Annotated in this window: 57 protein-coding genes (1 of these 57 running past the window's edge); 24 read left to right on the top strand and 33 right to left on the bottom strand. The window is 41.3% G+C overall.

The window, feature by feature from the left end; genetic code table 11:
• Window positions 1–177: 177 nt before the first annotated feature.
• From PTT44_RS02080 to PTT44_RS02110, 7 genes are all read right to left on the bottom strand, one after another.
• Entirely contained in the window at window positions 178–585 is a 408-nt protein-coding gene (locus tag PTT44_RS02080; RefSeq protein ID WP_168158287.1) for a roadblock/LC7 domain-containing protein, read from the bottom strand.
• A gap of 18 nt (window positions 586–603) precedes the next feature.
• A complete protein-coding gene (locus tag PTT44_RS02085) occupies window positions 604–1,152 on the bottom strand; it encodes a GTP-binding protein (protein WP_004695077.1) in 549 nt (182 codons plus the stop codon).
• A gap of 9 nt (window positions 1,153–1,161) precedes the next feature.
• Window positions 1,162–2,127 (bottom strand): hypothetical protein, encoded by a 966-nt coding sequence (locus tag PTT44_RS02090; protein WP_168158286.1) that lies wholly within the window; start codon window positions 2,125–2,127, stop codon window positions 1,162–1,164.
• Between the two features lie 82 nt (window positions 2,128–2,209).
• Window positions 2,210–2,569 carry a hypothetical protein gene (locus PTT44_RS02095; RefSeq protein ID WP_004983207.1) on the bottom strand — a complete coding sequence of 120 codons (360 nt, stop codon included), beginning with the start codon at window positions 2,567–2,569 and terminating at the stop codon, window positions 2,210–2,212.
• A 396-nt stretch (window positions 2,570–2,965) separates the two neighbouring features.
• Window positions 2,966–3,625, bottom strand: coding sequence for a hypothetical protein (locus tag PTT44_RS02100; protein ID WP_058870241.1), 660 nt, complete (start codon window positions 3,623–3,625; stop codon window positions 2,966–2,968).
• A gap of 17 nt (window positions 3,626–3,642) precedes the next feature.
• The gene (locus PTT44_RS02105) at window positions 3,643–4,074 is read right to left on the bottom strand and encodes a ClpXP protease specificity-enhancing factor (RefSeq protein ID WP_005400226.1); all 432 of its coding nucleotides are present in this window, start codon (window positions 4,072–4,074) and stop codon (window positions 3,643–3,645) included.
• Window positions 4,075–4,082: 8 nt separating this feature from the next.
• Window positions 4,083–4,736: a glutathione S-transferase N-terminal domain-containing protein gene (locus tag PTT44_RS02110; protein ID WP_004695093.1), complete on the bottom strand. Its 654-nt coding sequence runs from the start codon at window positions 4,734–4,736 to the stop codon at window positions 4,083–4,085.
• Between the two features lie 123 nt (window positions 4,737–4,859).
• Between PTT44_RS02110 and PTT44_RS16580 the strand changes: the two genes are divergently transcribed.
• Complete coding sequence (locus PTT44_RS16580; protein WP_029575104.1) at window positions 4,860–5,189, top strand: hypothetical protein; 330 nt, start codon at window positions 4,860–4,862, stop codon at window positions 5,187–5,189.
• Window positions 5,190–5,314: 125 nt separating this feature from the next.
• On the opposite strand, the gene rpsI is transcribed toward PTT44_RS16580, so the two are convergent.
• The gene (gene rpsI / locus PTT44_RS02120; protein ID WP_004695095.1) at window positions 5,315–5,701 is read right to left on the bottom strand and encodes a 30S ribosomal protein S9; all 387 of its coding nucleotides are present in this window, start codon (window positions 5,699–5,701) and stop codon (window positions 5,315–5,317) included.
• Window positions 5,702–5,713: 12 nt separating this feature from the next.
• A complete protein-coding gene (gene rplM, locus PTT44_RS02125; protein ID WP_004695096.1) occupies window positions 5,714–6,142 on the bottom strand; it encodes a 50S ribosomal protein L13 in 429 nt (142 codons plus the stop codon).
• Window positions 6,143–6,623: 481 nt separating this feature from the next.
• Between rplM and pdxA the strand changes: the two genes are divergently transcribed.
• Genes pdxA through PTT44_RS02140 form a run of 3 tightly spaced genes read left to right on the top strand, consistent with a single transcriptional unit; the run spans window position 6,624 to window position 9,287 of the window.
• The gene (gene pdxA, locus PTT44_RS02130) at window positions 6,624–7,592 is read left to right on the top strand and encodes a 4-hydroxythreonine-4-phosphate dehydrogenase PdxA (protein WP_168158285.1); all 969 of its coding nucleotides are present in this window, start codon (window positions 6,624–6,626) and stop codon (window positions 7,590–7,592) included.
• 32 nt (window positions 7,593–7,624) lie between these two features.
• Window positions 7,625–8,437 (top strand): 16S rRNA (adenine(1518)-N(6)/adenine(1519)-N(6))-dimethyltransferase RsmA, encoded by an 813-nt coding sequence (gene rsmA, locus PTT44_RS02135; RefSeq protein WP_168158284.1) that lies wholly within the window; start codon window positions 7,625–7,627, stop codon window positions 8,435–8,437.
• A gap of 1 nt (window position 8,438) precedes the next feature.
• Window positions 8,439–9,287, top strand: a complete 849-nt coding sequence (locus PTT44_RS02140; RefSeq protein ID WP_168158283.1) for a symmetrical bis(5'-nucleosyl)-tetraphosphatase — start codon at window positions 8,439–8,441, stop codon at window positions 9,285–9,287.
• 45 nt (window positions 9,288–9,332) lie between these two features.
• Here PTT44_RS02140 and PTT44_RS02145 read toward each other — a convergent pair whose 3' ends face one another.
• From PTT44_RS02145 to hflX, 5 genes are all read right to left on the bottom strand, one after another.
• Window positions 9,333–9,782: a DUF2147 domain-containing protein gene (locus PTT44_RS02145; protein WP_004695101.1), complete on the bottom strand. Its 450-nt coding sequence runs from the start codon at window positions 9,780–9,782 to the stop codon at window positions 9,333–9,335.
• A 280-nt stretch (window positions 9,783–10,062) separates the two neighbouring features.
• Window positions 10,063–10,506, bottom strand: coding sequence for a DUF2147 domain-containing protein (locus tag PTT44_RS02150; protein WP_168158282.1), 444 nt, complete (start codon window positions 10,504–10,506; stop codon window positions 10,063–10,065).
• An 87-nt stretch (window positions 10,507–10,593) separates the two neighbouring features.
• The gene (locus tag PTT44_RS02155; protein WP_004695104.1) at window positions 10,594–11,268 is read right to left on the bottom strand and encodes an LrgB family protein; all 675 of its coding nucleotides are present in this window, start codon (window positions 11,266–11,268) and stop codon (window positions 10,594–10,596) included.
• Between the two features lie 10 nt (window positions 11,269–11,278).
• Complete coding sequence (locus tag PTT44_RS02160; protein ID WP_004695106.1) at window positions 11,279–11,650, bottom strand: hypothetical protein; 372 nt, start codon at window positions 11,648–11,650, stop codon at window positions 11,279–11,281.
• Window positions 11,651–11,684: 34 nt separating this feature from the next.
• Window positions 11,685–13,025, bottom strand: a complete 1,341-nt coding sequence (hflX, locus tag PTT44_RS02165; protein ID WP_168158313.1) for a ribosome rescue GTPase HflX — start codon at window positions 13,023–13,025, stop codon at window positions 11,685–11,687.
• Between the two features lie 387 nt (window positions 13,026–13,412).
• Here hflX and PTT44_RS02170 point away from each other — a divergent pair, with 387 nt between their 5' ends.
• The gene (locus PTT44_RS02170; protein WP_168158312.1) at window positions 13,413–14,237 is read left to right on the top strand and encodes a lysophospholipid acyltransferase family protein; all 825 of its coding nucleotides are present in this window, start codon (window positions 13,413–13,415) and stop codon (window positions 14,235–14,237) included.
• Between the two features lie 4 nt (window positions 14,238–14,241).
• On the opposite strand, the gene PTT44_RS02175 is transcribed toward PTT44_RS02170, so the two are convergent.
• A complete protein-coding gene (locus tag PTT44_RS02175) occupies window positions 14,242–15,783 on the bottom strand; it encodes a phospholipase D family protein (protein ID WP_443098225.1) in 1,542 nt (513 codons plus the stop codon).
• Between the two features lie 188 nt (window positions 15,784–15,971).
• Here PTT44_RS02175 and PTT44_RS02180 point away from each other — a divergent pair, with 188 nt between their 5' ends.
• Window positions 15,972–16,982 (top strand): metallophosphoesterase, encoded by a 1,011-nt coding sequence (locus PTT44_RS02180; RefSeq protein ID WP_168158281.1) that lies wholly within the window; start codon window positions 15,972–15,974, stop codon window positions 16,980–16,982.
• Between the two features lie 7 nt (window positions 16,983–16,989).
• Here PTT44_RS02180 and PTT44_RS02185 read toward each other — a convergent pair whose 3' ends face one another.
• From PTT44_RS02185 to trhA, 3 genes are all read right to left on the bottom strand, one after another.
• The gene (locus PTT44_RS02185) at window positions 16,990–17,412 is read right to left on the bottom strand and encodes a hypothetical protein (RefSeq protein ID WP_168158280.1); all 423 of its coding nucleotides are present in this window, start codon (window positions 17,410–17,412) and stop codon (window positions 16,990–16,992) included.
• Window positions 17,413–17,555: 143 nt separating this feature from the next.
• Complete coding sequence (locus tag PTT44_RS02190; RefSeq protein ID WP_168158279.1) at window positions 17,556–18,869, bottom strand: MFS transporter; 1,314 nt, start codon at window positions 18,867–18,869, stop codon at window positions 17,556–17,558.
• Window positions 18,870–19,012: 143 nt separating this feature from the next.
• Entirely contained in the window at window positions 19,013–19,654 is a 642-nt protein-coding gene (gene trhA / locus PTT44_RS02195; RefSeq protein WP_168158278.1) for a PAQR family membrane homeostasis protein TrhA, read from the bottom strand.
• Between the two features lie 106 nt (window positions 19,655–19,760).
• On the opposite strand from trhA, the gene PTT44_RS02200 reads away from it, so the two are divergent.
• Together PTT44_RS02200 and PTT44_RS02205 are read left to right on the top strand one after the other, a co-directional pair.
• A complete protein-coding gene (locus PTT44_RS02200) occupies window positions 19,761–20,975 on the top strand; it encodes a class I SAM-dependent methyltransferase (protein ID WP_273795526.1) in 1,215 nt (404 codons plus the stop codon).
• Window positions 20,976–21,036: 61 nt separating this feature from the next.
• Window positions 21,037–21,471: a GNAT family N-acetyltransferase gene (locus PTT44_RS02205; RefSeq protein WP_168158276.1), complete on the top strand. Its 435-nt coding sequence runs from the start codon at window positions 21,037–21,039 to the stop codon at window positions 21,469–21,471.
• 32 nt (window positions 21,472–21,503) lie between these two features.
• Here the strand turns inward: PTT44_RS02205 and PTT44_RS02210 are convergent, their stop codons facing one another.
• From PTT44_RS02210 to PTT44_RS02225, 4 genes are all read right to left on the bottom strand, one after another.
• Complete coding sequence (locus PTT44_RS02210) at window positions 21,504–21,845, bottom strand: hypothetical protein (protein ID WP_168158275.1); 342 nt, start codon at window positions 21,843–21,845, stop codon at window positions 21,504–21,506.
• A 188-nt stretch (window positions 21,846–22,033) separates the two neighbouring features.
• Window positions 22,034–24,166: a 3-hydroxyacyl-CoA dehydrogenase NAD-binding domain-containing protein gene (locus PTT44_RS02215; protein WP_168158274.1), complete on the bottom strand. Its 2,133-nt coding sequence runs from the start codon at window positions 24,164–24,166 to the stop codon at window positions 22,034–22,036.
• 283 nt (window positions 24,167–24,449) lie between these two features.
• A complete protein-coding gene (locus PTT44_RS02220; protein ID WP_273795527.1) occupies window positions 24,450–25,655 on the bottom strand; it encodes an acetyl-CoA C-acetyltransferase in 1,206 nt (401 codons plus the stop codon).
• A gap of 190 nt (window positions 25,656–25,845) precedes the next feature.
• Window positions 25,846–26,856, bottom strand: coding sequence for an AraC family transcriptional regulator (locus PTT44_RS02225; RefSeq protein WP_004695134.1), 1,011 nt, complete (start codon window positions 26,854–26,856; stop codon window positions 25,846–25,848).
• A 209-nt stretch (window positions 26,857–27,065) separates the two neighbouring features.
• Between PTT44_RS02225 and PTT44_RS02230 the strand changes: the two genes are divergently transcribed.
• From PTT44_RS02230 to PTT44_RS02255, 6 genes are all read left to right on the top strand, one after another.
• A complete protein-coding gene (locus PTT44_RS02230) occupies window positions 27,066–28,184 on the top strand; it encodes a CaiB/BaiF CoA transferase family protein (RefSeq protein ID WP_168158272.1) in 1,119 nt (372 codons plus the stop codon).
• Between the two features lie 119 nt (window positions 28,185–28,303).
• Window positions 28,304–29,581, top strand: coding sequence for a carbohydrate porin (locus PTT44_RS02235; RefSeq protein WP_168158271.1), 1,278 nt, complete (start codon window positions 28,304–28,306; stop codon window positions 29,579–29,581).
• A gap of 184 nt (window positions 29,582–29,765) precedes the next feature.
• The gene (locus PTT44_RS02240; protein WP_168158270.1) at window positions 29,766–32,168 is read left to right on the top strand and encodes a glucose/quinate/shikimate family membrane-bound PQQ-dependent dehydrogenase; all 2,403 of its coding nucleotides are present in this window, start codon (window positions 29,766–29,768) and stop codon (window positions 32,166–32,168) included.
• Between the two features lie 381 nt (window positions 32,169–32,549).
• A complete protein-coding gene (locus PTT44_RS02245) occupies window positions 32,550–34,193 on the top strand; it encodes a nitrite/sulfite reductase (protein WP_078389031.1) in 1,644 nt (547 codons plus the stop codon).
• Window positions 34,186–34,671, top strand: coding sequence for a DUF934 domain-containing protein (locus PTT44_RS02250; protein ID WP_168158269.1), 486 nt, complete (start codon window positions 34,186–34,188; stop codon window positions 34,669–34,671). Before PTT44_RS02245 ends, PTT44_RS02250 begins: the two co-directional genes overlap by 8 nt.
• A gap of 103 nt (window positions 34,672–34,774) precedes the next feature.
• Window positions 34,775–35,128, top strand: coding sequence for a DMT family transporter (locus PTT44_RS02255; protein ID WP_168158268.1), 354 nt, complete (start codon window positions 34,775–34,777; stop codon window positions 35,126–35,128).
• A 14-nt stretch (window positions 35,129–35,142) separates the two neighbouring features.
• On the opposite strand, the gene PTT44_RS02260 is transcribed toward PTT44_RS02255, so the two are convergent.
• The 3 genes from PTT44_RS02260 to PTT44_RS02270 form a co-directional block, all read right to left on the bottom strand.
• Window positions 35,143–35,595 (bottom strand): VOC family protein, encoded by a 453-nt coding sequence (locus PTT44_RS02260; RefSeq protein ID WP_062034137.1) that lies wholly within the window; start codon window positions 35,593–35,595, stop codon window positions 35,143–35,145.
• A 183-nt stretch (window positions 35,596–35,778) separates the two neighbouring features.
• Window positions 35,779–36,954, bottom strand: coding sequence for a thiolase family protein (locus PTT44_RS02265; protein WP_168158267.1), 1,176 nt, complete (start codon window positions 36,952–36,954; stop codon window positions 35,779–35,781).
• A gap of 100 nt (window positions 36,955–37,054) precedes the next feature.
• On the bottom strand, window positions 37,055–37,579 hold the full coding sequence (locus PTT44_RS02270; protein ID WP_168158266.1) for a GspH/FimT family pseudopilin: 525 nt from the start codon (window positions 37,577–37,579) through the stop codon (window positions 37,055–37,057).
• Between the two features lie 370 nt (window positions 37,580–37,949).
• Between PTT44_RS02270 and omp38 the strand changes: the two genes are divergently transcribed.
• Window positions 37,950–38,960, top strand: coding sequence for an outer membrane protein Omp38 (gene omp38 / locus PTT44_RS02275; protein ID WP_004983121.1), 1,011 nt, complete (start codon window positions 37,950–37,952; stop codon window positions 38,958–38,960).
• Between the two features lie 476 nt (window positions 38,961–39,436).
• Here the strand turns inward: omp38 and PTT44_RS02280 are convergent, their stop codons facing one another.
• The 3 genes from PTT44_RS02280 to PTT44_RS02290 form a co-directional block, all read right to left on the bottom strand.
• Entirely contained in the window at window positions 39,437–40,900 is a 1,464-nt protein-coding gene (locus PTT44_RS02280; RefSeq protein ID WP_010327438.1) for an amino acid permease, read from the bottom strand.
• Window positions 40,901–40,909: 9 nt separating this feature from the next.
• Window positions 40,910–41,935 carry a class I SAM-dependent methyltransferase gene (locus tag PTT44_RS02285; protein ID WP_168158265.1) on the bottom strand — a complete coding sequence of 342 codons (1,026 nt, stop codon included), beginning with the start codon at window positions 41,933–41,935 and terminating at the stop codon, window positions 40,910–40,912.
• 67 nt (window positions 41,936–42,002) lie between these two features.
• Window positions 42,003–43,373, bottom strand: coding sequence for a uracil-xanthine permease family protein (locus PTT44_RS02290; RefSeq protein WP_004695168.1), 1,371 nt, complete (start codon window positions 43,371–43,373; stop codon window positions 42,003–42,005).
• Window positions 43,374–43,544: 171 nt separating this feature from the next.
• Here PTT44_RS02290 and typA point away from each other — a divergent pair, with 171 nt between their 5' ends.
• The 3 genes from typA to PTT44_RS02305 all read left to right on the top strand — a co-directional run bounded on the left by typA (window position 43,545) and on the right by PTT44_RS02305 (window position 46,474).
• Entirely contained in the window at window positions 43,545–45,383 is a 1,839-nt protein-coding gene (gene typA, locus PTT44_RS02295; protein ID WP_087528277.1) for a translational GTPase TypA, read from the top strand.
• A gap of 199 nt (window positions 45,384–45,582) precedes the next feature.
• Complete coding sequence (gene mscL / locus PTT44_RS02300) at window positions 45,583–46,017, top strand: large conductance mechanosensitive channel protein MscL (RefSeq protein ID WP_168158264.1); 435 nt, start codon at window positions 45,583–45,585, stop codon at window positions 46,015–46,017.
• A 127-nt stretch (window positions 46,018–46,144) separates the two neighbouring features.
• Window positions 46,145–46,474, top strand: coding sequence for a gamma-glutamylcyclotransferase family protein (locus PTT44_RS02305; protein WP_168158263.1), 330 nt, complete (start codon window positions 46,145–46,147; stop codon window positions 46,472–46,474).
• 58 nt (window positions 46,475–46,532) lie between these two features.
• Here the strand turns inward: PTT44_RS02305 and PTT44_RS02310 are convergent, their stop codons facing one another.
• Together PTT44_RS02310 and mutM are read right to left on the bottom strand one after the other, a co-directional pair.
• Window positions 46,533–46,817 (bottom strand): peptidylprolyl isomerase, encoded by a 285-nt coding sequence (locus PTT44_RS02310; protein ID WP_004695176.1) that lies wholly within the window; start codon window positions 46,815–46,817, stop codon window positions 46,533–46,535.
• The gene (gene mutM / locus PTT44_RS02315; RefSeq protein ID WP_168158262.1) at window positions 46,814–47,668 is read right to left on the bottom strand and encodes a bifunctional DNA-formamidopyrimidine glycosylase/DNA-(apurinic or apyrimidinic site) lyase; all 855 of its coding nucleotides are present in this window, start codon (window positions 47,666–47,668) and stop codon (window positions 46,814–46,816) included. Before mutM ends, PTT44_RS02310 begins: the two co-directional genes overlap by 4 nt.
• A 343-nt stretch (window positions 47,669–48,011) precedes the next feature.
• On the opposite strand from mutM, the gene PTT44_RS02320 reads away from it, so the two are divergent.
• The 3 genes from PTT44_RS02320 (at window position 48,012) to PTT44_RS02330 (ending at window position 51,540) form a co-directional block, all read left to right on the top strand.
• Window positions 48,012–49,292, top strand: coding sequence for a carbohydrate porin (locus tag PTT44_RS02320; protein ID WP_168158261.1), 1,281 nt, complete (start codon window positions 48,012–48,014; stop codon window positions 49,290–49,292).
• A 108-nt stretch (window positions 49,293–49,400) separates the two neighbouring features.
• Window positions 49,401–50,516, top strand: a complete 1,116-nt coding sequence (locus PTT44_RS02325) for an NADH:flavin oxidoreductase/NADH oxidase (RefSeq protein WP_114837220.1) — start codon at window positions 49,401–49,403, stop codon at window positions 50,514–50,516.
• Window positions 50,517–50,616: 100 nt separating this feature from the next.
• Window positions 50,617–51,540 (top strand): AEC family transporter, encoded by a 924-nt coding sequence (locus PTT44_RS02330; protein WP_168158260.1) that lies wholly within the window; start codon window positions 50,617–50,619, stop codon window positions 51,538–51,540.
• 41 nt (window positions 51,541–51,581) lie between these two features.
• On the opposite strand, the gene PTT44_RS02335 is transcribed toward PTT44_RS02330, so the two are convergent.
• Complete coding sequence (locus PTT44_RS02335; protein ID WP_168158259.1) at window positions 51,582–52,388, bottom strand: tetratricopeptide repeat protein; 807 nt, start codon at window positions 52,386–52,388, stop codon at window positions 51,582–51,584.
• A gap of 293 nt (window positions 52,389–52,681) precedes the next feature.
• Here PTT44_RS02335 and PTT44_RS02340 point away from each other — a divergent pair, with 293 nt between their 5' ends.
• Window positions 52,682–52,927: a hypothetical protein gene (locus PTT44_RS02340; RefSeq protein ID WP_004695190.1), complete on the top strand. Its 246-nt coding sequence runs from the start codon at window positions 52,682–52,684 to the stop codon at window positions 52,925–52,927.
• A 339-nt stretch (window positions 52,928–53,266) separates the two neighbouring features.
• Window positions 53,267–54,451 carry a PQQ-dependent sugar dehydrogenase gene (locus PTT44_RS02345; protein WP_168158258.1) on the top strand — a complete coding sequence of 395 codons (1,185 nt, stop codon included), beginning with the start codon at window positions 53,267–53,269 and terminating at the stop codon, window positions 54,449–54,451.
• Between the two features lie 217 nt (window positions 54,452–54,668).
• Here the strand turns inward: PTT44_RS02345 and PTT44_RS02350 are convergent, their stop codons facing one another.
• Window positions 54,669–55,397 (bottom strand): DsbC family protein, encoded by a 729-nt coding sequence (locus PTT44_RS02350; protein WP_168158257.1) that lies wholly within the window; start codon window positions 55,395–55,397, stop codon window positions 54,669–54,671.
• A gap of 136 nt (window positions 55,398–55,533) precedes the next feature.
• Complete coding sequence (gene ygfZ, locus PTT44_RS02355; RefSeq protein WP_168158256.1) at window positions 55,534–56,256, bottom strand: CAF17-like 4Fe-4S cluster assembly/insertion protein YgfZ; 723 nt, start codon at window positions 56,254–56,256, stop codon at window positions 55,534–55,536.
• A 261-nt stretch (window positions 56,257–56,517) separates the two neighbouring features.
• Here ygfZ and acnD point away from each other — a divergent pair, with 261 nt between their 5' ends.
• Window positions 56,518–57,671 carry the start of a Fe/S-dependent 2-methylisocitrate dehydratase AcnD gene (gene acnD / locus PTT44_RS02360; protein WP_168158255.1) on the top strand. The gene runs 1,453 nt beyond the window's last position, so 1,154 of the gene's 2,607 nt are visible here — the first part of the coding sequence; its start codon is at window positions 56,518–56,520; the stop codon falls past the right edge of the window.

Genomic DNA, 57,671 nt, shown 5'->3' on the forward strand with positions numbered 1-57,671 from the left:
GTCATCGCCAGCTCATTAATTCTAAATCCCCCTCCGCTAATCGCTGAGGGGGATTTTTTTATGCTGAAAAGATTAAAAATAAAAAGAGTAGAGAAGACTTCACTATAAGGGCTTCTAAAATTTAATAGGCTTCGTTGCTAATAAAAACAAAATTTGTTTATATTTTTATCAAGGATATTAGTATTGCATAATTTTGTTACTTGCATTTTTTAGGGTATAGAGTAGCTGCCCTAAGAGTACATCTTTTTCAGTCAAGGTTACGATAATCATTGGATGATTTGGAGAAGGAATCGAGGTTAAAATGGCTTTACCATTGTCCGCATCCAAAGTAATCGACTGACAACCTTCGAGATGAATTTCATTCATAAAGGCTGCAACCATAGCTAAGATTGAGCTACTAACTGCTGCAAGTTTAGTGCTGTTATACCCATCTCTCTTATAAACATGGGCTAACTCGAAGCCATCTGTGCTACACAGCATGACATAATTGACACTGCGGACATTCATGAGAACATCTTGAATCTCACTCTTTGCAAAATCAATTAACTCTTTTGGTGCTGTGCGGCTTTGCGCTAAAGTAAACATATAGAACCTCGTTAAGGGTTAATTGGCAATATTTGAGTTGATCTCAATGGATGTAATAAGCGCTTCTAATAATAACAAAACGTCATCTTTCTTCCTTGCATCGATAAAGAAGAGTGGAGAAAAGAGATCATTTTGTAATAACCAGTCTTTATAGATAGTGGTTGATTTGGTTGACTCAGAAAGAAGATCGGTATGTGTAATGCCGATCGCAATATTGTCGGTAAAGTTTTGAAAGGTTTCCAGATAACTTTCTAATTCTTGAATAGGGTTGTCTGAATGATGGTCAATCAAAATTACAGCACCAATAGCACCTTTAGTAATGGCAGACCAAATAAAGTCGAAGCGGCTTTGCCCAGGTGTACCATATAGCCCAATGGTCAGGTTTTCATCAAGCGTGATTTCACCATAATCAATACCAACAGTAGTTTCCAATTTGGTATGGCGCTGTGCATCTGTGTTGAAAGCCTCCGTTTGCAGTACAGGAATCTCTGAGAGTGATCGAATCGCCTCTGTCTTACCCGCGCCCATACCACCAGCAAAAACAATTTTAAAGCGTTGTAAAATCATATTATTATCCTATATGCCTAGTTTTTTTCTTAGTTTTCCAAAAAAGCTTTTAATTAATCCTGCTTCTTCTGTAACTTGAGGCATTTCTGGTGGGTTAAAGTGTTTATCCCAAATATTGATTTTTGAGAGATTATGGGTCGCGATATTGGCTGCAATAAAGCGCTGCACAGTTTCAATAGGGAGATTCAACTGCGTTGCAATTTTTGAAATTTTACCACCTTGAATAAAGCAGCTGGAAAGTTGAAAAATGGTTTTCCTGTCCACATTACTTGCTGGCTTAGGCCACATATGGATCTTAAAATGTCCATCTTCAGGTGCAATTTCTTTCAAAAATATGGGTGAATCCCAAAAAAACTGCCATAACCAGTCGCTAAGTATATGGGGTTGCTTGCGTGAGACTTTCATGAAGTTGCTGGTGCTGGCAATGTCATAATCAAAACCAGAATCTGTAAAGGCTTGTTCTCGTTCTGTATTGAGCCAAGCGATATTTTTCTGAATATCAATAATGGCAATGGTGCCCAAAGTATCAAAAAGATGTAGCTTTGAGTTGCGTTCGGTATCCAGCATTTTGCTGAAATATTCTAATTTGTAGTGTGTTTTTTTATTCTGAGTTTCGATAGGAAGGATTTGTTGATTGTCAAAAGAGGGGGGAAGTAGATGTTGAATAATCCAATTCGAGAAGCTTTCAAGATGTGTAATTGGTAAAGAAATTGTGTTTTCGTGGAGTCGGTTTTCGTTATGGGTTTGCTTAGAAATTTTTAGCCATGGGAACTGACGACTTCGAATGATCTTTTGGATCCCTTCGGTTTCATAAAAACTTTCATGGATAAATAAACAATCAATAGTTGGGTCAGCAGCGGAGCTCCAGTTAATTTGATACTCTTGAGGAATGAGATTACGTAGCTGTGTTTTAAGTTCGTCAGAATGGTTTGAACTCAGGCCAGTAATCGCAATATTAATATATTGCTTATTCATAGTGTTTCTTTAATTTAATTAGGTTGAAGAGGACAACGCATACAACCCCTTTCCCAAAAGGATGAGAAAGGGGCAATTCAAATTAAGAAAAATCTAGGCCTTTTTCATATCCTTTAAGTTCATGGCGAGCCATAGCAAGGTTTGCTTTAGAGCGTTCAAGGACAAGATATAAGAAAATTTTGTCATTGCCTTCTAAAGGACGAATAAGGTGATACTGCTTACCTAGTGTAATTAAAATATCTTCGATGGTGTCATTCAAGTTCAATGCTTGTGCAACACGTCGTTTTGAGCGAACGACTTCAGTATTACCTGCAGCCGCGAGTTCTAAATCGATGCTTCCACCGCCTTGAGTTGCTAGGGCCAAACCGCTTTCCCCATCGACCAATGCTGCTGCATAGAATCCATCGATATTTGCTAATGCTTCCAATGACACTTTAGCCATAGTTTTTCTCTTTAATTTTATGAGTTTTGAAATCCTTTTAACTTGTTGTTTCACAAGTCGATTTAATTATATGGACGGCGTGAAAAAATTATCAATATAAATAAATGTAACAAAAAAAAGATGAATAAATGTACGATTAAACCCGAGGCTTTTAGTCAGTTTTTGCTACAGATTTTGTGATTAGGTTTGCGTATTTTAAAAAGGAGTGTGAAAAAGTTTATTGTTATTTGAAAAAGTGTTTAATTTATTTGCTATTGTAACAAAATGTAACTTTTACCATTTGGACAAATAAAAATAAAAAAAGAAATCGATTTTTTTGATTTTTAAAGATGAAACATATAATTATTTTTCATTAAAAAATAAAGGGATGCGCAAAATGAGTGCATCCCTTGGAGATTAGACAAACATTTGACTTGCTGCGCAATAAAGTCCCCATAAAATCGCGATAGCGACAGCAGGCTCAATCAGTTTTGCCCATGTTGGCGTTGGATTTTGCTCTGCTACCTGTGTGTGTAGCTGATCTGAGTGGTCTGTTGCGTGTTGATTTACCATTTGATTAAACTCCTTCATCGTCTCTTCTAATGATAGCTCTTCTTCAGGCTTTGGTTTAGAGCCAATCAGTTCTGTTAGCTCACTTGTTGTCCAAACCCAGTCATCAGCCAGACCAGAGAGGTGCTCGATTTGACCGACAAGCAACTCGCGTATTCCATGTTCACCAAAGTTCCCTGTGGCATCAAGTTGTTTGAGTTCAGCAAACTGCAGGCTCAACATGCTGGTTAGGCTGTGCTCTAAGTCTGCCTTTGCTAACTGTGATTCATTTTGCGGAGACGTGGTGAGATGCCTTGCAAGTTCTTGAATATAGAGGTGATCTTGAGTTTGAATCTCTTGATAGAGCTTGGTGCCATCTTGACGCATCAAGGTGATGAGTTTTCCAAGGGAGAGGGTGTTGGCCTCAGAAAGATATTGAAGTCGCTCCTCATCTGAATATTGACTCAGAAGCTCAGGCTTTTGAATTTTAATCTGCTCTGCAAAATATTGTACTAAATCAAAAGCCATATAATTACTCCATTTTATTAATCTAATAACCTTAAACTTGGTTTTTTCTTAGCGGGTTCAGTTTTTTCTTCATTGTCTGATTTTAAAGCATTTTGCTCGCTTTGGGTATGATTGTCATACTCACTTGGATCGAAGAACAAACCCTGTCCATTTTCACGGGCATAAATGCCAATCACAGCATTAAGTGGTACATAGATATCACGAGATACCCCACCAAAACGTGCAGAGAAGGTAATCGCATCGTTGCTCATATGTAGCGCATGTACGGCATGAGGGACGATGTTTAAGACAATTTGGCCATCTTGAATAAACTGTTCAGGAACGAGAGTATTGGGCTGGGTTGCATCGACCAATAAGTGCGGTGTCAATTGGTTATCACAAATCCATTCATAAATTGCGCGAGCTAAATATGGACGAGTCGGCGTAAGGTTTAATTCTTGATCAGACATAATGTTCTCTACGGCTGTTTAAATTCAGATTGATAATGGTTTTTCTCCTGCAAAGTTAAAGACTTTAAAAATGCAGGACGACTAAAAATACGTTGACAATATAAATAGATTGGGCGGCATTGCTGTTTGGGTAAATGCACGCCCATGCTGTTTAAGCGTAGAAAGATAGGCGCAAGCATGCAATCTAAAATGCTAAAGCTTTCCGACATGAAATAGGGGAAATGCTGAAACAGTGGTGTTAGGGAAATGAGTGTATCTTTCAGTTTTTTTTGTGCTTTCAGTTTTGCTTGTTCATCGAGTGTATCTGGATGGCGTAACATCATATCGGCAAGTTTTAACCAATCTTGTTCAAAGCGCCAAATGTACTGACGCTGTTCCGCGCGAGGCATAGGCGCGTCGGCATAGAGCTTGTTTTGACGATAACGATCGTCTAAATACTCGGAGATGATATTGGCGTTGAATAGTTTTAAATCATTTTCAATCAACATCGGCAGCTGATTATAAGGGTTTAAGCTGGCGAGATCTTCATCATCAGCATCACTTAAAACCAAATGGTATTTGATTTGCTTCTCTGCAAGTACATAACGAATCCAATGGGAGCGAAAATCATCTGCATGGCTATACAGCGTAATTCCTTGAAGCGGAGTAGTTTCGACAGACATATTTCAAGAAACTAGGTGAAGTGAATCGGTTAGAATACTAAAAATAGCCAATAAAATCATCTTAACTTTAATATGCTTATACAATCGAACAACTTGGAATAAATGAAAAAGAAGGATAGAACCATGCAGCTTAGGCTCAGAATCACCCAATCGATTGCAGTTATTATACTAATGACTTCCATCTCAAGTAGTTATGCTCAAAATCAAGATGCAGCCGAACAGGTAGATGTAGCGCAGCAGACTGCTGAATATGCAGCTTGTATTGCCGATGAAGCCTGTGATGTTGCTACTTCTGTATCCGAGGATGAGATGTATGGCGGCATTCAGCAAGAATATACAGTAAAAGGCTGTAAGGTCACTGTTTATAATGATGGGCCTGTGAAAATGGTCGATGAAAAGACCGATGAGCCGTGTAATGCACCACTTCCCAAAGATCATCAATTTTCAAAATAAGCTGGAATATGTAACTAGAGGCATGTAATACGAATAAAGCAGAAAGCATAGGCTTAAAACTTGAAAATGACGTATAAAAAAGCCTTGGATAAACCAAGGCTTTTTTGTCCGATTCGGTAAACGAATTAACGTTTAGAGAATTGAGGACGTTTACGAGCTTTACGTAAACCAAGTTTCTTACGTTCAACTTCACGAGCATCACGAGTAACGAAACCAGCTTGACGAAGAGCAGGTTTAAGTGTTTCGTCAGAAGCGATCAACGCACGAGTAATACCGTGACGGATAGCGCCAGCTTGACCACCGATACCACCACCAGCAACAGTGATGTAAAGGTCATACTTTTCAGTAACTTCAAGAAGCTCTAAAGGTTGACGAACAACCATACGAGCAGTTTCACGACCGAAGTATTGCTCAAGAGTACGGTTGTTAATTACGAGCTTGCCTGTACCAGCTGACAAGAAAACACGTGCAGTTGCGGTCTTACGGCGACCTGTACCATAATTAGTAGCCATGTGCTGTATCCCTTAGATGTCCAAAACTTGTGGCTGTTGAGCAGCGTGTGGATGCTCTGTACCTGCATACACTTTCATTTTCTTGATCATTGCATAACCAAGAGGACCTTTTGGTAACATACCTTTAACAGCTTTTTCTAAAACTGCTTCAGGTTTGTGAGCGATTAACTTTTCAAAGTTAGTCTCACGGATACCACCAGGGAAGCCAGTGTGGCGATAGTATTTTTTATCAAGTGCTTTTTTACCAGTCACTTGAATTTCTTCAGCATTGATTACAACGATATAATCGCCAGTGTCAACGTGAGGAGTATAAGAAGTCTTGTGCTTACCACGTAGACGACGAGCGATTTCAGTCGCAAGGCGACCTAAAGTTTTGCCAGAAGCATCAACAACGTACCAGTCGTGTTGAACTTCAGCAGGCTTAGCGCTGAGAGTTTTCATTAAACCACTACCTATTATAGTTGGTTTGGACTATGGAATCTGTCCAAACAAAAGGAGACGCGATTCTAAACGAATACGTTAAGAATCACAAATGAAAATATAAAATTTCAAGAGCCGTATTCTAAGGTATTTCCCTGTATAAAGGAAGAGATCAAAGTTTATTCTTTTTAAAAAATACAAATATGCTTATGGCGTGTATGTCGGGGCTTGCGTGTGTTGATAAGCACAAAAAAGAATGAAAGGGTTTTGCTTTTGAAATACAAGCCTGGGATAGCATTTGAATACTTTGAGTTTTATACAATATATGGTTAATTCTTAATTTTTATGATTTCAAACTTTCCTCCGTGATAAGGTTTTTCAGCCAATTGACAAAAGCCCAGTTCGAATTGAAATAAACAAGTTTTAGATATGCGTTTTGTCATGCATCGATCTCGAAATAGACGTTGTATAATGAGCGACACGCATTTTCTTTGAGTTGCTTATGCTTCCTTTATATGTCACCAGTGGTGAACCTGCTGGGATTGGTCCAGATATTTGTTTAAGCCTTGCTGCTCGTATAGATGAGCGTCCGATCGTGGTCCTTGGTGATATAAACTTGCTACGTACACGTGCAGCATGTTTGGGATTGGACATTGAACTGATTGAATATTCAGGGCAAGAAGCATCATCAACTCAGGGTCAACTTTATGTTGAGCATGTGCCTTTAAGCGAAGCTGTTGTAATGGGTGAGCTCAATCCTCAAAATTCGGCTTATGTCTTAGAGCAGCTACGACGTTCGGCCGATTATGCCATGTCAGGTAAAAGTGTAGGTGTTGCAACTGCACCTGTACAAAAATCAGTCATCAATGATGCTGGGATTCACTTTAGTGGACATACCGAATACTACCAAGAGTTTGCTGGAGTTGAACGTGTGGTGATGATGCTCGCAACCAAGATGTTGCGTGTCGCGTTGGCTACTACACATTTGCCCTTAAGAGCTGTACCCGATGCGATTACCAAAGAACGACTGCATCAAGTGATTGATATTTTAATTCAGGACTTAAAAAGCAAATTTAAAAAAGAACATCCCCACATTTTAGTATGTGGCTTAAACCCACATGCAGGGGAAGATGGCTATTTGGGCATGGAAGAAATTGAGGTGATTAACCCTGTGCTGGAAAGCTACCGTGCTCAAGGCATAAATATGAGCCTGAGCCTGCCTGCCGACACCTTATTTACCCCTGAAAACTTAAAAGATGCCGATGCTGTTTTTGCGATGTATCACGATCAGGGCTTACCTGTGTTAAAATCGCAAGGGTTTGGTGAAGCCATTAATATTACTTTGGGCTTACCGTTTATTCGTACCTCAGTCGATCATGGCACAGCTCTCTCCCTCGCAGGAACAGGTCTTGCGAAAAGCTCAAGCTTACAGGTCGCTGTTGATTTAGCGTTAGAATTAGCTCGTCACTAATGTTCAGTGACTAACTCACGTTGGAAAATTTTATGTATCAAATTAATGCCTTAAACCCTAAAGATGAAGGGCACCATACGCGGAAGCGTTTTGGGCAAAACTTCTTACATGACCAACGTGTTATTGCCAAGATTGTACGTTCAGTTGCACCCCGTTCAGGTGACAACATTGTGGAAATTGGCCCGGGTTTGGCAGCATTAACATCACCGTTGATTGGTGAATGTGACGCACTCACGGTGGTCGAATTGGACCGTGATTTGGCGGCAGGTTTGCCGGGGCGTGTGCCACATCCTGAACGTTTAACCATTATTGAAACTGATGCACTGAAGTACGACTTCACCAGTTTATTTGAAGATGGTCGTCCTTTACGTGTTGTGGGTAACCTACCTTATAACATCTCAACGCCACTTTTGTTTCACCTCTTGGAGTTTGGTGACAAAGTTAAAGACATGCACTTTATGCTACAAAAAGAAGTGGTTGACCGTATTACGGCTTCTCCAAATAGCAAAGAATATGGTCGTTTGTCGGTGATGATTCAGTATTTCTGTAAACCTACGTTCTTGTTTGAAGTACCCCCAGGTTCATTTAACCCGCCTCCCAAAGTGACGTCTGCGGTGTTCCGCCTAGAGCCGTATGCGGTTAAGCCGATTGTGGCAAAAAATGAAAAAGCCTTGGCACGTTTGGTCTCGCACGTCTTTACCCAGCGCCGTAAAACTTTGCGTAATAGCTTAAAAGGCATGTTGGTTGAAGATGGTTTTGAACAAGCGGGTGTTGATCCGATGGCACGTCCAGAGACTTTAACACTGGCTCAATTTGTGGCATTAGCAGATCAAATGGTGGCTTAAGGTGACAGGTGCAGAGATTCGATACAATTATGTCATTGGTGATGTGCAGGGTTGTTTTGAAGCACTAAAAGCCTTGCTAAAGACTATTCAGTTTGATCCTGACCAAGATTTTATTTGGTTCGCAGGGGATTTGGTTGCCCGTGGTGAAAACTCATTGGGTGCTTTACGCTTTATTAAAAAATTAGTAGAGCGTAATGCGGCTGCAACAGTTTTAGGCAATCATGATTTAACTTTGCTGGCGGCTGCACGTGGCATTAAAGCAATCAAAGACAAAGATAACATTCGTGATGTGATTGATGCGATTGATAGTGATGATTTGATTGATTGGCTACGGAAACAACCCTTGTGTTTGTTTCCAAACGCAACCACGGTTCTGACGCATGCAGGCATTCCAACCAATTGGACAGCAGAACAAGCTGCTGCTTTAGCCGCAGAAGTTGAGGCGGTCATTGCAGCGGATGATTTTGATGTTGTCGATGCCTTTTTAAAAGAAATGTATGGTAAAGAGCCCACCTTGTGGTCGGATGAACTGACGGGGCATGCGCGTTTACGTTGTATCGTAAATTATTTGACTCGTATGCGTTTAACCGATAGTGCTGGGCGTTTGGAGTTTAGTTTTAAAGACTCACTCAGTGACCCAATGCCAGAAGGCTTCAAACCATGGTTTGAATTTGCTTCACAAGCAGCGCAAACCCATAAAGTTGTGTTTGGTCACTGGGCCGCTTTACAAGGCAAAACCATTTCAGACTCGATTCAAAATGTAGATGGCGGTTGTGTTTGGGGGCATCAATTAATGGCTTACCGTCTAGAAGATGAGACTTTATTTGCCGTTGATAATCCAGTTCAATAGCACATGCATTAAAAAAGCCACGAAGTTCGTGGCTTTTTTTTATTCTTAGTCGATTCTTAACCAGGTTTGGTTACGACCTAAAGCAGAAACACCGATGTATGCACGTAGAGAAAGACGCTTTCCTGTGGCATTCAGTTTCATTTTCGCATCATAAAGTTTGCCAGACAAAGGATCAATCACACGACCTTTTTCATAGTTATTGGTGCCGTCGACATGCTTTAAGCCTTTAATAATGTCCATACCCAAAATTGGTTTGTTGGTATATGGAGTAGGGCAATTCACGCAAGTTTCTTTTGGTGTATAACCTGGGCGTGGTGTAATTTTTACAATTTTTCCAGTGTAAGTATTATTCGATTCTTTACGAATTTCGATAATGGCTTTTGGTGAGCCTGATTTATCATCAATTTGTTGCCATGTCCCTGTTAAGTCCTGTGCAAATGCTCCCCCGCAAAGCATGGACAATGTTAATCCCGCGATAAAAAACTTACTTTTCATATAAGGTTCTCTATAGTTTCACAAAAAGATATCCAAGACACAGAAAAATAAACAGTTTGCACCAGGCAAACTGTTTTGTGTTTAGATATGAATTAGGCAGTTGCCTTTAAAAATTGAAAAATCATACACGCTTAGCTGAAACTCTTTTATTCATTGAATTTGAAACCATCAGACTAAGTTTGGAGTAATGTATAAGTGACTCAGTAGTGGTCTACAAAATCTAAAATGAATTGATCAAGTGATTGCGTAGACCAGGCCTGTTCAGTAATAAGAACCTAGATTATTCTCGAATCCAAGTTTGGCTGCGACCTAGAGCCGATATGCCCACGTATCCTCGCAAGGTTAAGCGTTTGCCATTCGAACTGAGTTTTGCTTTACAGCTATAAATATTACCAGAAAGTGGATCAATGATTTTTCCACCCGTGTAATTGGTATCACCGCTGTGTTTCAAACCTTTCATCACATCCATGCCTAAAATAGGCTTATTGGTATACGGCGCAGGGCAATTAATACAAGTTTCTTTTGGTGTATAACCCGGACGAGGCGTTACTTTAACGATCTTAGCGGTATATGTCCCGTTTGATTCTTTGCGAATATCAAGGATGGCTTTTGACGACCCAGTTTTGTCATCAATATTTTTCCAAGTGCCGCTAATATCTTCAGCGAAAGCTGTACTACCCATAACGGTTGTAGCGAATGCGATTGCAAGTGTCAATTTGCTCATGAACAAAATCCTTTTATCATTTAATCAACGACAAACTCATCTTAAGTTGATTTTTTAAACAATACAATTGTTTATATGAGGAACATATCACATTTTTTGCAAGTATAGAATAAACAATGGTAACCAGATTGCTGTAAATACCGCATTGACAGCCATTCCAAAGGCTGCGTAACGTCCAGCAATACTTCCCCGTTGCCATGCTTGAGCTGTACCGATGGCATGGGCTGCAAGACCTAGTGCTAAGCCCGATGCACGTTCATCATTAATGTGTTTGAGAATCAGTGGCGAAAATGCAGCACCAATCACACCGGATAAAATCACGATTAAAATGGCCAGACTCACAGGGGCTTGCAGCAGTGTTGCAATGTTAATTGCGATAGGCGTTGTGACTGCGCGCGTGGCAAATGCCATAATGGTAGGATCGGACAAATGTAGTAGATAAGCCAGTCCCATCGGCAGTCCGACCGCACTGATACTGGCAAAGACCAAGATACCCACCACGGCTTTGAGGGGGAGGTCGTCATAGCGCATAGCAGCCAATGGAATAGCTAATGCAACCGTGACATAACCGAGCAGATGGTTAAACACTGGATTTACCTGTGCCATATATTGCTCATACGGAATGTTTAACAACAACAGCAGGGCAATCACAAAGCACATGCCAAAAACAATCACGGGAATTTGTGGCAGTTTTTTGTTGAGTGGCTTTGCCAGTAAATAGGCAACGAGGGTTAGGAAAAAACCGAAAATAATGGGAATCATGTGCACACTCCTAAAGCCATTTCTTAGACATTTTTGCGTAAACCCACAGTGGAATTAGTGTGCTGACAAATAGCACCACCAAAAACATTGGGATTTCACTGCCTAAATGCGTCATCATTAGTAAGGAACCTGCACTGATAGGTAGAAAAGCAAAGGCACTTTCTTTCATGATTTTATTGTTGGTATCGACCAAACGTGCTGGAATTTTATGAAATTTTCTCCAACCTAAAAGGACGATTAATAAACTAATCAGTCCAATTAAATTGCCCAGTTCAGGATGTCCAAAACGTCCAGTGATCCACACAGCCGCCTCACGAAAGATGATGATCAGGGCAACCGTACCGATCCATGCTTTCCAATCAACAGTTTTTATCCATTCCATTTTGTTCTGTCATTAACATTTTACTTATCACGTTTTAACCGATTTGGTTTTTGATTTCAAATTCTTCGAGTTCACGATGAAATTGTTTTGCTTTCAAACCTAAAATTTCATCAATTGGTAAATGTGCTTGTTTAATCAGTTGTTCAAGTTTATGCGGTGCAATATACACTTGTAGGTGTAGGTTGCCCTCATCATCATAATTTTCAGATTGAATCACATTTAGGTCGTACAGTTGATTACGCAATTTGCCATAGGCTGGTTTGAGTAGGACGTCAAAGTTTTGAATTTGACCCATCAAGCACTCTTGTACCGCTTGGCGTAGTAGATCAAATCCTTCGCCTGTATGTGCTGAGACATAGACACGCTCAGGTACATTGGGTTCAGCGTAAATGATTTTGGCTTGTTCGCCACTTTGATCGATCTTGTTATACACCCGTAGAATTGGAATATCTGCGCCAATTTCTTTGAGCACTTTTTCAACAGCTTCAATTTGTTCCATATGGTCTGGACTACTCGAGTCAATCACATGCAACAGCAAACTGGCTTCTAATGTTTCCTCTAGCGTCGCTTTAAACGATTCTACTAAAGCATGCGCAAGATTACGTACAAAACCAACCGTGTCAGCTAGGACCAGTGGGCCAATACCATCCCATTCCAAACGTCTTAAGGTTGGATCTAAGGTTGCAAATAACTGATCTGCGGCATAAACATCAGATTTGGCAAGAGTGTTAAACAGGGTTGATTTGCCCGCATTGGTATAACCAACCAAAGAAACGGTTGGAATCGCGGCTTTTTGACGTGCAGCACGCCCTTGGATACGCGTCTGACGGACTTTTTCTAATTTATCTTTAAGTTGTCCAACACGGACACGAAGTAAACGACGGTCAGTTTCGAGTTGCGTTTCACCTGGACCACGGAGTCCAATCCCGCCTTTTTGGCTATCGAGGCTAATGCCTGTACCGACCAGTCGAGAAGACAAGTGATCCAATTGAGCCAATTCGACTTGAAGTTTCCCTTCATGGGTACGGGCACGTTGAGCGAAGATATCTAGAATAAGGCGTGTACGATCAATGACGCGGCACTTGATAATGCGACTCAGATTACGTTCCTGACTAGGGGTTAGAGCATGGTCAATAATCACCAGCGTGGCTTCAAGTTCCTCAACACGAGCAGCAATTTCTTCTGCTTTGCCTGAACCAATGAAATATTTAGCATCGGGTTTGAATCTTTGAGCGTGAACATGCTCCAGAATTTCTGCACCTGCCGACTTAGCAAGCAAACGAAATTCTTCTGCATCAAGGTCTTCCAGAATATGGATGGCAACACTGACTAAAATGGTTTTTTCGCCACCTTGCTTTTGCTCAAAATATTCCACTAAATTCGATCTCACATTGAAAACTCTAGTGTAGATGAATTTGCTGAGATTGAGCGAAATAGTTATGCTGTTGCCTTACATTGAGCGAAATAAGTGAACCAAAAGCAGCAAGGTACCAAAGTATAAAATACTGAGCCCTATAATAAATTTCAGTGCCTGAACAGGATTTAACGGTGAAGCTGGAGGATTCATTTGATCGTTCATGTACACACCATGTTTTGATATTTCGATTGATTTATTTTAATTAATTTGTTTAAACGATTAAAATTGAAAATAATCATCTGGTCCTTCGGTTTTTATGATCAATGCAAGTTGCTCAAGATCAGTATAGAATGAGCCGAAATCAATGATTAAATGTTGAATGAAGCTGTGCCAAGTGAACCGTCTATGCAATCGAATACTGAAATAAATACAACATCAATAAAATGTGTCTCTAAGCTTTTTCTGTATGGTAAAAAGCTGGCTTCAGGGCTTGGCGCCGTGTCTGAAGGGTTTTATTTGGTCTATCGACATGGCTTGTATAAAGACATTAACAATCCACAAAATACCCGTTACGTGCAGTATTTCTGTCGTCGACTGTGCAAGGTTTTTAACATTGATGTGCATGTCCACGGGGATATTCCACGTAAGCCTGCACTTTGGGTCAGCAATCATATTTCATGGTTAGATGTTGCGGTTTTAGGTTCAGGCGCACGAGTTTTCTTTTTGGCCAAGGCTGAAATTGAAAAATGGCCTGTGTTTGGCAAGCTGGCAAAAAGTGGTGGAACTTTGTTTATTCAACGTGGTTCAGGCGATTCCATCAAAATTCGAGAGCAAATTACAGCGTTTTTAAAACAAGATATTCCTGTGTTGTTTTTCCCGGAAGCGACCACGACCGATGGTTCTAAAGTGAAAAAGGTGCATGGACGTATATTAGGCGCAGCAATTGAGGCCCAGCGTGATGTGCAAATTTGTTTGATTTGCTATGTGAATCAACAGGGCGGACTTGACCAAGTCTCTCCGTTTATCGGTAACATTAGTTTTGCCGAGCATGTTAAAAAAGTACTAGAAATGCCACAAGTCACGGCACATTTAGTTGCGCTCCCAGCCATTTGTACCGCAGGACATACGGTTGAGAGTTTAACGGCACTGGTCCAACAAAAAATGGTGCAAGGTTTGGCTGATTTACATCAGAAAGTTTTGAAGTCCCAACCCAACATGCAACAAGATTGAAGGCTTACATAAAGCCTTCAATTGGTAGCCAAGAGACGACTTTGAGACCAGCACGTTTGAACCAATTCATTTTGGGTTCAGTGGTATAGGTTTTGGTAGAACCATCAGCTTGTTTGATTTGCCAGTTAATGTTTTTGTTTGCATCTAGGACCAGTTTATAGGCATATTTACTGAGGTTTTGGTCCATGGTGTAGTGTACCGCTTTGGCCAGTGGTGGGCTGTTCAGTAAAACCCCAATTTCTGTATTTAAGTTGGCGGAGCGGGGATCAAAATTAAATGAACCAATAAAAACCTGTTTCTCATCAATGGCCATGAGTTTGGCATGCAGACTCGAGCGGCTTAATCCTTTGATGCTGACTTTGGCTTTTTTCGAAATTTCTTCATTGTTTTCATTTAATGCTTCGGCCGCAGGTGTGGCTAAAAACTCATAGAGTTGGACACCACTTTCCAGCAAGTCCTCGCGATATTTTCCATAGAACGCATGCACCAACGGCACATCATTGGCTTTAAATGAGTTGGTCAGTACGCGAACTTGAATGTCACTCTGTGCTAGGTTTGCCAAATGCTTTTTACCTTTACGTTCCGGGACAAAATAGGCCGAAATAATATCAATGCTTTCCATTGGCTTTTCTAAGTAGGTTTGCAATTGGAAGTTTAAATGTTCTTCTTTTTTCGCACGAGACTTGGTTTTACTTGGTGAGTCTTTCACGACCTCGGCTTTGACCCAATCGAATTGGATACTATCATTTAACCAGTGTTCAAAGGCCTGTGAACGATTGGCCAGATCGAGATAATTTTGTACGGTCACTTCCTGATAGTGCTGTTCTAACTGGGTTTTTAAACCCTCATAACGCAAGCTGTAATGGTTAGCGTTGACAATTTGACGTACTGGAAAGGCATAGTCGTTATTCCAGTATTCATCGAAGGAATGCACAATTTCATCTGAGGCAGAGCCGACCAACATTACATCAACATCGGAAAACTGATAACTGTCGCTGACGTTATAATATTGATTGCTCATGTTGCGCCCACCAATCAACGAAATTTGATTATCGGCAATGAAGCTTTTGTTGTGCATACGACGGTTGATGCGTTTTAGATTTAAGACCATATCCATCGCGCGATAGTGACGGAAGCGGTAGGGGTTATACAGTTTGATGTCGATATTGGCGTGTTGATCGAGCGCCAAATAAATGCCTTCCATTTTCTTGGCATTGTTATCATCGATTAGTAAACGAACTTTCACCCCGCGATCGGCGGCTTTCAAAATAGAATAAAGGGCTAAAGAACCAATACGATCATTGTCCCAAATATAGTATTGTAGGTCTAAGGTCTTTTCTGCTTTATCAATGAGATGAATACGCGCGGCCAAAGCTTCGAGTGGATTGTAGAGGATATGAAAGCCTGTAAGTCCCGGATTTTGTTCACGTAAAGGCAGTACAATTTTGCCTAAGCTGGTTTGATCGGTTGGTAGATCAAAGGCATAGACGGGTGTCTGTGGGATCTGTTTAGGTAAGGTATTACACGCTGGGACAGTCAAAACCATACAGCTCAGCAACAAAAGTTTGGCACCTTGCTGAGTAGAAGATGAGCGGAATGAAGTTTGTTTTGCTAAGCCGTGAGGTTTTTCCATCGTCATAAGGTCTATAAATTTGGTTTGAGTATAATTCTGAGCTATGAAAAGATAAACATAAGATTATGAGTTCTTGATGAACAATTTGTGAGTAAAAGTCTATGATCAATACACACTCCGTCGTGTTCTATTTTTATATTGCGATGGCCTTGCTAGCGGGGTGGGCGGTGTATCAGGCATGGATCAGCCAAACCAATACGGAGACCATTCATCCATTTAAGGCCTTTGTGCATTTGTTGGCTTTTTATCTCTCGTATTTACTCATTCCTTTGTTTTTCTTTAGCATATATGCTGGTTTTCAGGGCTATTATTCATGGCATGAAGCTATTTTTGTGTTTTTGGTCAGTGGTGTGCTGTGTTATGCACGTTTCGTTGAACCGCATTTTGTGCATGTCAAAACCACTCAATATCAAATCCAAGAAGATTATAAATTACTCAAACCTGTTCGTGTTGCCTTAATTGCCGATTTACATATTGGTCTCTTTTCTGGGCATGAGCGACAACTGAAAACTATCGTCAAGCGGCTGAATGAACAAAAAACTGATTTGGTGGTGGTTGCAGGCGACTGGACGTATGAACCTGAAAGTACACTGGCAGAAGAGTTAAAGGTATTGCAAGAAATTAATGCACCCGTCTATTCGGTCAATGGTAATCATGATGAGCAATATCCAGGTCCGCCGATTCAAAATTTGTTAAGACATGCTTTGACGGTGAATAATGTTATTGATATTGAAGGTCAGATTGTTGAGTTTGAAGAGTTTCGTTTGATTGGGGTCGGGGATTTGTGGGCAGGCAAGGCTGATATGCGTTTTATGCCGCATTTACCGCAGGACAAACCTTGGGTCATCCTATCGCACAATCCAGACACGGTCGATATGATACCCGCTTTACCCAGCCGTCCTTTAATGCTTTCGGGTCATACACATGGTGGTCAAGTTGAGCTGCCATGGCTCACAGACTATGTAATGAAAAAAGTATCTATATTAGGACACAAAAAAGGCTTGTACCGACATGAACATGCGGATGTGTTTGTCACTGTTGGAACAGGTATGGTGGGTGTGCCGTTTCGTTTTCGCGTACCACCGACGATCGATATTATTGAACTGATTTAAGATGGGTTTAGAACCAATAAAAAATAAAGCTTAAAACCAAAATGACCACAGCCAAGACGATCCAAAGGTTGTGGTTTTTTGTATGGAGCGCGTGTAGGTCTTGTATTGCATCGAGGTTATTCACTGCTGTGCTATGCGGGCTTTGCGGCTGTTGTTGTGTAAAGCTTCGTCCTTCAGACACAAGGGAGCTGTGGTGTCTTAATTCAGCGGTTGATATGCGTGGTTGTTGATGCCGTTTATGGCGATACATGCTTTTTAGTGCAGCATCATGCCGCTTCGTGAGTTCAGTCACGATCTCTTGTGCATCATCGTATTGAAAAGCGGTATGTGTGGCGATGTATTGAATGGCTTGAATAATTTTATTTTCTTCAACTAATACGATGACATCAAGGAGTTGTTCATTGGTGAGTTGTTGTATTTTTTCATCCATTTTTAAGCCCTATTCACCTTGTATTTCTCTCTATTTTTGAAGTAAAACGACAGATTTTAAATATGGTTTTTGTAGCGTTTGTTAAAGGATCAGTATAAAAAAACCAGCATCATTGTGCTGGTTTTTAGACATCAAATTCAGGGTTAAATTTGATTATTTACATCATCATTTTTGGTTTCACGGATCATTAAAAATGCACATAATGACAGAAGCGATGCCGCCGTGAGGTAGTAACCCACTGCGTGTAAACCGTAGGTGGTTGCAAGCTTGGTGGCAATGAGAGGTGCAAATGATGCCCCAAAGATCCCCGCAAGGTTAAAGGTCAGCGCTGAACCTGTATAACGAACGGATATTGGAAAAATTTCAGAGAGCACAGTACCAATTGGTCCATAGGTTAAACCCATGATGGATAAACCAATACACAGGAACAAGAACACAATAAGAGTACTGCCTGATTCCAACATGCTTGAGAACACTAAACCAAATAACGCTGCAGCAACACAGACTGCAATAGACGTGGTTTTACGACCAAATTTTTCCGCTAAAACTGCTGACAAGGGGATGAATGCAGCAAAGCAGAGGGTTGCGACCAGTTGAAGTTGTAAGAACTGTTCGCGGGTGTAACCCAGCTGTTTGGTACCCCATTGCAAAGCAAATACCGTCGTGAGGTAGAACACCACAAAGGTACAAATGGCTGCAATGGTACCTAAAATCAACATGCCCCAGTGTTTGGTGATCACTTCTTTAAACGGTATGTTAACTTCTTTTTGCTTGTCTAAAACTTTCTGGAACGCCGGAGTTTCATGAAGTTGTAAACGAATCCACAGGCCTACAATTACCAATAATGCACTTGAGATAAAGGGAATACGCCAGCCCCATGTCATAAACGCTTCTTCAGTCATAAAATGACCCAGCGTTAAGAATGAACCAGTTGCCAAGATAAAGCCAATCGGCGCGCCCAGTTGGGGGAACATACCATACCAAGCACGTTTACCTTCGGGTGCATTTTCTGTGGCAAGCAATACCGCACCCGACCATTCACCACCTAAGCCGAGACCTTGACCTAAACGACACAGCGCAAGCAGTAATGGTGCGGCAATTCCAATTTGTGCATAGGTGGGCAATAAGCCGATACACACGGTTGAAAGTCCCATGGTCAGCAAAGCTGCAACCAAGGTCGCCTTTCGGCCGATACGATCACCTAAATGTCCAAAGAGTGCAGCGCCAATCGGGCGTGCAATAAAGGCAATCGCGAAGGTTGCCAAAGACTGAATGGTCGCAGTCATTGGATCGGTACTTGCTGGAAAGAACAGGTACGGAAAAATAATGACAGCCGCAGTGGCATAAATATAAAAATCGAAGAATTCGATAGTTGTACCTACCAGACTGGCTGTAAGTACGCGGAATTTTGAGTTTACAGGCTGCTGTTCAGCAACAGCAGTATTTAATGACGCCATGGTAGACCTTACACTTAAAAAATAGTCGAACTGAGTTTTAAAAGCGTCATCTTTTTAAAAAAGGCGTAATTTTTTAAAAAAATACGAATGTTCCTCGGGCAGACTACGGAATTAGGGTTGCTAAAAAATGTAGTGCGCGCGGGTTATATCACGTAAAGATAGATGGACAGGAAATGTGATCCTGCACCAATCAATACAAAAATATGCCAGATAGCGTGCGTATATCTTACCTTTTTTAGCGCATAAAACAATGCACCGATGGTATAGGAAAGTCCACCAATGATTAAAAAAGTCAAAGCTGGTTTAGATAAAAAGCGTTGCATATCATCCATTACCAGTACAGCCAGCCAACCCATAAGCAGATAAGCGATCAGTGAAATTTTTTCAAAGCGATGAATGAAAACTAACTTGAATAGTGTACCAAAGAGTGCAATCACCCAAAGTGCAATGAGTAGGTAATGAGCTTTTTGCGTGGGCAGTGCGATAGACAAAAATGGAGTGTAGGTTCCTGCAATCAGATAATAAATGGCAGTGTGATCTAATTTTTTATACCAGCCGCGACGCTCTGGTGATTCCGCAAAATGATACAAACTTGATGCGGCAAATAATAAAAATAGGCTCAAAGCATAGACCCATAGCCCGATCCACTGCGCTGTTTCTAAGTAAGACCCTTTGATAATCAATAAAATACCCGCTATGAGTGCAAGACCTGCTCCAATAGCATGGCTAATAAAATTGATTCTTTCTTCAACTGGATCGTAGTTTACAACAGGGTGAGCGATCATAAGTCATGTGCATTTTTATAAAATATACAACTGTATCGTAATTCAAATTTGCATTTAGCGTAAGACGCTTTAAAATTTAATCGCAATTCTTTTTTTGGTTTCTATTATGACCGTTTCGGTATCGTCCACTGCACAAGAGCAGCAATTCCTTCAAGCTTTTCAGCAAGCGCTTGAATCTCAAAGTTTTGATCGGATGATTCTGAGTCAATATCAGGGTGAACTTGAGCAACTCGAGAAGATGACTTTTCGAGTCGTCATGTTGCAAGGACAGCCTGTATTGAGCTGTTTATATCGCCATAAAACCCAAGATGTCACCAAAAATTATTCATTAGACACAGCACTTGATACGGTGACTGCACTTTTGGCACAGTGTAAACAAGCCAATCTGCTGACAACTGAACAAGAGTTGCAACTGAAGAAGAACAAGAAGAAAGCCATGCTGACGCAAAGTAAAAATAAAACGGTAACCAAAGCTGTTGAGCAGCAAGGTCATGACCGTGTCAAACAGCGTTTTGTCGATCAAGACAGTTATTTCTTACAGCCGCTTGGTATTACCGATGCAAAAGCGCACATCATTCAAAGTATGGCGCGTAAGTGGAAGCAGATTAATAAGTTTGTCGAAATTTTCTCAGGGGCACTAAGTCATATTCAGCTGCCTGAACAACTGCGCGTGGTCGATTTTGGCTCAGGAAAGGGCTACTTAACCTTTGCTTTGTATGATTATTTGCTGAAGCAAGGACTGAATCCTTTTGTGACTGGGGTTGAGCTAAACAGCAAGATGGTGGAATTTTGTCAGGAGGTTGCGAACAAGTCGGCTTTTCAGCAACTTGATTTTTTTCAGGGTGATGTTCGGACGTACCAACCTGAACGCCTCGATGTGATGATTGCGCTACATGCATGTGATGTCGCGACTGACTTTGCGATCCATACGGGCATTCGTTTAAATGCTGAAATGATCATGTGCGCGCCGTGTTGTCATAAGGAATTACGCCCACAACTGAAAGCTCCGCTTGTGTTACAACCCATGTTGCAGTTTGGCATTCATGTAGGACAGCAAGCTGAAATGCTGACCGATACTATTCGTGCCTTATTACTCAAAGCCTATGGCTATGAAACCAAAGTGTTTGAGTTTGTAGCACTTGAGCATACCAGCAAAAATAAAATGATTTTGGCAACCAAGCGTAAGGATTATCAAGCGCCCGATGTTGCTGTCTTGGCACAAATTCAAGCCTTGAAAGAGATGTATGGTATTCAAAAGCATTCACTGGAGTTGCTGTTGAATAATCAATGGGATCAGCAAGATGTAGGCTGTAAATGCTGATCTGAACATCACTTTTTAGTGCAATGACCAATATAGAGATGATTTATAGGGAAAAATGAAAATGCCAAGCTTGAGAATTACGCACGGAACATGGGAAGAGTTGCAACAGGCTGCGAAAATGATTCGTGAGCAGGTCTTTATTCAAGAGCAAAACATTGCTGCTGAAGATGAGTGGGATGAGCAAGATAAAATCGCAGTTCATTTTGTGGTCTATGAGCAAGATCAAGCCATTGCAACTGCACGACTTTTGCAAAATCATAGTATTGGTCGTGTTGCAGTTTTAAAGTCACATCGTGGTTTGGGTGTAGGCAAAGTTCTGATGCAGGCGGTGATTGCATATGCGCAACAGCAACAGCGTCCATTTTTAGTCTTGTCTTCTCAAGTGCATGCGCAAGCGTTTTATCAGGCTTTGGGCTTTATGCAAGAGGGTGAGGAGTATTTGGATTGTGGTATTCCGCATATCCATATGCGTTTATCATCCATAAAAAAGCCCTGATTTTTAAGGGCTTTTTTATTAGTCACAGCATATTAGTGACCATGTTCAGATGACATTTTCGCGTGTTCATCGGCACTCATGTCGTGCTCATCAACGGTTGCATGTTCTGTGGTATCTTCAGAAGCTGCTTGAGCTCTTGCTTCACGCGCTTCTTTATCCGCTTGTGCTTTGGCCATCGCTTCTTCAGACATTGCAGGCGCGTTTTTAAAAGCATGTTGCTGAGAGTTTTGCTGCGTTTGCTGACTTGGCATATAGTCAGGCTCATTGGTGATCGCAAGGTAGAAGATACCTAAGAAAATTCCACTTAAAATGAAAGCAATAATCAGTGCTTTCCAACCCCATGGTGATTTTTCAGGAGAAGTATTGTCAGTCATGTGCAACAGCCCAATTGAATAAAAATAAATCTAAAACTATGTAACTTTATAACACAAAAAACTACGTCGGGCTTGAAAAGAATGCACTAAAATAAGTCAAAATTAGATGCTGAATCAGCAGGTTAATTTTGTTGTGTGCTGCGAGCGCAAAAAAGGGATCTGCTGATCCCTTTTTTAAGGTGGAAGTTTTAGCGAATCTGACCCGATGACACCGATTCAATCAGACGTTGCGGTGCTTTGAAACGCTCACCGTATTTCGCTTCAAGTTCACTGGCACGTTGTACAGCTTGATCTAAACCATATTGATTTAAAAACTGAATTGCACCGCCTGTCCACGGCGCAAAACCAATCCCAAAGATCGAACCGATATTGGCGTCAATCACAGATTCAAGAACATTTTCTTCATAACAACGTAAGGTATCTAGCGATTGTACAAACAGGAAGCGGTCTATCATTTCTTGTTCAGAGATATCGACATCTTGCTTCCAATGGCTCAAACCCTCCCAAAGATGTTTTTTACCACCTTCGGGATAATCATAGAAACCCGCACCAGCAGCTTTACCTTTACGGTCAAAAATATGAATCATGGTTTGAATCACATCATCTGCACCTGAACGCGGTAAATCTTTACCTTCAGCCTGAAGCGCCTTACGCGCTTCATTGGCAACATGTTCAGAAAGTGTTAATGCAACTTCATCTTGAATGGCTAATGGGCCAACGGGCATACCTGCTTTGAGTGCTGCCATTTCAATACGAGCTGGATGTACACCTTCATGCAATAAACGTAGACCTTCCTGAACAAAAGTACCAAAAACACGACTGGTAAAGAAGCCTCGACTATCATTGACAACAATCGGAATTTTGCCAATTTGCTGTACATAGTCATACGCTTTTGCCAAAGTTTCAGCAGAAGTGTTTTTACCTTTAATGATTTCAACCAATTGCATTTTATCGACGGGACTAAAGAAATGCAGACCAATAAAGTTTGCTTGATCTTTCGATGCATTTGCCAAACCAGTAATCGGTAATGTCGAAGTATTTGAAGCCATCACACCACCTTCTACAAGGAATACTTCGGCTTCTTGAGTGACTTTCGCTTTGAGTTCTTGATTTTCAAATACTGCTTCAATAATTAAATCACAGCCTTTCAGTTCTTCAGCAGATGCTGTAGCAGTAATTAGGCTTAAAACCTGATCACGTTTTTCAGCCGTCATACGACCTTGGGAGACCTTTTTATCCAGTAACTTTTGGCTATAGGCTTTGCCTTTTTCTGCATTTTCAACAGAAACATCTTTTAGTACAACGGGAATGCCTTTAATTGCTGTAGAGTAAGCAATGCCTGCACCCATCATCCCTGCACCAAGCACACCAACTTTGGTCGCTTGCCATTTTGCAACATCTTTAGGACGGCTTGCCCCTGCTTTAATGGCATTCATCCCATGCCAAAAAGTACCGATCATGTTTTTTGAAATTTGACCAGTTGCAAGATAAGTAAAATAACGAGATTCAATGGTCAGTGCCGTATCTATATCGACTTGCGCACCTTCAACCGCAGCCGCCATGATCGCTTCAGGAGCAGGATAGCAACCTTTGGTTTTATCACGTAGCATCGCTGGTGCAATTGCCAATATTTGCGCAACCGCAGGTGTTTTAGGATCACCACCCGGAATTTTATAACCTTTAACATCAAAAGGTTGTTGTGATTTTGGATGCTCTTTTACCCAAGCGATGGCTTTATCCATCAACTCTTCAGGTGTTTCCGCAGTATCTTGAATTAAACCAAGAGATTTTGCTTTGTCCACACCAAACTGCTTACCTTCCATTAAGAATGGAAAAGCATTTTGTAAACCTAAAAGGCGTACCATACGCACGATACCACCACCACCCGGCAGTAGACCTAAAGTCACTTCAGGCAAACCAAACTTCGTTTTAGGATCATTCAATGCAATACGTACATGACAACCTAAAGCGATTTCCCAACCACCACCTAAAGCTGTACCATTCAATGCTGCAACGACAGGAACACCTAGAGTTTCGATATAGCGAAAATCTGCTTTCATTTTCTGAATCATTTCAAAAAATGGAGTGGCATCTTCCAAACGAGCTTGAATCAACTCATCCAAATCACCGCCTGCAAAAAAGGTTTTTTTTGCTGAACGGAAAATAATCCCTGTAATTGATGTTTCAGATTTCAGTTTAGAAACAATATTTTCCAAAGCGACACGAAAATCACCATTCATGGTATTTGCTGATTGATTTGGAGAATCTAAAGTCAGAATAATAATGCCATCGTCATTTTTAAGATATTGAATTGCGCTCATAAAGTTTTTATCCAAATGATTTTTTGAACTTGAAATGTATACTTCTGCATAGTTGTATGAATTTTCAGCATCGCAGAGTCATTCCAAATTTATTTTAATTTCGGGTTTAACCTTCGGTTCGACCTACTTTTGTTTCGGCAAAAGTAGGCAAAACCATTGTCATACGCAAAACCTGTTTTAATGACTATTCCTATCGAAAGGATTGCAAAAACATTAGATTCAAAAAATGGGTAGGTTGCGTATGACTGATTTGTGTATCAAATGCTCAATAAAATTTAGGTGGTTATACCAACTCAATAATGGTCGCAATACCCATGCCACCACCTACACATAATGTTACCAAACCACGCTTTTTGCCTTGGCGTTCTAACTCATCCAGTAAAGTTCCGAGAATCATTGCACCCGTCGCACCCAATGGATGTCCCATCGCAATTGCACCACCATTCACATTGACTTTTTCAGCAGGAACTTTTAATTCCGTCATAAAACGCATCACCACAGATGCAAAAGCCTCATTGACTTCAAATAGATCAATATCGTCAATCGTCAAACCAGCTTTTGCCAACGCTTTACGCGCAGCAGGTGCAGGCCCAGTCAGCATAATGGTTGGATCTGAACCCACCAATGCGGTCGCCAATACTTTGGCACGTGGTTTTAAGCCCTGTTCTTTAACGGCTTTTTCGGAAGCCAGCAATACAAGTGCTGCACCATCGACAATACCTGATGAGTTTCCTGCGTGATGCACATGGTTAATTTTTTGCGCTTCTGGATATTGTTGTAATGCAATCGCATCAAAACCCATAGCACCCATCATTTCAAAACTTGGATTGAGTTTTGCTAAACCTTCTGCTGTTGTTGACGGTTTGATAAATTCATCTTGATCTAAAATGGTCACGCCAGCTTTGTCTTTAATAGCAACCACAGATTGATTAAAATAACCCGCAGCTTGCGCAGCTGCCGCTTTACGTTGCGAATTTGCAGCAAATGAGTCGACATCTGAACGCGTATAACCATCCAATGTTGCAATTAAATCTGCACCAATCCCTTGCGGAACGAAGTGTGATTTTAAATTGGTTTCAGGGTCTAATGCCCACGGGCCACCATCTGAACCCATTGCAATACGTGACATTGACTCAACACCACCTGCAACAACAATGTCTTCCCAACCTGAACGTACTTTTTGCGCAGCCATGTTTACGGCTTCTAAACCTGATGCACAAAAACGGTTAATTTGCACACCGGCAACATCATTGTCCCAACCCGCTGCGATTGCCGCAGTTTTTGCAATATCACCACCTTGGTCTGCAATAGGCGTGACACAACCCAAGACAATATCATCTACTTTCGAGGTATCTAAATGATGACGATCTTTCAATTCATTCAATAATGTTGTCAGTAAAGTAATCGGCTTCACTTCATGCAATGAACCATCTTTCTTTCCTTTTCCGCGTGGTGTGCGAATGGCGTCAATGATATAAGCCTCGCTCATAGCTGTTCCTTTTTATGACTTTTAAGTTGTTATGCATTTGAGTGTACAAATTAATGGCCGTGATGCAATGACTAGAACGGGTCAGGTCAGATGAATCTTTTTGCCAATAGACTGAAGATTTGGGCATAAAAAAACCCAAGATCGAAATCTTGGGTTTAGCAATGTGCCGAACCGTCGTTAAACTAGAAAATTAGTGATAGCCGTGTAGTTGGCGATATAAACCGGGTGTGACCCCAGTCCATTTCTTAAAGGCACGGTGGAAGGTACTGGTTTCACTAAAGCCCACTTGTTGTGCCACATCTTCTAAAGTCAAACCTGGGTTCAATAGTAGGTGGATTGCAGCATCACGACGTAATGCATCTTTCACGCCTTGGTAACTTTTACCTTCAGCAGCTAAGCGGCGACGCAACGTTTGTGGAGATAAATACAACATAGAAGCCACATCATTCAGAGTTGGCATTTCCTCACCAATTTGACTCTTCAATACATCACGAATACGTGAAGTGAGTGAGTTGGTGTTTTTAAATTTCACCAGCAACTGTGCAGGTGCGGCTTTTAAGAACTCTTCTAATGTTTCTTCATTTTGACGAATTGGTAAGTCCAAATAATCTGCCGCAAAAGTGATTTCGGTACGCGGCATGTCGAACTGCATCACAGGTGCGAAGAACAGGGCATCGTACTCATCTGCATGAGTCGGACGTTCATAACCAAAGTGTACACGTTCTAGCGGTAAACGACGTTCAATCAACCAAGATGCGAGACCATGCCAAATCATTAGCATACTTTCGGTAATGAAGTGATCTGGATCCATCGATTTTGGAATCTGAGGAACAAGACGAGCTTCATGCTTGTCGCGCTCTAATGTCACCGACCATTCATCACCAAACAATTTATAAAACTGTGAAGACAGTTCTAAAGCATCGCCTAAGGTTTTGGCATGAATAATCAGCTGGCACATGATGGCAAACGTACCTAAACGACGCGGTTGCTTATCGAAGCCAACATGTTCGTCTTGGGTCACCATCCATAACATTTTAACGAAGCGAGTATATTGTTCTGGAGAAATACGGGCTTTAGGTTGACGCAGCAGTTCTGCCTCAATCCCTACGTGAGAAAGTAATGTTTCGACATCCATGCCGAGACGTTTTACGCCAGTTAAAGCCGCATTGACGAAATGGATACTAATGGTATCGCGGCTCATATTTAATCCTTCAGTCTCTTTTATATTCACTTGCGTTTGACCTAAATGACGCTAAAAAAAGTATTTTAGGCAATTTACACTAAAGTTTTTTGCCTTTTTACATGTTAAATTGCCGAAATGATCAAGGTAAATGGCTGAACATGACATTGTTTTGTTGCTTTTATATTTCTAAAATAGCTAAAAAATCAACATAAAAAGAGAAAATAAACATGGATATGGCATTGAAAGGATTGAAAGTTCTCGATTTTTCTACACTTTTGCCCGGACCTTTTGCAACAATGTACTTAGCAGACCTAGGTGCAGAAGTGATCCACATCGAGTCTCCAACCCGACCTGATCTGATCCGTTTAATGCCACCTTATGCCAATGGACAGGCCACTGCACATAGTTATCTCAACCGAAATAAGCATGCTGTCGCTCTTGATTTGAAAGATCCTGCCAATATTGAACTGATCAAATCGAAAATTTCAGACTATGACATTGTAATTGAACAATTCCGTCCAGGTGTGATGCAAAGATTGGGACTCGACTATCAGATCTTATCTGAAATTAATCCGCGCTTGATCTATTGTTCCATTACGGGTTATGGGCAAACAGGGGGGTATCAAAATAAAGCAGGACACGATATCAACTATGTAGCTTTGTCAGGGATCGCGGGACATAGCGGACGACAGCACAGTGGGCCACCACCAATGGGGATTCAAATTGCGGATATTGCAGGCGGCTCTTTACATAGCGTGATTGGAATTTTAGCCGCAGTAATTGAAAGACAGCGGAGTGGTTTGGGGCAGTATATTGATATTTCTATGACCGACTGTGTGGTGGGGCTCAGTAGCATGGCCGCAGCTGCGAGCTTAGCAGGGCAGGAAAAACAAGGACCCGAGCAAAGCTATCTCAATGGTGCGACTTTTTATGACTATTATGAAACGCAAGATGGGCGTTATTTATCGATTGGGAGTTTAGAGCCACAGTTTTTATATGGGTTGGCACAAATTTTAGAATTGCCGATTGTGGCTGAAAAAGGAGCTTCATTGGCAACCGAAGACCGTCAGGTGGTGAAACAAGCAATAAAAGACAAAATTAAAACCCAAGATTTTGCCACGTGGAACGCAATTTTTCAGCAGCAAGATGTCTGCGTTGAGCCTGTATTAAAGTTGGATGAAGCACTCGATTCGCAGTTAGCAAAAGATCGTGCATGGGTGGTTTCTGTACCTTTACAAGAGGGGAGTACAAAAAGCGAACAACAATTAGCTTGTCCAATTAAGTTTTCACGTTCAAAAATAAGATATGAATTTATAGGCAAACCGCTCGGTTTTGATTCTTTATAAATATCATATAGCGATAATTTGAATAGATTTAAAACAAAAAAACGTCATAAAATGGGTTTTTATACAAATAAAGCGTATCATATCGATTAGTTGTAATTTTGTAAGAAAGGTCACCAATTATGAATAAATGTAAAAGAAGTTGGTGTTTTAACCTCAGTCTCTTAGCGCTCAGTTGCTGCTTTCAAAGTGTGTATGCTGCAAATGCCTTTGAGGCAGAAAGCCCTTGGATGCTGGGTGACTGGAATGGTCAGCGCAGCGCATTGCAGCAAAAAGGCTACGACTTTAGCTTTGGTTATACGGGTGAAATGGCAACGTTGCTCGATGCCTCGCATTCTTCAAGTCATGGTACCGAATATGCAGACCAGTTTGCATTTGGTACGCACTTCGATTTAGACAAGATTTTGGGTTGGCAGGATACTGAGGCTCAAATCACCATTACCGAACGCAATGGGCGTTCACTTTCTCAAACATCCGATGCTTTAGATGGACATTTAAGTTCCACTCAAGAAGTGTGGGGACGTGGACAGACGTGGCGTTTAACGGATTTGTGGATTAAGAAAAAGTTCATGGATCAAAAGTTAGACATCAAAGTTGGTCGTTTTGGTGAAGGTGAAGACTTCAACAGTTTCGACTGTGATTTCCAAAACCTTGCGCTCTGTGGCTCTCAAGTTGGTAACTGGGTCGGTGATCAGTGGTACAACTGGCCTGTCAGCCAGTGGGCTGCGCGAGTCAAATATAACCTTCGGCCAGACCTGTATGCACAAGTCGGGGTGTATGAATATAACCCTGAAAACTTAGAACGTGGCAAAGGCTGGAACTTAAGTACCGATGGTTCGCAGGGGGCCATTATTCCTGCTGAAGTGGTGTGGCAACCTGCTGTAGGTGTAAATAAGTTACCTGGCGAATATCGTGCGGGTTATTACTACAGTTCGGCAGATGCCGCAGACATTCAAAACCCACAGCAAACCTCACATAAACAAGGCGGCTGGGTCGTTGCCAAGCAGCAACTCACAGCACATCACGGTGATGCCGCGCGCGGTTTAACAGGCTTTGTGAATCTCACACTACATGATTCAGATACCAATACGGTTCGCGACATGCAGAATATTGGTTTGGTCTATAAAGGCGCTTTTGATGCTCGCCCTCAAGATGAAATCGCGATTGGCTTAGCCCGTATTAATATCAATGATGATGTCAATGACGCGAATATTGTCAATAACAGCGTCGACGCCCGTGGCCTACAAAGTGAAGAATATGATGCCGAGATTTACTACGGTATTCATGCAGCTAATTGGTTAACCATTCGTCCCAATATCCAATATATCCGCCATGTAGGCGCGTATAAAAATGGTGAAAATGCATGGGTCGGCGGAATTAAATTCCAGACCGCATTTTAGTTTCTAGATCGATAAGTATTTGTCCAGCAAGGTTGATAAATACTTTTAACGGTTGTTCAAAGCATAAAACTGTTCGAAATAAGTCGTTTGGACAGATACTTAAAATCTAAAAACTGTCTAGGTGCTCATATCGATATTAAAACGATATGAGCTTTTAACAGAATCTAAGAAAAAGGTGGTCAATATGAGTACTCCGTCTTCAGGTTCAGGGCTTAAAACTTTTACAGCTGTGATTGCTGTAATCTTTGGTTTAGTCCTGCTGATAGGAGGGATTTATCTTGCAGTGCTTGGTGGGTCTTGGTACTACATCATTGCAGGTTTACTCTTCATCGCGACTGCAGTTCTACTGCAAAAATTAAAAAGTACGGCATTAATCGTTTATGCGTTGTTGGTCTTGGGTACAGTGGTTTGGGGCTTATGGGAAGTGGGTTCAGACTTCTTTGCCTTGGCACCACGTTTAGATATCCTTGGTTTATTTGGCTTGTGGCTACTCATTCCAGCGGTCACACGTGGCTTTGACAACGCTAAAAGTGCAAAACTGGTTTTAACAGGTTCACTGGCAATTACTATTGCAGTGATGATTTATGCTGTATTTAATGACCCTCAAGAAATTCGAGGTGAACTGAGCAGTAAGCAACCTGCAACCGCGCAGTCCATTCCGGGTGTTGCTGATGGCGACTGGCCTGCATATGGCCGTACTCAATCTGGCTTGCGCTATTCTCCTTTAACGCAAATTAATTCTGAGAATGTTAAGGATTTAAAAGTCGCTTGGACCTATAACACAGGCGACTTTAAAACAGAAAATGACTCTGGTGAAACCACCAATCAGGTCACCCCAATTAAAGTTGGGGACAATATGTATATCTGTACCACGCACCAAAAACTGGTTGCACTTGACCCAGCTACAGGTAAGGCGAAATGGACTTTTGATCCGAAACTCAAAGCGGACAATACTTTCCAACATTTAACCTGTCGTGGCGTGTCTTATTATGATGCGAACAATACGGCTGGTTTTGAAACCAGTTTGGCTTCAAAAAAATCAACATCGACTGAATGTCCAAAAAAAGTGATTTTACCTGTCAATGATGGCCGTTTGGTTGCTATCAATGCTGATACTGGTGAGCGTTGTACTGACTTTGGTAAAAATGGTGAAGTTGACTTACAAAAAGATATGCCGTTCCCTTATCCGGGTGGTTATATCCCAACTTCTCCACCTGTGGTCACAGGCACGACGATTATTATTGCGGGTTCAACCACAGATAACTATTCAACTGAAGAACCTTCAGGTGTGATTCGTGGTTATGATGTGAATACCGGCGCATTGTTGTGGGTCTTTGACACAGGTGCAGAAGATCCGAACGCGATTCCAGCTCCAGGTCAAAAGTATGTTCAAAACTCACCGAATGCATGGGCACCATTAGCCTATGATGCAGCCTTGGATATGGTTTACATTCCAACGGGTGTGGGTACGCCAGATATTTGGGGCGGTAACCGTACTGAGTTGCATGAGCGTTATGCTAACTCAATGCTGGCACTGAATGCTTCAACAGGTAAGTTGGTGTGGAACTTCCAAACCACGCATCATGATTTGTGGGATATGGATGTACCATCACAGCCGACATTGACGGATATTAAAGATAAGTCAGGCAAAATGGTTCCTGCCATTTACGTATTAACGAAAACAGGTAATGCCTTTGTTCTAGACCGTCGTACTGGTGCAGCCATTGTTCCAATTACGGAAAAACCTGTACCACAAACAGTGAAACGTGGGCCGCAAACCAAAGGTGAGCGTTACTCTGCGACACAACCTTTCTCAGACTTTGACCTTGCGCCAAAAGAGAAATTGACGGATAAGCAAATGTGGGGCGCAACCATGTTTGACCAGTTGATGTGCCGTGTGTCTTTCCACAAACTGAATTATGACGGTATTTATACCCCACCTTCAGAAAATGGAACTTTGGTTTTCCCAGGCAACTTGGGTGTATTTGAATGGGGCGGTATGTCCGTTAACCCTGATCGTCAAATTGCGGTGATGAACCCAATCGGTTTACCGTTTGTGTCTAAGCTTATTCCAGCCGATCCAAACCGTCCGAAAACAGCCAAAGGTGCAGGCACCGAAGCGGGTGTACAACCGATGTATGGCGTGCCTTACGGTGTAGAGATCAGTGCGTTCTTGTCTCCATTTGGTTTGCCATGTAAACAACCTGCTTGGGGCTTTGTGGCGGGTGTGGATTTAAATACTCATGAAGTTGCATGGAAACGTCGTATTGGTACGATCCGTGACAGCTTACCGGGAATTCAATTACCACCATTTAAAATGGGGGTGCCTATGCTTGGTGGTTCAATCTCAACTGCGGGTAATGTGATGTTTGTCGGTGGTACGCAGGATAATTATATCCGTGCCATCAACGTGACCAATGGTGATGAACTTTGGAAAGGTCGTCTACCAGCGGGCGGTCAAGCAACACCAATGACCTATGAAGCCAATGGCAAACAGTATGTGGTCATTATGGCGGGTGGTCATGGTTCATTTGGTACCAAGATGGGAGATGCTTTGGTGGCATATGCCTTACCCGATGCAAAATAATCTTTTGTAGTCATTTAAACTTTCAAATAGCCTGATTCGTCAGGCTATTTTTATGTCCAATTGGCTTAAAAGGGCAAAGTAACGACGAGAAAAGAATAGAAAAATTGAGATCTGCCCAGATAAGCCAAGTTTAAAATTTATGCGGTAGCAATGGATGGGTTTGTGTGTATGTGATCGGCTGAACGGAGTTAGCTGAATAATGTATAAGTATCTAATAAAAAATACTTTAATCAGAAAAAACCTTTAGGATTAGGGACAAACAGTACATCTACTTATCCTTATCAATAAAACAGCTATGAAATATGTAAAAAACGCATTTTGTTGATAGTTTAAATCTCGTTATGCTGTCAGCCGTTATAATGAAACTACTAGCTGTACGCCATGTATTTATATACTGATTTCGATCAGCAACTGATCAATGAACGTGTTGCACAGTTCCGTGACCAAACGGAACGTTATTTAGCTGGAAAACTCACTGAAGATGAGTACCGCCCATTACGTCTTCAAAACGGCCTCTATGTACAACGCTATGCGCCAATGTTACGTATTGCTGTGCCTTATGGCTTAATGAACTCAACGCAATTGCGCAAAGTTGCAGAACTTGCAACTGAGTTTGACCGTGGTTATGCACACGTTTCAACGCGTCAGAATATTCAGTTTAACTGGCCTGCGCTAGAAAATGTTCCAGACATGCTTCAAGAGCTAGCTTCTGTACAAATGCATGCAATCCAAACTTCGGGTAACTGTATTCGTAACACCACCACAGACCAATATGCAGGTGTAGTTGCTGGTGAAGTGGCTGACCCACGTCCAACGTGTGAATTGATCCGTCAATGGTCAACCTTCCACCCAGAGTTTGCCTTCTTGCCACGTAAGTTCAAGATTGCTGTATCAGCACTTGAAGAAACCGATCGTGCAGCGACCTCATTCCATGATATTGGGGTGTATATCGTTAAAAATGCAGCAGGTGAGATCGGCTATAAAATTAAAGTCGGTGGCGGCTTAGGTCGTACTCCTGTGATTGGTAGTTTCATTCGTGACTTCTTGCCACGTGAAGACCTGATTGCTTACTTAGAAGCCGTACTGCGTGTTTATAACTTACATGGTCGCCGTGATAACAAATACAAAGCACGTATTAAGATTTTGGTGAAAGCGTTGACGCCTCAAGTTTTTGCTGAAAAAGTCGAAGCTGAGTTTGCGCACACCATTAAAACTTTAAAAATTCAGCCTGAAATTTTGCAGAAATTAGACGAAGAATTTATACCGTTTGATTATCAAGATTATGCAGATGAAGATTTTTCTGAACAGTTTGCTGCGCATCCAAAATTCAAACAGTGGTTCAATATCAACACCAATGCTCACAAAGTGAAGGGCTACCGTATTGTAACGATTTCGTTGAAACGTACGGGTATTGCACCGGGTGACGTGACCACTGAAGAGATGAATTTGATTGCAGACCTTGCAGACAAATACACCTTTGGTGAATTGCGGACCACGCATGAGCAAAATATTTCTTTGGTAGATGTGCCTCAGAAAGATTTGTTTGAACTGTGGACTATTCTTGAGAAGAACAATCTAGCGCGTGCGCACATTGGTTTCTTAACCGACATTATTTGCTGCCCGGGCGGTGACTTCTGTTCACTGGCAAATGCGAAATCGATTCCTATTTCAGAAGCGATTTCACGCCGTTTTGATGACTTAGATACCATTTATAACCTTGGCAAACTGGATCTGAATATTTCAGGTTGTATGAATGCATGTGGTCATCACCATGTGGGCAACATTGGTATTTTAGGTGTAGACAAAAAAGGCGCTGAATTCTACCAAATCACTTTGGGTGGTAATGCCGATCATGATGCTTCAATTGGTGACATTTTAGGTCCTTCATTTGCAGCTGAAGTTGTGCCAGACATTGTTGAAGAAATTTTAAATACTTATCTTGACCTTCGTGCTGAGGGTGAAGAATTCATCGACACTTATCGCCGTGTAGGCATTCAACCCTTTAAGGAGCGTGCATATGCTTAATCTAGCACTACAAGTCCTCTCTAAAGATGGCTCGATTGCAGACAATACTTATCAAGTGATTGGTGAAGAGGGTGTTTTACCGCAAGGTGATGTGGTTTTAACGGTTGAGCAGTTAGATCAATTGGCTCAAGTTTCAGGTAAAAAAGCACTCCTTGTTACAGTCGATGCTTCTCCTGAAACGCATGAGTTCCCTTTAGATCAGCTAGATGCCATCTTTATTGATTTTGCGGGCTTTAACGATGGTCGTGGCTATTCATTTGCAGCGCTATTACGCCGTCAAGGTTTCCAAGGCGAACTACGCGCAACGGGTGATGTGTTTAAAGATGTCTTGAACTACATGAAACGTTCAGGCTTTGATACCTTTGTTGTTAAAGAAGGTAAAGACATTCTTGAAGCTGCTGCGGGTTTAAATGATTTTAGAAATCCATATCAAGCATCAACAGCCGTTGCACAAGCCAGTTATCAAACGGGCGCTTAAATTTTCAAGTGAATAAAAAGCTGGACTTTGGTCCAGCTTTTTTGTATTTATACGCAGCATTTTTGATGAACAAATTGAAGAAAAAGAAGCAGGTAAAATGGACATGATGGCACTTTTTGCAAAAATTAATCCCGGTGTCATTTGGTTACTTATTGCTATTGCTACAGATGTGCTTTCGACTTTTTATTCCGCAAAAGGTAATGGCTTGGTCAATAAATTGGATCAAAGTATTGCACTGGTGCTTTACATGATTTCTTTTGCGTGTGCCGCCTATGCCTTAAAATTTATGCAAGCGGGAATTTTATATGTGCTGTGGTCTGGCATTGGTGTCATTGCCACAGCACTTCTTGCTAAAGCATTTTTAGGGCAGAACATCGATTTGGCTGGATGGCTCGGTATCGGTTTTATTACCTTGGGGCTCACTATTATTGCGCAATTCTCAAATATTGATGTTTAAAAAGAAGATGCATTTTATCCTTCTTCTAATTGGCAATTCACCATCCACTTCACTCCAAATTGATCGGTAAATGCACCATAGAGTGCGCCCCAAAATGTTTTCTCTAGAGGCATCTCTATTTTTCCATTGGCTGAAAGTGCATCAAATAAGCGTTTTGCATCGGCTTGTTCATGGGCATCTAAGTTAATGGAAATATAGTGGTTGTTGCCTACAGTAAAAACAGTATTGGTTTGGGCACAAAACTGATCATTGGTATCCGAAGCCATCAGAATCGTGCTGGCATTGATGGGAAGCGAAACATGCATGATTTTTTGTTGGTCAGCGTCGGAAAGGGTAACTGAACTTTCATCTGAAGGTAAGTCTCCATAACGCATGAACGTTGCAAACTCTCCACCAAAGACAGACTTGTAAAAATTAAAAGCGGCTTCAGTTTGACCATCAAAGTTGAGGTAGTGATTCAGTTGCATTGTCTTATCCTTGTTGTTTTTTTCGTCGTTATTTTAACAAGTCGTTAAGATCGACCCTAATACAATCTTGTAATAAAAAATCCCTCGCAGTCGAGGGATTTTCATAAATGTCGCTTTTATATCAGCTAATCAGCCAGTCTTTCATTGTATAAAATATGTCAATAAAAGAAAGTTGCTTGAATCTTAAAGTAATTCAATCGCTACAGCAGTTGCTTCACCACCACCGATGCAGAGTGCTGCAATCCCTTTTTTACCACCTGTGCGTTTAAGCGCATGAATCAAAGTCAGGATAATACGTGAACCGGTTGAACCGACAGGGTGACCCAATGCGCAAGCTCCACCATTGATGTTTACTTTTGCAGGATCAAGTTTGAAGTCATCGATTGGACACATGGTCACCATCGCAAAAGCTTCATTGATTTCCCAAAGATCTACGTCTTGTGCATTCCAACCTGTTTTCTTAAGCACTTTTTCAATTGCACCGACTGGTGCAATGGTGAACTCTGATGGATGCTGTGAATTCGATGCATAAGCCACAATTTTCGCTAATGGTGCTAAACCTTTGTTTGATGCATTTTCTGCTGACGTTAAAACTAGTGCGGATGCACCATCCGAGATTGAGCTTGCATTTGCTGCAGTGATGGTGCCATCTTTAGCAAAGGCAGGGCGAAGGCTTGGAATTTTTGCAATATTGGCATTGAACGGTTGTTCATCTTTATCAACGACAACATCACCTTTGCGAGATGAAACTGTCACAGGCACGATTTCATCGGCAAAGTAACTTTCGTTGACCGCTGTTTGTGCACGCTCTAAAGAGCGAATCGCGAAGGCATCCATTTGCTCACGCGTATAGCCACGAGTATTGGCCATATCTTGTGCGAAAGAACCCATCAATCGACCTGTTTCAGCATCTTCTAAACCGTCAAGGAACATGTGGTCTTTAACATCACCATGCCCCATACGGTAGCCTGCACGCGCTTTGGTTAAAATATAAGGAGCATTGGTCATCGACTCCATGCCACCTGCAACCACGATATTTGCCGAACCTGCTTTGATCATATCCGCAGCTTGCATTACTGCTTTCATGCCAGAACCACAGAGTTTATTGATGGTCACGGCCCCTGTTGAATCAGGTAAGCCTGCTTGGCGCATAGCTTGACGTGCTGGGCCTTGCTTTAAACCCGCAGGTAGAACACAGCCCATGATTACTTCTTCTACATCGTTTGCGTGTAGGCCAGCACGAGCAATCGCTTCTTTAATTGTCACTGCACCGAGTTCTGGAGCGGTTACACTGGCTAAACTGCCTTGAAAACCGCCCATTGCCGTACGAGCACCATTCACAATTACGATGTCTGTCATTTTTTTCTCCGAATCACTTATACGTTTTGTTGGAAACTTAAGCAGTATATGCAAATTTACTCGAGAGAAAAGCTGAAAACGTGATTATGGACTCATGGGTCTAGTTACAGGCATCGAGGGGTTCAGTCCGGGTCTGCCCCATTTTGCTCATGACTAATTTAAAGTGATCCTGACTTTGCATAGAGCAATAATAGAAAGTTCCATTTGAGCCAAGGGGGAGGCCATTTTCAGCTTTAAAGCTTAAAGATGGAAGACTGAGTGTGCCACGCCAATCAAGATTGCCATACTTGAGCTGCTGTTGTTCTGTCCGAATAATCGTTTCACTGGTATCTACTCGTCGGTTTTTATTATTATCGATAAATACAATAAAGCCCATGTTCCACTGATGATTTTGGCATTGAACGAGGTCTTGACTTGGGCAAATCGTGATATTTTGTCGTTGTAAGTTGGCCATGTTTTTGGCTGCATGAATATTATTTCTTAGTGTATTCAGTGTCTTGGTTCGCTCTTGTGCTGCCATATACTGATGAAAATGAGGAAGAGCTACTGTACAAATGATCAGAATAATGCTAATAGTGATCATAAGTTCAAATAAAGTGAACCCTTTTTTATTGATAAAAAACATATGGTTATCCAGTTTTATTGTTATGGCGCTATTTTTTTATTTATTAAAGCTTTGTTTATCAAACAAATTTTATACATAATTAGTAGTACTCAACTTGTTTAAAAAGCTGTTAAAATGTAAGACAAGTGAAAATAAGCTATTCGCAAGTAAAAATTGAGTAAAAAATTACCGAATTACAACGGAAATTGTAAGTAATTTTGTCAATAATTTACTTGATTAAAGTTATCAAGCACTTGGAAAAAAAATAAAGTGTTTGTATGATTCATTGCGAATAGCTTAAAAATAAAACTGGGGTATAAAAAAGCCTATCTCAGAATGGTTAAATAAGCTTAAGCTTGAAAAACAATTGTTATCTCTGGAGGATAAATCCATGAAAATGAGTCGTATTGCATTAGCAATGCTCGTAGCTGCTCCTTTAGCTGCTGCAAACGCGGGCGTAACTGTTACTCCATTAATGCTTGGTTACACTTTCCAAGACAGTAAACACAACAATGGTGGTGATCATTTAACAAATGGTCCTGAGCTACAAGACGATTTATTCGTTGGTGCAGCACTTGGCGTTGAATTGACTCCTTGGTTAGGTTTTGAAGCTGAATATAACCAAGTTAAGGGTGATATTGATTCGGCTGTTGCTAACTCAGAATACAAACAAACTCAAATCAACGGTAACTTCTACGCTACTTCTGATTTGATTACTAAAAACTACGACAGCAAAATTAAGCCATACGTACTATTAGGTGCTGGTCATTACAAATATGACTTAGGTGATATTGGTCTTAAAGATGACGAAGGCACTCTAGGTAATGCTGGTTTCGGTGCTTTCTGGCGCTTGAACGATGCTTTATCTCTACGTACTGAAGCTCGTGCTACTTACAACATCGATGAAGATTTCTGGAACTACACAGCGCTTGCTGGTCTTAACGTAGTTCTTGGTGGTCACTTGAAACCGGCTGCTCCAGTAGTAGAAGTTGCGCCAGTTGAGCCAGTTGCTCCAGTTGAACCACAAGAGTTAACTGAAGACCTTAACATGGAACTTCGTGTGTTCTTTGATACAAACAAATCAAACATCAAAGACCAATACAAGCCAGAAATCGCTAAAGTTGCTGAGAAGTTAGTTGAATATCCAAACGCTACTGCTCGCATCGAAGGTCACACAGACAACACTGGTCCACGTGCATTGAACGAACGTTTATCTTTAGCTCGTGCTAACTCTGTTAAATCGTCTCTAGTAAACGAATACAACGTTGATCCAGCTCGTTTGTCTACTCAAGGTTTCGCTTGGGACCAACCGATTGCTGACAACAACACTAAAGAAGGCCGTGCTATGAACCGTCGTGTATTCGCGACAATTTCTGGCAGCCGTACAGTTCAAGCTCAATAATCTGAGTTTTAACTAAAAAACGACTCTTCGGAGTCGTTTTTTTATGCCGTTAGATAATGAAATTTATGTTAACTCGTGTTGATGAAAATAAGGTTGAACCAGTGCAAAAACCGTTGAGACTTACGGTGTTCATGGTTATTACATATAGGATATTGTTAGAAGTATTTAATTTTAGAAGATAAATCTAAGAAGAATGAACAGGGGATTTCTATTTGCTCATGCTTCACAGCATCGATAATAGCTTTAGAATGAATGGGTATTTCTAGTTGTCTAGCTCTGTAAGGCTTTTTTGCCAAAGAAATATTATTTATAGTTTGATATTTAGTGTCTATAAGTTGATAGAGGTCGGGACTCAATAAGCTGTCTTATTAAGATTTACATTAGTTATTAATTCGTTATATTTGGGTAAAAAAATAAATAATGAAATGGAGATAATAAAAAACAGCCCGAAGGCTGTTTTTTATTATGAAAGAATTTTATTCGCGATCAGGATTCATTGGACTGACATCCATTTCTTGGTAAGAAACCAGTTTGGTTTTGTATTTCCATTTATAGCCTAGCCAAATCGCCAAGAATAAGAAAATACCAATATAGGTCGATAAAACAGAGAGCCATTCGCCATCAAGTACCGCTTGGTAGTTTTGACCTAAAACAACAATGGCGCACAGGATAAAGGCAAACCAAGGGGCAAAGGGGAAGAATTTTGCACGATAAGCTAAGTCTTCAACCTTATGCCCTTGGGCAACATATCCTTTACGGAAACGATAGTGTGAAACAGCAATCCCTAACCAAACAATAAAGCCACACATACCCGACATGTTGAGCAGCCAATTAAAGACCTGTTCTTCGCCAATGAAAGTAGTTAAGAAGCAAAGTGCAGCAATTGCAGTTGTCGCATAAAGTGCATTCATGGGTACGCCGCGTGGGTCTAATTTGGCAAACAGTTTAGGTGCACTGCCATTTTGGGCCATATTGAACAGCATACGCGTCGATGAATACATCCCTGAATTACCTGCCGATAGAATCGCGGTTAAAATCACGGCATTCATAACACTGGCAGCAAAGGCAAAACCAGCTTTTTCATAGAGTAAGGTAAATGGAGAGAGTGCAATATTCTCCGATGAAGCCGCTTGTAACAAAAGTGGATCATCATATGAAATGAGTGTACCGATAATGAAAATACACACCACATAAAACAGTAGGATGCGCCAAAAAATCTGTTTGATGGCAATCGGGATCGTCTTTTGTGGATCCTTCGATTCACCTGCAGCAACACCGACCATTTCGGTACCTTGGAACGAGAACCCTGCAATCATAGCGACACCAATCAGTGCAGATAAGCCACCAACGAAGGGTGCTTCACCTTTGGTCCAGTTGGCAAAAGTTGCGACACCAGGCGTCATCATGATTTTACCAATCATGAAAATACCAATGATGATAAACACAATGATGGCAAGGACTTTAACCAAGGAGAAGAAGAACTCACTTTCACCAAAGCCTTTGACTGTCAGTGCATTGATCCCAAATACAACAGCTAAGAAGAGAGCACTCCAGTAGAAACCGGGCAGGTCGGGAAACCAGAATTTCATAATGAATTGGACTGCAACCAATTCAAATGCAACCGTAATGGCCCAGTTATACCAATAGTTCCAGCCAAGGGCGAAACCAAAACCACCTTCAACATACTTGGTGCCATAGGTGAAAAATGCACCGGATGTTGGGTTATGTGTTGCCAACTCACCCAGGCTGGTCATGAGAAAGTAAATCATCACACCAATTAAGCAGTAGGCCAATAACGCCCCGCCAGGGCCAGCATTCGCAATGGTTGCACCTGAGGCAAGGAATAAACCTGTACCAATTGAACCACCAATGGCGATCATATTCAGATGGCGAGCTCCAAGCTTCCGCTTGAGTTGAGCTGGTTGAGTCATTTCGCTCATCATTGTTCCTTAAGATTTCTTTTGTGTGCTGGCAAACAGCACTTTAAAGCCTTGTTGATCGGCTTTGGTTGTACATTGGCCAAAACTTTGCTCAATGAGTAATGGATAATTCAGAAAGCGGTTGGCAACAATCCACAACTCGCCATCCGATTTAAGATGGCGACGGGATGTTTTGCATAAATTTTCGCTGGCATTGTAATCTGTATGAATGCCTTGATGGAATGGGGGGTTACTGACGATTGCGTGTAAAAACAGAGGAGCATCCTCAATTCCGTGTACCGCTTTAATCTCAAGTTGTTCTGGTAAAAGGTTATTTTTCTCAAAAGTCATTTTTGTTGAAGCTAATGCAAAGGCATCGACATCGAGTGCAAAAATGCGATTTTTCGGATTTAACTTGGCTAAATAAGCACTGATCACGCCTGCACCACAGCCAAAGTCTGCAATTTTTCCAGAAGTGACCTGTGAAAGATGAGGCAATAACACGGCTGTACCCACGTCCAGACGATTTTGACTAAATACACCCGGTAATGCGCAAATCTGTAATTCACCTTTCGGGGTTGGTACAGTGTAGTGTTGTGCCCAATCGGCCAAAGGTTTTGCCGTTACGGTTTTTTCGGTGACCAGTTGCCACATTTGACAATGTCGAGCACTGTCTAATTTGAGGGTTTTACCAAAAGGTTGTAGCTGTTTAGACGCGCGTTCTACACCACCTTTCTTTTCACCAACTAAAAAGATCGATGCGCCTACGGCCAAACGACTGACCAGTTGGTGTAGCACATAGTTAAGTAGTTCTTTTGATTTTGGAACAAAAACAATGGCTTGATCAAAAGCGGCATCAGGCAAATCTGTACCAAAATGCACATCACTTTGTTGGTTTTGGAAATATTGTAATTCGTTAAAATTCCATGTCCAAAAATGTGGTTCTACAGTACCAATTAGCTGTGTGTTTAATTCGTCACACGGTGCATTGACCAGTAAAACTGAACCAGAGAGAAATTCTTGCTGGCGAAGAACAACTTCACTTCGTGGATCCATTTTATATACTCCATTGTAAAAACGATGCCCAGACAGTGCTGGGCAAAGTGCATACTGAAATGAACAATTATTTCTTCGTTTCAGGAAGAATAATATTTAATAACAAGGCTGCAATACCACCTGTCGCAACACCTGAGCTAAAGATATTACGGAATAATTCTGGTAAATGTTCCAAAATTTGTGGAACTTGTGCAACACCTAAACCGAGTGCCAATGAAATGGCAATAATCAGTAGTGCGCGGCGGTCAAGATGAATACCTGACAGAATGTTAATTCCAGAAGCTGCTACAGCACCGAACATCACCATTACAGCGCCGCCTAAAACAGCTTGAGGTACCGCCTGAATCACACCTGCAACAGCAGGGAGTAAACCCAAAATCACCAATAACGCAGCAATCCAGATGCCGACATAACGGCTCGCAACGCCAGTAAGCTGAATCACGCCATTATTTTGTGCAAAGACCGAACTAGGAAAGGTATTGAAAATACCAGCAAGGAAAGAGTTTGCACCATTCACCAAGACACCGCCTTTAATACGCTCCATCCATGTTGCACCATCGACAGGTTGGTTAGAGAGTTTAGAGGTTGCTGTAATATCACCAATTGCTTCTAAAGACGTCACTAAATAGATGAAGGCCATTGGAATAAACAAGCTCCAAGAGAAGCTTAGTCCAAAATGCATTGGCGTCGGAACTTGTACTAAAGGCGCATCTTTTAAACCTGAAAAATCCAGATGCCCCATAAAGCCTGCAAGAGTGTACCCTGCAATTAAGGCAATTAAGATAGCAGAACTTTTTACCCATGTAATACGGATGCGATTCAGCAAGATAATTAAGCCTAAAACCGTACACGACATGATTAGGTTGTCTGCATTGGCAAAGGTATTGTTTGACATGGCTTGATAGCCACCACCCATGCTGATCAGACCTTCTTTAATGAGGGTCAAACCAATCAATAACACCACAATGCCTGTTACCAATGGGGTAATTAACATTTTCACCCAAGGCAGAATACGTGACACGCCCATTTCAATAAATGAACCTGCGATTACCACACCAAAAATTGCAGCCATGACGGATTCTACTGGAGTACCTGCAGCAACCATGGCAGAGCCGATTCCAATAATCGGGCCGATAAAGTTAAAACTGGTGCCCTGAACAATTAATAAGCCTGCACCAAAAGGTCCAACTTTTTTACATTGTAAGAAGGTTGCAATCCCTGAAATGACCAAAGACATGGATAAAATCATGTTGGTGTCCTCTTTCGACACACCAAGCGCTAGACAGATGAGTAAGCCCGGAGTAACAATTGGGACAATAATTGCAAGGAGATGTTGAAAGGCAGCAAGAAAAGCAATGATTGGGCGAGGGCGGTCGTTTAAACCATAGACCAAATCGAGTTGATCTGTTTGATTGGGAGAGAGATTTTGATCAGACATATGTCAAAGGGTGTTAGCAAGGTGGCGCTATTCTAATCGCTTTACACAGCTTTACAAAATTAATTACACACCACTTATCAAAAAAAATGAGTCTGTCAATAAACTGTCACTACTAAATTCTATTATTTTTCTGTATAATTTGCCCTCAAACTTTAGGCGTATCGAATTTACATGTCAGATATCAAAACTCTCCGCAACATTGCCATCATTGCGCACGTTGACCACGGTAAAACCACTCTAGTAGACAAACTTTTACAGCAATCAGGTGCACTTGGCGATCGTGCAGGCGAGATTGAGCGTGTCATGGATTCAGGCGCGATTGAAAGTGAACGTGGTATTACCATTCTTGCAAAAAACACTGCAATCAAATGGTTAGATGCACGTACCAATACAGAATACCGTATTAACATCGTCGACACCCCAGGACACGCGGACTTCGGTGGTGAAGTTGAACGTGTAATGTCGATGGTTGACTGTGTACTTCTACTTGTTGACTCTCAAGAAGGCCCAATGCCACAAACTCGTTTCGTAACGCAAAAAGCGTTCGCACGTGGTTTGAAGCCAATCGTAATTATCAACAAAGTCGACAAGCCAAGCGCGCGTCCAGATTGGGTTATTGATCAAGTGTTTGATTTGTTTGATAACTTAGGTGGTTCTGACGAGCAGTTAGACTTCCCAGTTGTTTACGCTTCAGGTCTTCGTGGTGTTGCTGGTCCATCTCCAGAAGAACTTGCTGAAGATATGACTCCATTGTTCCAAACCATCGTAGACATTGTTGAGCCACCAGCAGTTGATGTTGATGGTCCATTCCAAATGCAGATTTCTTCACTTGACTATAACAGCTTCGTAGGTGTTATCGGTGTTGGTCGTATTCAACGTGGTTCTGTAAAATTAAACACACCAGTAACTGTGATTGATAAAGACGGTAAGACACGTAACGGTCGTATCTTAAAAATCATGGGTTACCATGGTTTAGAGCGTGTTGATGTTGAATCTGCTCAAGCAGGCGATATCGTGTGTATCACAGGTATTGATGAACTTCATATTTCTGACACCATTTGTGATCCGAAAAATGTTGAAGCTTTACCAGCATTGTCTGTAGATGAACCTACAGTAACCATGACTTTCCAAGTAAACAACTCTCCGTTTGCTGGTAAAGAAGGTAAATTTGTTACTTCACGTAATATCCGTGAACGTTTAGACCGCGAATTAATTCACAACGTTGCGCTTCGTGTTGAAGATACTGATAGTCCTGATAGCTTTAAAGTATCAGGTCGTGGTGAACTTCACCTTTCAGTTCTTATTGAAAACATGCGTCGTGAAGGCTTCGAGATGGGCGTATCTCGCCCACAAGTAATCTTGAAAGAAGTTGATGGCGAAAAGCAAGAGCCATACGAAAACGTAACATTTGACGTTGAAGAACAGCACCAAGGTTCTGTAATGGAACAAATGGGTCATCGTAAAGGCGAAATGACGAATATGGAAGTTGACGGTAAAGGCCGTATCCGTATTGAAGCAACTGTTCCTTCACGTGGCTTAATTGGTTTCCGTTCTGAATTCTTGACCATGACTTCTGGTACAGGAATCATGACTTCAAGCTTCTCACACTACGGTCCAATGAAACAAGGTACTGTTGCGAAACGTCAAAACGGTGTGTTGATTTCTATGGTTCAAGGTACTTGCCTTGGCTATGCATTGTTCACATTGCAAGACCGTGGTCGTCTATTTGCTAAACCTCAGTTAGAAGTTTACGAAGGTATGATCATTGGTATTAACTCTCGTTCAGATGACATGACAGTTAACCCAACTAAAGCAAAACAGTTAACAAACGTACGTGCTTCTGGTACTGATGATGCGTTGACTCTTGTTCCTGCTGTTGAATATACGCTTGAACAAGCGCTTGAATTCATTGAAGATGATGAATTAGTTGAAGTGACACCTAAGTCAATCCGTATCCGTAAACGCTGGTTGACTGAAAATGAACGTAAACGTAACCGTTCTGGTAAATAAGTTTTAAAATGATGTTGCCTCATGCGGGGCAGCGACATTTAAAAATGCCATCAATTAATTGATGGCATTTTTTGTTTAAAATTAGCAAACCAATATATAAAAGCAGATGATTTCCGAGTAAATTACGTGGAAATGAAGCTATAAAATTAATGTATACTTCGTCACATAAATTAAAGTCAAAAAATAACTGGAGATTTAGATGAGTATTGTTCAAGAGTTTCGCGAATTTGCGGTAAAAGGTAACATGGTTGATTTGGCTGTCGGTGTGATCATCGGTGGAGCATTTGGTAAAATTGTCGATTCCTTGGTGAAAGACATCATTATGCCGTTGATCACGGTGGTGACTGGTGGTGGTGTAGACTTCACACAGAAATTCTTTGTTTTGGGGGATAACCCAAATAATTTACAGTCTTTAGATGAGTTGACCAAAGCTGGGGTGAACGTCCTGACTTATGGTAACTTCCTTACGATTTTAATTAATTTCATCATTTTGGCATGGGTGGTGTTCTTAATGGTGAAAATGATCAATCGTATGCGCCGTAAACAAGAAGAAGCAGCGCCAGCACCAGCAGCAACGCCAGAAGATATTGAGTTGCTACGTGAAATTCGTGATGAATTGAAAAAACGTCAGTAATTGAATAGGTAAAAATAAAACGGCACATTATGTGCCGTTTTTTATGTCTGTGTCTTATCCAAAGACTGGTTTTTATACAGTTTTGGTTTTATGATGCGCGCTGATTGAATAGCGGTGGTGATGCCAAATGAACCAATTATTTGTCTATGGGACACTTCGTCCAAATCATGAAAATTCCCATCTTTTAGAGCGCATAGGTGGAACATGGCAAAAAGGCTATGTGCATGGCGTGGTGCATCTTTTGGATTGGGGACCCGACAAAGGCTTATTCGCCATCGTCTTAGACCCACAAGCAGCAGCGGTTGAAGGATATTTTTTTATTAGTGAAAAATTGGCCGAACATTGGGATGCGTTGGATGAATTTGAAGGGATACAGTATCGACGGGTGAGGGTACAAGGGACGCTGGAATCTGGCGAACGCGTTGATGCTTGGACATATGAGATGAAAGAGGCTTAATCAAATACAGCGTTCGTGATGTGCTTAGACGTAAACACATCACACACCACATAGCCTTTTAAAAATCCATACGGAATTTAATTTCTAGTAAATGAAAACCAAATTGGCTTTTGATGGGGCCATGTAGTACTTTTTCAGCTGCACTAAAGACCAATTTATCAATCACAGGCACCAGTTGGCCTTTTTTGACTTCACCCAGTTCACCACCGCGCTTAGCTGAATTACAGGTGGAATATTGCTTGGCAATTTTGGCGAAATCGGCGCCATCGTGGATTTTCTTTTTCAGTTGTTCAGCGAGGTCTTTGTCTTTGACCAAAATATGACGAACAATGGCAGTTTTCATTTGGTTTTTCCTCGAGCTGTGGTTTTGGGCTTAGGTTGCACTTTTTTCAGCGGTTGGCATTCGGGACAAAATACAGAAGCACGCTGTCCTAGTTTGATGTTTTCAAGTGTGGTTTCGCAGTTCACACACATTTCACCTGCTCGACCATAAGCCAATAAGGTTTGTTGAAAGTAACCATTTTCACCCATTGCGTTGGAATAGTCCCGCAGGGTAGAACCACCTAAATCGATGGCCTGCTGCAAAATACGTTTAATCTCGACCACCAATTTTTCAATTTGGCTGGGTGTTAAACTAGACGCCACTTGCGCAGGGTGTATGCCCAAATTAAACAAACTCTCTGTGGCATAGATATTTCCGACACCAACCACCACGTGATTATCCATGATTGCAACTTTTGTGCCGACCTGTTTGTTTTTTAACTTTTGACTTAAATATTCAGCGTTAAAATCAGCACTCAGTGGTTCAGGCCCAAGCGTATCGATTAACTTGGTTTGCGAATATTTATCCAACCATAAAATACAGCCGAAGCGGCGCGGATCATGGTAGCGTAGCTCGACATCTTCAAAACGAATAATCAAATGATCGTGTTTACGCAGCGTTTCACCCACTTCACAAATACGGAAACTCCCTGACATGCCCAAATGCCAAAGCATCGTGTCTTGTTCAAAAATGGCCAAAATGTATTTAGAGCGGCGTTTGAGTTGAATTAAACGCTGTCCCACCAGTTTGTTGAGATCGGCGGGAATTGGCCAACGTAGGCTCGACTGGCGAACTTCAACACTGAGCACTTGTTGATCTAATAACGGCGCTAAACTGGCTTTGGTGGTTTCAACTTCAGGTAATTCTGGCATGGCAACATGAGACGATAAAACTTGAGGCTAATATTGCGGTGTACACGCAAGATTGCAAGTGATTTCAACGAGAGGCTTGCCTTTAGCACATTTGTACGGAGCTAGAGTGCAAGTGTGATCAGGAATCATCCTCTTTAAATAGCATTCTTGAATTGAGTGAAAACTGCTATGAATCACCCAAATCCAATCTTCTATTTATAGCTGTGGAGGATATTGATAACTTTTTTTTGACTTAATGATAAAAATTTTGCTGAGATCTTTGTTTAAAAATTATGTACTTTTCATTAAATTTTTCATTTAAATGAAATGGATTGTTCTTCATTTTAGTTTGGGGCTTAGGTTTATGCGACAGTTTTCTTTCTCTTTATTTGCAACTGCAATGTGTGCCTGGGCGACAGTGAGTCATGCGGAGCAGATGTTGGATGTACATGGTCAGTATTTGTTTGGTGACTGGCAGGGAAAACGAACTGAATTGGCGCAAAAAGGCATTAAGTTTGAAGCTAATGCTTTAACAGATACCAACTATTTGGCGGATGGCGGGCATAATGCAGGTGCAAGCCCAAATACCGCTTCACAGTTTTGGCTAGGTACACAATTTGATTTAGAGAAGCTAGCGGGCTGGGAAGGGGTCACCGTTCGTTTTGTTGCGACTGCCCGTCAAGGACAAAGTACCTCAATTCGCGATTTACAAGATCCTTCTGCACCGCAATTAGCCAATGTACAAGCCACCTATGGCCGTGGAAACCAAGACAGCCGTTTATCTGAGCTTTCGATTGAAAAGCGATTTAAAGAACAAGGGCTCAGTGTCAAAGTTGGGCGACTGGGTTTGGGTTCTGACTTTGATATGATGGCGTGTGATTTTGTCAGTAATGCCTTTTGTGCCGCACAAATGGGAAAATGGCAGGGCAATATCTGGATGAATACGCCGGTTTCACAATGGGGCGGTCGCATTAAGTATCAAGTGGCTCCTGAAGTGGCAACGCAAATTGGGGTGTACGAATTTAATCCAGATAATGGCAATGGCAAAGCAGAGGGACAAGGTTGGAGCCTCGACACAGAGCATGCCGATGGTGTGACTATTCCCGTGGAAGTGATTTGGACACCAAAAGCACTATTCAATGGTTTGGCGGGGAGCTATCGGGTCGGTGGGATTTATAACACCGCAGATGATCCAAATAACCAATATGACGTGGCTTATGGCAAAGGTGTGGTTGGCGAAGACCGGACATTTGCAGGATGGATTGCCATCGAACAGCAACTGACTTCAACGGGTGCAGGGCGCCAAGGCTTGCATAGTTTTGCCAACTTTACATGGCATGATCGCATTACTAATAAAGTAGATAACTCACAACAAGTGGGGCTGAAATACATTGGGGTATTTGAGCAGCATCCGACGGATATTTTAGGTTTGGGGGTGAATCGTGTACATCTGAATGAGCGATTCATTGCGGGGAAAGCACAGTATGATGCGAGCGCGGAATACAATATTGAACTGAACTATAGCTATAACGCTACGCCGTGGTTAATGTTACGTCCCAACATTCAGTATGTGGTCAACTCAGGTTCAAGCCATGTGGTGGATAATGCACTGGTCTTGGGGCTCGGAAGCCGTATTATTTTCTAAATGGATAGCCATAAAAGTGCAAAGGTTTGACAGCAGATTTGCACTTTTAGCGTTGAATGCAAGGCACTTTATTTGTTATAGATCATAGTGAGTACAGGGAGAGCTGTGATGCCATTATTATTTCAACCCATTCAATTTGGGGATCTAAACTTAACAAATAAAATCGTGATTGCACCGATGTGCCAATACTCAGCCAATGATGCGGGTGAGCTGAGCTATTGGCATGAGCAACAATGGGCCAATTATGCATTGTCAGGTGCAGGCTTATGTATTGTTGAAGCGACAGCCGTACAAGCGGTAGGACGGATCAGTTTTGCGGATTTAGGACTGTGGAATGATTTGCAACGTGCGCAAATGAAGGCCTTACTTCAAAAAGTCAAAACACTCTCTCCAATGCCTTTTGCCATTCAACTGGCACATGCGGGACGTAAAGCATCGACCGATCGTCCTTGGTCGGGAAAAGGTCAGATCAAACCGAATGAACCGCATGGTTGGCAAACGGTGTCTGCCAGTGATGTCCCCTTTAAGCCTGAAGAGCATGCACCCCATGCTTTGAGTGTGCCGGAGATGCAAGACATCATTGATGACTTTGCCAGTGCTGCAGTACGTGCAGTAGATGCAGGTTTTGAGCTGATCGAACTACATGCAGCCCATGGTTATTTGTTGCATCAGTTTATGTCACCGCTGTCGAACCGACGGACTGATGAATATGGCGGAAGTTTTGAAAACCGCATTCGATTTACCTTAGAGGTCTTCCAAGCCATTAAACAAGCTGTTCCTGAAAACTATCCCGTGGGTATACGTTTATCTGCGACCGACTGGATGGAGTCGACCGCAACAGAAAGTTGGGATATTGATTCAACAGTGGGGCTATCGAAAGCGTTGGAGCAACTCGGTGCGGCTTATATTCATGTTTCAAGTGGTGGCTTGCATGTGGAGCAAGACATTCAGATTAAGGCCAAATATCAAGTGCCTTTTGCCCACGCAGTGAAACAAGCGGTGAAAATTCCAGTCATTGCGGTGGGCTTGATTACAGAAGCCAAGCAGGCTGAACATATTTTGGAGGCGCAAGAAGCCGATGCAATTGGTCTGGCGCGCGCCATGTTGTATGACCCACGATGGCCGTGGCATGCAGCCGCAGAACTGGGTGGGAAAGTCTCTATCGCACCGCAGTATTTACGGTGTCAGCCACATGGGATCAAAGATTTGTTTTCTGCGTTTTAATCACATATTCGCCCATTGGTCTTTTAAAATATTTCAACTGAGTAAAGGTGTATCCTAGGATGGGTCTTTACTTACATCATCTGGAAAAGGAACAGCTTGAATGATTTTTTCGGTAATTTTTCCAGTTTTTTTCCTGCTCTTTCTCGGTTTTGCCTCTGTCAAAATTCAGTTGCTCGCTAAAGAGCAAATGACTGCAATCAGTGCTTTTGTCATCAAAATTGCGTTACCTGCTTTATTGTTGCACGCCTTAGCTTCAAAAGATTTGCATGAAATTTGGTATCCCGCTTATTTTTATGTTTATGCAGCTGTGACCTTTGGCTTATTTATTACGGCTTTTATTTTAGGTCAAAAGCTATTTAAGAATCACTTTACCCATGCTGCAGTTTTTTCACTGGGTGCATCGATGTCCAATACGGGGTTATTGGGAGCAGCAATTTTGACGCTGCTGATGGGAAGTGAAGCGATGATTTATATTTCATTGGTGGTGATCATTGAAAGTGTATTTCTTGTACCGCTGATGCTCACTCTGGCAGAAATAGGGCGACAAAGACAAGCCAATTTAGCCTCCATTTTAAAAACCACATTTCTTACGCTACTTAAAAATCCACTGTTTTTGTCGGTGATGCTTGGCATGAGTTGTGCGATTTTCGAACTTCAAATTCCACATTTAATCGACCAAGTGTTTGCGATGTTAGGCCAGACCGCTGCACCTTTAGCGCTCTTTATTATTGGTGGGGGAATGGTCGGGCTAACCATTCAATCGTTTAACCTGCAAACGGTTTATCTGGTGGTGTCTAAAAATATTTGTATGCCACTCTTGGTTTATTTAGGGTTGACCTATTTGACTGCATTGGACCCAAAGATGATTTATGCAGGGACCTTGATTGCAGCTTTACCGATGCCCTCTCTATTTGGAATTTTTGGGCAAGTGTATGGCTTAAATGAAAAAGCACTCACTCCACTGATGATTAGCACGCTATTGAGTTTTGTGGTGGTCAGTGTCTTGATTGGTCTTTGGTGGTGAAAAAAATACTCTCCGAGGAGAGTATTTTTTGAAGAAGCGATTTATTTTTTGACTGCTGCTGTTGCAGGGGACTTGGCTTGATTCGCCATCATGGTTTCAACCTGCGCTAATGACTCTTTCGCTTGTGGCACATTTTCTTTAGCTAAAGCGGTAAAAATTTTCTTCGCTTCAGGTAAGTTCTGCGGAATGATATTGCCATTGGCAAACATATTGCCTACGGCCATCAGGGCAGGAATATAGCCTTTTTTGGCTAAGTCTTGAATGCTGTTGAGGCCTTTTTGAATGGGCGCTTCTTGTTTGTTTTTAAAGCCTGTGCTGATGTCGTACAGGGCTTGTGCATGAATGGCTTGATAGTTGCCTTTTTTCACCAAAGGCTCAAGTTTCTTAAGGGCTAACTTTTCAGACTCTGGTTTATTTTCAGAAAATAACAGCACGGCATATTCAACGGTTGCATCATCAAAGCCTAATTTAGATGCGGCTTCAAAGTGTTGTTTGGCTTTGTTAATGTCTTGAGGCAAGCCTAAAGTACCAGTGACATAGTTTTTCGCAAGCACATAATGCGCAACAGGGTAGCCTTTGTTTGCAGCATCTTGATAGAGCTGAATGGCTTTCTTCTCATTCTTCGCTGTGCCTTGGCCGGTCTGAGTCAAATAAGCCAAGTTGTACATGGCCTGTGGGTTGCCAGACTTTGCCAGTTTTTCTAAAGCCTGATACGCCCCCGTCATATTGTTGGCTTTAACCATTTCCTCAATCTTGGCAAATTCGGGGTTGATGGTATCTTGAGTGGTGGCTGCAAGTGCAAGCTGGCTAGTGAGTGCAATTAAGCTTGCAAGTACGATTTTCTTCATGTTTTATAAACCTTTTTCTTACACATAAGTCCATCTATGTGTGTATTTGTTTTGAGTCATTTCACATCATAAGTTGAATTGTGTGAATGTAAATATCTGAATTGTGTCTTGGTCTTACAAATTTCCGTTGATTGTGTTGTTCGGTATATATTTTTCCAATACAAACTGCGTGCTGTAGGGTGGAAAAGACTGAAATGTGTTATTGGTATTTGTAGCTGATGAGCTTCGGGTTTTATTAGGATTCTGGCTTAGATTCTGTTTAAATAGCGCTGAAAATGAGTAGTGAGTTCAGCATGTTTATTAAGTCAATTAAGCGAAATTATTTAAAAGTTTTGGCCGATGAGTCGATTCCAGATGGCGAAAAAATTGATGCCTTATTGATGAAATTGGGTGGTGAGTTTTTAGTGAGCAAAGATGACCGTGTATATATCTTTGAAAAAGATGGTGTGACCGCAAAATTTGATGCTAAACATGCACGAGATTTTTCATTTAAAGACTATCTCTGCAAAGACATGAATAAGCTGTTTCATGATTTTTGATGTTTAATATTCATTGTAAATGAGTGAACTATTAAATAAGGCTCTAAAAGGGTTTAAGTCCTTGTATGAGCCTTTTTTATCCAAGGACTGATGGTTACTATAGCGTTCTAAAGCAATATTTTTTATGTTGTGTTTATAGCCGCAGAACGAGTGTGAATGGATTTACCCACTGCAAAGATACTTTCAGTGCTTGGGTTAAAAGATAATATAAAATAATAATTTGTATATGATGAGTCTATGTGTTTGTTATCAAAAGCATTTGACTATGTCCCCATAATTCTAGTTATATCCTATAAAAAAGAAGCTGTTTTTCATAAGATGAATCGAGACCTATCTAAAATGATAAAAATATTCTCAATTTTATTCATATGTTTAGTTGGTTCAATGGCAGTTTTAGCTGGGCCGCCAAATCTTGTTCCTCATCAAATCAACTTGAAAAATGGGAAGCGTTTTTCTCTAAACCTTCCAGCAAATTACGACATCGTTCCTGCGGCTGAGGGTTTAAAACGTGTTCGTTTTTTTAGCAAAGCACCTGACGGTAGAATGTTTGTAACGGATATGCACGATTTGACCGACAATAATAAAGGCATCGTTTATATTTTGGATGAATGGAATGCTGAAACAGGAAAATTCGGCAAAATTATTCCTTATATGACAGGTTTGAAAAATCCAAATTCAGTCCAGTTTTATACAGACTCTTCTGGGCAAGACTGGTTATATTTGGCTGAAACTTATCAGCTCACCCGACGAAAATTCACCCAAGGTGAAATAAAACCCACGGCTAAAGCTGAAGTTTTAGCGACTTTTCCTGATTATGGTTTAAGTTATAAATATGGTGGCTGGCATTTAACACGAACCATTGCAGTGGGTGGGAACGGGAAAATTTATGTTTCAGTCGGTTCAAGTTGTAATGCTTGTACCGAGAAAGAGAAAGTTAGAGCGACAGTTTTAGAAATGAACCCTGATGGTTCTGAACAAAAGATTTATGCCACAGGTTTACGCAATGCCGTCGGTTTGAAATGGGTGGGTAAATTTTTATTTGTCACCAATCAAGGTGCAGACCATTTGGGTAAAAATAAGCCTGATGAAACTTTTTATGCACTCAAGCGTGATGCAGATTATGGTTGGCCATCTTGTTATTCGTCGAATGGTAAAATTTTAGCAGACTCAAAATTTAAACGTCCAACAGGATGTAAAAATGTACCATCTCCTTATGCCTATTTCCCATCGCATTCATCAGCACTAGGCTTTGACTATTTTGATCATCCAGATACAGATGACAGCATTAAAAATGCTTTTTTAGTGGCGCTGCATGGTTCTACGGATGCTACGATTGGTCATGGTTATAAAATTGTGATTATGCGTAAAGGGAAAAAACTTGAAACCTTTATGGATGGTTTTTTAGTGGGGAATAAGGTGAATGGTCGACCTGCGGATATTTACCGTATAGATGCAAATTCCTTTTATTTTTCTGATGATCGGAGTGGGGTGGTTTATTATGTGAGGAAGAAAGTGTCTTTCTAATTTTTTGAGTTTTCTAAAATATTAGGAGAAAGAGCATGACTGAAGATGCGGATAGTCAGGTGAAATTGAGTGGTATGAGATGTTGATCAATCGTTTTATTAAGCAGTTGTATTGTTATGCTTATTCCATTATTTATGTCAGGCATAAATAAAAATTTATGTTCTCAAATTTTATAGGGCATTTCCCTTCAAAAACACCCTATAAATTATGTATTAATTTAATTGTACTTTTTTGGGGTAATAAATTCTTCGAATTCTTCTTCAGTCTCAAGACCCGCCATTCGCTGTCCTAGTGAATTAAAAACAGTTGGGGTAATTGATATATTCAGTTTTTTAGTCAAATCCATATTTTGATCAATTGGATTGCTGCAATCAGTAGATTGCTGTTTTGGTTTTTTCTCATTAATTAAATACTCTTTCCATACTTTTAAAGGTTCTTTAGAGCACCAGATTTTTTTTGCCGTTGTTAATGCGGTTGGGTGCAGATGAGTTAATGCAAATGGAAAGGTGTAAATAGTCATATTATCCATTTCTTCGAAAGCGCCTTGGAATGCTTGGCAAGCAGGGCAGTCTGGATCTGCAAAAACATAAATTACATGTTTTCCATTTCCCTTTACTTCTTTAAAAGCTTGATTCAGCGGGAGTTGCTTGGGGTTTATTGCATAGTGTTTTTGATAAATGGCATCTGTAATGTTCAATTGATTATTGATGTCTAAAATTTTTCCTTTAATCAAATATTTGCTTTTAGCGTCCATCATAAATGTTCCCCTGGGATTCGATAAGGCATACAGTCCTTCAATTGGCGTTTTATCGATAAACTCAGGTTTTAATTCTCTAGGAAATTGTTGAGCAGTTTGATTTATTTTGTCGAGGTCATCTGCAAAGCTGACTGAACTGGCTAAAACAAGCCAAGTCAGGATTGGTGCTAAAATAGTTAATTTTTTCATAATGCTTAATTGCTGATATTTTTATAAATATTTACAGAGTTGATAACAAAGTACAAGCTGCATTGAAAAGATTTAGTCGTTAAAAAGCCCCTAAATTTAGAGGCTACTTTATCATAACATTTTAAAACTTATAGATTTATTGCGGTCGTGCCACATCACTATTTAAGTGTTCTGGTAAGTCTAAAACCGTCACATCAAGCTCGCTCAAAGACTCAGGACGTGCCACCACCAACGCGACATAACCGCCATCAATCGCAGCGCTATTCACCACTTGAATACCTTTATTCAACTGTTCAGCTTGCGCAGGCGCACTGCCTGTACCCTGAATTAAATGCAACCATGCTTTGGGTTTGGCTTTAAACCATAAACGCGCAATTACTTCCTGACCCAAGTAACAGCCTTTGTCATAGTGCACGCCTTCACGTTGGTGTAAACGTAGCTCTTGAGGTTGAAACACATGCTCAATGGCTTGGTCGATATACGCTTCACCATGAGTAATGGCTTGCACTTGCCATGCTGCAATATCGGTAGGCTCAGCAGAGAAGGTAGTGCGGTCTTGCGTGAAGGTTGGGAAAACTGAACCCATAGGTTCAAGTTTCATTTTAGAGAAAGCACCAAACTTTTTAATGTGTTTAGCAAACTCTTCCGACTGGTCTTGTGTGGTAACAATTTCAAAATGTTCAGGGTTACGTTTTGTCAGCCACAAACCGAAGTGAATACGGCCTTTCAAGTCACAAATGGCGGTGTATTGCGTTGTATTTTCAGCTAAAGCTTCAACGTTGACCGTCACTTGACCTTGTAAAAATTTGAGTGCATCTACACCAATTAAAGTGAAAGAGGAGAAAGCTAGATCGCTCATGAATTGCTCGCCTACCTTAAAATCTAATACTAAAGAATTAGGGCTATTTTCCGCTATTTTTCAGAAAAAATCATATTTAGAGTAAATATTTAAAAGTTAATGTAACTAAATATTTCAAAAACCCCTGTTTTTATATCTAAGCTTATGAAATATAAACGATTTGGGAAATGGGTTTTCGACAGTGTAGTATGCCTAGCAGACAAAGATGAATTGTCTAGTAAAGACAGTGAAGAAAAATGAAACACCAAAGGCAGGAACGCTATGAACAATAATCACCGCAAACCACTGCAAGGCACCCAGCTAGAATACTTTGATGTGCGAGAAGCCGTTGAACAGATTCAGCCAGGCGCTTATGCAAAACTTCCATACACTTCAAAAGTATTGGCTGAACAGTTAGTGCGTCGTTGTGATCCTGCCATTTTGGAGCAGTCACTAAAAGAACTGATTTTCTCAAAACAAGATCACGATTTCCCTTGGTATCCTGCGCGTGTGGTGTGCCATGACATTCTTGGACAAACGGCATTGGTTGACCTTGCAGGTTTACGTGATGCCATTGCAGATCAAGGCGGTGACCCATCGAAAGTGAATCCTGTTGTGCCAACACAGTTGATTGTCGATCACTCTCTTGCTGTGGAATACGGTGGTTTTGACCCAGATGCCTTTGAGAAAAACCGTGCCATTGAAGACCGTCGTAACGAAGACCGTTTCCACTTCATCGAATGGACCAAGACCGCTTTTGAAAATGTCGATGTGATTCCAGCGGGTAACGGCATCATGCACCAAATCAACTTGGAGAAAATGTCTCCTGTGGTGCAAAGTCGTGAAGGTGTGGCATTCCCAGATACTTGTGTCGGTACAGACTCACATACACCACATACCGATGCACTGGGTGTCATTTCGATTGGTGTCGGTGGTTTAGAAGCTGAAAATGTGATGTTAGGTCGTGCTTCTTGGATGCGTCTTCCAGACATTATTGGTGTTGAATTTGTTGGACAACGTCAAGCGGGGATCACTGCAACAGATATCGTTTTAGCATTGACTGAATTCTTGCGTAAAGAACGTGTCGTTGGTGCGTACCTTGAATTCTTCGGCGAAGGCGCAGACAGCATGTCTGTGGGTGATCGTGCCACGATTTCCAATATGACCCCTGAATATGGCGCAACTGCGGCAATGTTCTATATTGACCAAAATACGATTGATTATTTAACCCTGACAGGTCGTGAAGCTGAGCAAGTTGCACTGGTTGAAAACTATGCCAAAGAAATTGGTCTTTGGGCATCGGATATGAAACAAGCGGAATACCCACGTGTACTTCGCTTCGATCTTTCAACAGTAACACGTAATATTGCAGGCCCATCAAACCCACATGCTCGTGTATCAACAGCAGATTTGAAAGAAAAAGGCATTGCAGGTGT

This window comes from Acinetobacter sp. Gutcm_16, from assembly GCF_028649355.1.
Classification (GTDB): domain Bacteria; phylum Pseudomonadota; class Gammaproteobacteria; order Pseudomonadales; family Moraxellaceae; genus Acinetobacter; species Acinetobacter johnsonii.

Bases quoted from the DNA above. Each gene is read 5' to 3' on its own strand.
- PTT44_RS02080 (WP_168158287.1), bottom strand. From the start codon at position 585: ATGTTTACTTTAGCGCAAAGCCGCACAGCACCAAAAGAGTTAATTGAT.
- PTT44_RS02085 (WP_004695077.1), bottom strand. From the start codon at position 1,152: ATGATTTTACAACGCTTTAAAATTGTTTTTGCTGGTGGTATGGGCGCG.
- PTT44_RS02090 (WP_168158286.1), bottom strand. From the start codon at position 2,127: ATGAATAAGCAATATATTAATATTGCGATTACTGGCCTGAGTTCAAAC.
- PTT44_RS02095 (WP_004983207.1), bottom strand. From the start codon at position 2,569: ATGGCTAAAGTGTCATTGGAAGCATTAGCAAATATCGATGGATTCTAT.
- PTT44_RS02100 (WP_058870241.1), bottom strand. From the start codon at position 3,625: ATGGCTTTTGATTTAGTACAATATTTTGCAGAGCAGATTAAAATTCAA.
- PTT44_RS02105 (WP_005400226.1), bottom strand. From the start codon at position 4,074: ATGTCTGATCAAGAATTAAACCTTACGCCGACTCGTCCATATTTAGCT.
- PTT44_RS02110 (WP_004695093.1), bottom strand. From the start codon at position 4,736: ATGTCTGTCGAAACTACTCCGCTTCAAGGAATTACGCTGTATAGCCAT.
- PTT44_RS16580 (WP_029575104.1), top strand. From the start codon at position 4,860: ATGCAGCTTAGGCTCAGAATCACCCAATCGATTGCAGTTATTATACTA.
- rpsI (WP_004695095.1), bottom strand. From the start codon at position 5,701: ATGGCTACTAATTATGGTACAGGTCGCCGTAAGACCGCAACTGCACGT.
- rplM (WP_004695096.1), bottom strand. From the start codon at position 6,142: ATGAAAACTCTCAGCGCTAAGCCTGCTGAAGTTCAACACGACTGGTAC.
- pdxA (WP_168158285.1), top strand. From the start codon at position 6,624: ATGCTTCCTTTATATGTCACCAGTGGTGAACCTGCTGGGATTGGTCCA.
- rsmA (WP_168158284.1), top strand. From the start codon at position 7,625: ATGTATCAAATTAATGCCTTAAACCCTAAAGATGAAGGGCACCATACG.
- PTT44_RS02145 (WP_004695101.1), bottom strand. From the start codon at position 9,782: ATGAAAAGTAAGTTTTTTATCGCGGGATTAACATTGTCCATGCTTTGC.
- PTT44_RS02150 (WP_168158282.1), bottom strand. From the start codon at position 10,506: ATGAGCAAATTGACACTTGCAATCGCATTCGCTACAACCGTTATGGGT.
- PTT44_RS02155 (WP_004695104.1), bottom strand. From the start codon at position 11,268: ATGATTCCCATTATTTTCGGTTTTTTCCTAACCCTCGTTGCCTATTTA.
- PTT44_RS02160 (WP_004695106.1), bottom strand. From the start codon at position 11,650: ATGGAATGGATAAAAACTGTTGATTGGAAAGCATGGATCGGTACGGTT.
- PTT44_RS02170 (WP_168158312.1), top strand. From the start codon at position 13,413: ATGCAATCGAATACTGAAATAAATACAACATCAATAAAATGTGTCTCT.
- PTT44_RS02175 (WP_443098225.1), bottom strand. From the start codon at position 15,783: ATGGTTTTGACTGTCCCAGCGTGTAATACCTTACCTAAACAGATCCCA.
- PTT44_RS02180 (WP_168158281.1), top strand. From the start codon at position 15,972: ATGATCAATACACACTCCGTCGTGTTCTATTTTTATATTGCGATGGCC.
- PTT44_RS02185 (WP_168158280.1), bottom strand. From the start codon at position 17,412: ATGGATGAAAAAATACAACAACTCACCAATGAACAACTCCTTGATGTC.
- PTT44_RS02190 (WP_168158279.1), bottom strand. From the start codon at position 18,869: ATGGCGTCATTAAATACTGCTGTTGCTGAACAGCAGCCTGTAAACTCA.
- trhA (WP_168158278.1), bottom strand. From the start codon at position 19,654: ATGATCGCTCACCCTGTTGTAAACTACGATCCAGTTGAAGAAAGAATC.
- PTT44_RS02200 (WP_273795526.1), top strand. From the start codon at position 19,761: ATGACCGTTTCGGTATCGTCCACTGCACAAGAGCAGCAATTCCTTCAA.
- PTT44_RS02205 (WP_168158276.1), top strand. From the start codon at position 21,037: ATGCCAAGCTTGAGAATTACGCACGGAACATGGGAAGAGTTGCAACAG.
- PTT44_RS02210 (WP_168158275.1), bottom strand. From the start codon at position 21,845: ATGACTGACAATACTTCTCCTGAAAAATCACCATGGGGTTGGAAAGCA.
- PTT44_RS02215 (WP_168158274.1), bottom strand. From the start codon at position 24,166: ATGAGCGCAATTCAATATCTTAAAAATGACGATGGCATTATTATTCTG.
- PTT44_RS02220 (WP_273795527.1), bottom strand. From the start codon at position 25,655: ATGAGCGAGGCTTATATCATTGACGCCATTCGCACACCACGCGGAAAA.
- PTT44_RS02225 (WP_004695134.1), bottom strand. From the start codon at position 26,856: ATGAGCCGCGATACCATTAGTATCCATTTCGTCAATGCGGCTTTAACT.
- PTT44_RS02230 (WP_168158272.1), top strand. From the start codon at position 27,066: ATGGATATGGCATTGAAAGGATTGAAAGTTCTCGATTTTTCTACACTT.
- PTT44_RS02235 (WP_168158271.1), top strand. From the start codon at position 28,304: ATGAATAAATGTAAAAGAAGTTGGTGTTTTAACCTCAGTCTCTTAGCG.
- PTT44_RS02240 (WP_168158270.1), top strand. From the start codon at position 29,766: ATGAGTACTCCGTCTTCAGGTTCAGGGCTTAAAACTTTTACAGCTGTG.
- PTT44_RS02245 (WP_078389031.1), top strand. From the start codon at position 32,550: ATGTATTTATATACTGATTTCGATCAGCAACTGATCAATGAACGTGTT.
- PTT44_RS02250 (WP_168158269.1), top strand. From the start codon at position 34,186: ATGCTTAATCTAGCACTACAAGTCCTCTCTAAAGATGGCTCGATTGCA.
- PTT44_RS02255 (WP_168158268.1), top strand. From the start codon at position 34,775: ATGATGGCACTTTTTGCAAAAATTAATCCCGGTGTCATTTGGTTACTT.
- PTT44_RS02260 (WP_062034137.1), bottom strand. From the start codon at position 35,595: ATGCAACTGAATCACTACCTCAACTTTGATGGTCAAACTGAAGCCGCT.
- PTT44_RS02265 (WP_168158267.1), bottom strand. From the start codon at position 36,954: ATGACAGACATCGTAATTGTGAATGGTGCTCGTACGGCAATGGGCGGT.
- PTT44_RS02270 (WP_168158266.1), bottom strand. From the start codon at position 37,579: ATGTTTTTTATCAATAAAAAAGGGTTCACTTTATTTGAACTTATGATC.
- omp38 (WP_004983121.1), top strand. From the start codon at position 37,950: ATGAAAATGAGTCGTATTGCATTAGCAATGCTCGTAGCTGCTCCTTTA.
- PTT44_RS02280 (WP_010327438.1), bottom strand. From the start codon at position 40,900: ATGAGCGAAATGACTCAACCAGCTCAACTCAAGCGGAAGCTTGGAGCT.
- PTT44_RS02285 (WP_168158265.1), bottom strand. From the start codon at position 41,935: ATGGATCCACGAAGTGAAGTTGTTCTTCGCCAGCAAGAATTTCTCTCT.
- PTT44_RS02290 (WP_004695168.1), bottom strand. From the start codon at position 43,373: ATGTCTGATCAAAATCTCTCTCCCAATCAAACAGATCAACTCGATTTG.
- typA (WP_087528277.1), top strand. From the start codon at position 43,545: ATGTCAGATATCAAAACTCTCCGCAACATTGCCATCATTGCGCACGTT.
- mscL (WP_168158264.1), top strand. From the start codon at position 45,583: ATGAGTATTGTTCAAGAGTTTCGCGAATTTGCGGTAAAAGGTAACATG.
- PTT44_RS02305 (WP_168158263.1), top strand. From the start codon at position 46,145: ATGAACCAATTATTTGTCTATGGGACACTTCGTCCAAATCATGAAAAT.
- PTT44_RS02310 (WP_004695176.1), bottom strand. From the start codon at position 46,817: ATGAAAACTGCCATTGTTCGTCATATTTTGGTCAAAGACAAAGACCTC.
- mutM (WP_168158262.1), bottom strand. From the start codon at position 47,668: ATGCCAGAATTACCTGAAGTTGAAACCACCAAAGCCAGTTTAGCGCCG.
- PTT44_RS02320 (WP_168158261.1), top strand. From the start codon at position 48,012: ATGCGACAGTTTTCTTTCTCTTTATTTGCAACTGCAATGTGTGCCTGG.
- PTT44_RS02325 (WP_114837220.1), top strand. From the start codon at position 49,401: ATGCCATTATTATTTCAACCCATTCAATTTGGGGATCTAAACTTAACA.
- PTT44_RS02330 (WP_168158260.1), top strand. From the start codon at position 50,617: ATGATTTTTTCGGTAATTTTTCCAGTTTTTTTCCTGCTCTTTCTCGGT.
- PTT44_RS02335 (WP_168158259.1), bottom strand. From the start codon at position 52,388: ATGAAGAAAATCGTACTTGCAAGCTTAATTGCACTCACTAGCCAGCTT.
- PTT44_RS02340 (WP_004695190.1), top strand. From the start codon at position 52,682: ATGTTTATTAAGTCAATTAAGCGAAATTATTTAAAAGTTTTGGCCGAT.
- PTT44_RS02345 (WP_168158258.1), top strand. From the start codon at position 53,267: ATGATAAAAATATTCTCAATTTTATTCATATGTTTAGTTGGTTCAATG.
- PTT44_RS02350 (WP_168158257.1), bottom strand. From the start codon at position 55,397: ATGAAAAAATTAACTATTTTAGCACCAATCCTGACTTGGCTTGTTTTA.
- ygfZ (WP_168158256.1), bottom strand. From the start codon at position 56,256: ATGAGCGATCTAGCTTTCTCCTCTTTCACTTTAATTGGTGTAGATGCA.